At 44.2% G+C, this 57671-nt stretch carries 60 protein-coding genes and 1 riboswitch (2 of these 61 only partly in view); of the genes, 45 read left to right on the forward strand and 15 right to left on the reverse strand.

Going from position 1 to position 57671, the window contains the following annotated elements; translation table 11 throughout:
- The 6 genes from A8708_RS21875 to A8708_RS21895 all read left to right on the forward strand — a co-directional run.
- Positions 1–395: the 3' end of an S-layer homology domain-containing protein gene (locus tag A8708_RS21875; RefSeq protein ID WP_068667362.1), read on the forward strand. The gene continues 511 nt to the left of window position 1, outside the view; only the last 395 of its 906 coding nucleotides appear in the window; its start codon lies off the left edge, out of view; the stop codon is at positions 393–395.
- Between the two features lie 144 nt (positions 396–539).
- Complete coding sequence (locus A8708_RS35915; RefSeq protein ID WP_167355912.1) at positions 540–716, forward strand: hypothetical protein; 177 nt, start codon at positions 540–542, stop codon at positions 714–716.
- Between the two features lie 91 nt (positions 717–807).
- Positions 808–1590, forward strand: a complete 783-nt coding sequence (locus tag A8708_RS21880) for an alpha/beta fold hydrolase (protein WP_068667364.1) — start codon at positions 808–810, stop codon at positions 1588–1590.
- A 214-nt stretch (positions 1591–1804) separates the two neighbouring features.
- Complete coding sequence (locus A8708_RS21885; RefSeq protein ID WP_068667366.1) at positions 1805–2713, forward strand: Gfo/Idh/MocA family protein; 909 nt, start codon at positions 1805–1807, stop codon at positions 2711–2713.
- A gap of 39 nt (positions 2714–2752) precedes the next feature.
- On the forward strand, positions 2753–3736 hold the full coding sequence (locus A8708_RS21890) for a Gfo/Idh/MocA family protein (protein ID WP_068667369.1): 984 nt from the start codon (positions 2753–2755) through the stop codon (positions 3734–3736).
- 153 nt (positions 3737–3889) lie between these two features.
- A complete protein-coding gene (locus A8708_RS21895) occupies positions 3890–4471 on the forward strand; it encodes a histidine phosphatase family protein (RefSeq protein ID WP_068667370.1) in 582 nt (193 codons plus the stop codon).
- Between the two features lie 58 nt (positions 4472–4529).
- Here the strand turns inward: A8708_RS21895 and A8708_RS21900 are convergent, their stop codons facing one another.
- Complete coding sequence (locus A8708_RS21900; RefSeq protein ID WP_082927690.1) at positions 4530–4970, reverse strand: GNAT family N-acetyltransferase; 441 nt, start codon at positions 4968–4970, stop codon at positions 4530–4532.
- Positions 4971–4976: 6 nt separating this feature from the next.
- Here A8708_RS21900 and A8708_RS36565 point away from each other — a divergent pair, with 6 nt between their 5' ends.
- The 3 genes from A8708_RS36565 (at position 4977) to A8708_RS21915 (ending at position 6801) form a co-directional block, all read left to right on the forward strand.
- Positions 4977–5378, forward strand: coding sequence for an SAM-dependent methyltransferase (locus A8708_RS36565; protein ID WP_275667923.1), 402 nt, complete (start codon positions 4977–4979; stop codon positions 5376–5378).
- A 151-nt stretch (positions 5379–5529) separates the two neighbouring features.
- The gene (locus tag A8708_RS21910; RefSeq protein ID WP_068667374.1) at positions 5530–5880 is read left to right on the forward strand and encodes a VOC family protein; all 351 of its coding nucleotides are present in this window, start codon (positions 5530–5532) and stop codon (positions 5878–5880) included.
- Positions 5881–5922: 42 nt separating this feature from the next.
- A complete protein-coding gene (locus A8708_RS21915) occupies positions 5923–6801 on the forward strand; it encodes an RNA polymerase sigma-70 factor (RefSeq protein ID WP_068667376.1) in 879 nt (292 codons plus the stop codon).
- Positions 6802–7429: 628 nt separating this feature from the next.
- Here the strand turns inward: A8708_RS21915 and tatA are convergent.
- From tatA to A8708_RS21935, 4 genes are read right to left on the reverse strand one after another with little or no spacing between them, the layout of a single operon-like run.
- Positions 7430–7627 carry a twin-arginine translocase TatA/TatE family subunit gene (gene tatA / locus A8708_RS21920; RefSeq protein ID WP_068667381.1) on the reverse strand — a complete coding sequence of 66 codons (198 nt, stop codon included), beginning with the start codon at positions 7625–7627 and terminating at the stop codon, positions 7430–7432.
- Positions 7628–7647: 20 nt separating this feature from the next.
- A complete protein-coding gene (gene tatC, locus A8708_RS21925) occupies positions 7648–8388 on the reverse strand; it encodes a twin-arginine translocase subunit TatC (protein ID WP_068667383.1) in 741 nt (246 codons plus the stop codon).
- Positions 8389–8431: 43 nt separating this feature from the next.
- A complete protein-coding gene (locus tag A8708_RS21930) occupies positions 8432–10153 on the reverse strand; it encodes a GMC family oxidoreductase (RefSeq protein ID WP_068667385.1) in 1722 nt (573 codons plus the stop codon).
- Positions 10154–10193: 40 nt separating this feature from the next.
- Positions 10194–10970 carry a gluconate 2-dehydrogenase subunit 3 family protein gene (locus tag A8708_RS21935; protein WP_068667387.1) on the reverse strand — a complete coding sequence of 259 codons (777 nt, stop codon included), beginning with the start codon at positions 10968–10970 and terminating at the stop codon, positions 10194–10196.
- Between the two features lie 176 nt (positions 10971–11146).
- Here A8708_RS21935 and A8708_RS21940 point away from each other — a divergent pair, with 176 nt between their 5' ends.
- The 4 genes from A8708_RS21940 (at position 11147) to A8708_RS21955 (ending at position 13974) form a co-directional block, all read left to right on the forward strand.
- Positions 11147–11509, forward strand: coding sequence for a c-type cytochrome (locus A8708_RS21940; RefSeq protein ID WP_068667389.1), 363 nt, complete (start codon positions 11147–11149; stop codon positions 11507–11509).
- Positions 11510–11679: 170 nt separating this feature from the next.
- Positions 11680–12279: a hypothetical protein gene (locus A8708_RS21945; protein WP_068667394.1), complete on the forward strand. Its 600-nt coding sequence runs from the start codon at positions 11680–11682 to the stop codon at positions 12277–12279.
- Positions 12280–12565: 286 nt separating this feature from the next.
- Positions 12566–12997: a hypothetical protein gene (locus A8708_RS21950; RefSeq protein WP_068667399.1), complete on the forward strand. Its 432-nt coding sequence runs from the start codon at positions 12566–12568 to the stop codon at positions 12995–12997.
- The gene (locus tag A8708_RS21955) at positions 12994–13974 is read left to right on the forward strand and encodes a glycerophosphodiester phosphodiesterase family protein (RefSeq protein WP_068667401.1); all 981 of its coding nucleotides are present in this window, start codon (positions 12994–12996) and stop codon (positions 13972–13974) included. The genes A8708_RS21950 and A8708_RS21955 overlap by 4 nt, the downstream gene beginning before the upstream one ends.
- Positions 13975–14055: 81 nt before the next feature.
- Here A8708_RS21955 and A8708_RS21960 read toward each other — a convergent pair whose 3' ends face one another.
- On the reverse strand, positions 14056–14586 hold the full coding sequence (locus A8708_RS21960; protein WP_068667403.1) for a DUF84 family protein: 531 nt from the start codon (positions 14584–14586) through the stop codon (positions 14056–14058).
- Positions 14587–14822: 236 nt separating this feature from the next.
- Between A8708_RS21960 and A8708_RS21965 the strand changes: the two genes are divergently transcribed.
- A complete protein-coding gene (locus A8708_RS21965; protein ID WP_068667405.1) occupies positions 14823–15620 on the forward strand; it encodes a hypothetical protein in 798 nt (265 codons plus the stop codon).
- On the forward strand, positions 15607–16062 hold the full coding sequence (locus A8708_RS21970) for a hypothetical protein (RefSeq protein ID WP_068667410.1): 456 nt from the start codon (positions 15607–15609) through the stop codon (positions 16060–16062). The genes A8708_RS21965 and A8708_RS21970 overlap by 14 nt, the downstream gene beginning before the upstream one ends.
- A 58-nt stretch (positions 16063–16120) precedes the next feature.
- On the opposite strand, the gene A8708_RS21975 is transcribed toward A8708_RS21970, so the two are convergent.
- Positions 16121–17572 (reverse strand): hypothetical protein, encoded by a 1452-nt coding sequence (locus A8708_RS21975; protein ID WP_157264947.1) that lies wholly within the window; start codon positions 17570–17572, stop codon positions 16121–16123.
- A 169-nt stretch (positions 17573–17741) separates the two neighbouring features.
- Positions 17742–17874, forward strand: a riboswitch (cyclic di-AMP (ydaO/yuaA leader).
- A gap of 5 nt (positions 17875–17879) precedes the next feature.
- Between A8708_RS21975 and A8708_RS21980 the strand changes: the two genes are divergently transcribed.
- From A8708_RS21980 to A8708_RS22000, 5 genes are all read left to right on the forward strand, one after another.
- The gene (locus A8708_RS21980) at positions 17880–18530 is read left to right on the forward strand and encodes a CAP domain-containing protein (protein ID WP_068667414.1); all 651 of its coding nucleotides are present in this window, start codon (positions 17880–17882) and stop codon (positions 18528–18530) included.
- Between the two features lie 151 nt (positions 18531–18681).
- Entirely contained in the window at positions 18682–19107 is a 426-nt protein-coding gene (locus A8708_RS37120; protein ID WP_420848596.1) for a DUF2569 family protein, read from the forward strand.
- A gap of 96 nt (positions 19108–19203) precedes the next feature.
- Complete coding sequence (locus tag A8708_RS37010; protein WP_338044214.1) at positions 19204–19425, forward strand: hypothetical protein; 222 nt, start codon at positions 19204–19206, stop codon at positions 19423–19425.
- A gap of 224 nt (positions 19426–19649) precedes the next feature.
- Positions 19650–20039 carry an SPOR domain-containing protein gene (locus A8708_RS21995; RefSeq protein WP_068667418.1) on the forward strand — a complete coding sequence of 130 codons (390 nt, stop codon included), beginning with the start codon at positions 19650–19652 and terminating at the stop codon, positions 20037–20039.
- Positions 20040–20784: 745 nt separating this feature from the next.
- Positions 20785–21213, forward strand: coding sequence for a hypothetical protein (locus tag A8708_RS22000; protein ID WP_068667419.1), 429 nt, complete (start codon positions 20785–20787; stop codon positions 21211–21213).
- A gap of 204 nt (positions 21214–21417) precedes the next feature.
- Here A8708_RS22000 and A8708_RS22005 read toward each other — a convergent pair whose 3' ends face one another.
- A complete protein-coding gene (locus tag A8708_RS22005) occupies positions 21418–22104 on the reverse strand; it encodes a sugar phosphate isomerase/epimerase family protein (RefSeq protein WP_239696794.1) in 687 nt (228 codons plus the stop codon).
- Positions 22105–22205: 101 nt separating this feature from the next.
- Positions 22206–23105 (reverse strand): helix-turn-helix domain-containing protein, encoded by a 900-nt coding sequence (locus A8708_RS22010; RefSeq protein ID WP_082927692.1) that lies wholly within the window; start codon positions 23103–23105, stop codon positions 22206–22208.
- A 175-nt stretch (positions 23106–23280) separates the two neighbouring features.
- Between A8708_RS22010 and A8708_RS22015 the strand changes: the two genes are divergently transcribed.
- The 10 genes from A8708_RS22015 (at position 23281) to A8708_RS22060 (ending at position 31335) form a co-directional block, all read left to right on the forward strand.
- Positions 23281–25392, forward strand: coding sequence for a glycoside hydrolase family 52 protein (locus A8708_RS22015; protein WP_068667421.1), 2112 nt, complete (start codon positions 23281–23283; stop codon positions 25390–25392).
- A gap of 103 nt (positions 25393–25495) precedes the next feature.
- Complete coding sequence (locus A8708_RS22020; protein WP_082927693.1) at positions 25496–25945, forward strand: NUDIX hydrolase; 450 nt, start codon at positions 25496–25498, stop codon at positions 25943–25945.
- Entirely contained in the window at positions 25945–26145 is a 201-nt protein-coding gene (locus A8708_RS22025; protein WP_068667422.1) for a hypothetical protein, read from the forward strand. Before A8708_RS22020 ends, A8708_RS22025 begins: the two co-directional genes overlap by 1 nt.
- A gap of 76 nt (positions 26146–26221) precedes the next feature.
- The gene (locus tag A8708_RS22030; protein ID WP_068667424.1) at positions 26222–26803 is read left to right on the forward strand and encodes a YdeI/OmpD-associated family protein; all 582 of its coding nucleotides are present in this window, start codon (positions 26222–26224) and stop codon (positions 26801–26803) included.
- Between the two features lie 30 nt (positions 26804–26833).
- Positions 26834–28006, forward strand: coding sequence for an alanyl-tRNA editing protein (locus A8708_RS22035; protein WP_068667426.1), 1173 nt, complete (start codon positions 26834–26836; stop codon positions 28004–28006).
- Between the two features lie 23 nt (positions 28007–28029).
- The gene (locus tag A8708_RS22040) at positions 28030–28479 is read left to right on the forward strand and encodes a hypothetical protein (protein ID WP_068667427.1); all 450 of its coding nucleotides are present in this window, start codon (positions 28030–28032) and stop codon (positions 28477–28479) included.
- An 89-nt stretch (positions 28480–28568) separates the two neighbouring features.
- Entirely contained in the window at positions 28569–28967 is a 399-nt protein-coding gene (locus A8708_RS22045) for an RrF2 family transcriptional regulator (protein WP_068667433.1), read from the forward strand.
- An 87-nt stretch (positions 28968–29054) separates the two neighbouring features.
- Complete coding sequence (locus A8708_RS22050) at positions 29055–29975, forward strand: NAD(P)/FAD-dependent oxidoreductase (RefSeq protein WP_068667602.1); 921 nt, start codon at positions 29055–29057, stop codon at positions 29973–29975.
- A gap of 31 nt (positions 29976–30006) precedes the next feature.
- A complete protein-coding gene (locus tag A8708_RS22055; RefSeq protein ID WP_068667435.1) occupies positions 30007–30726 on the forward strand; it encodes a class I SAM-dependent methyltransferase in 720 nt (239 codons plus the stop codon).
- 93 nt (positions 30727–30819) lie between these two features.
- Complete coding sequence (locus tag A8708_RS22060; protein WP_068667437.1) at positions 30820–31335, forward strand: GNAT family N-acetyltransferase; 516 nt, start codon at positions 30820–30822, stop codon at positions 31333–31335.
- 199 nt (positions 31336–31534) lie between these two features.
- Here the strand turns inward: A8708_RS22060 and A8708_RS22065 are convergent, their stop codons facing one another.
- Positions 31535–33340 (reverse strand): ABC transporter ATP-binding protein, encoded by a 1806-nt coding sequence (locus tag A8708_RS22065; protein ID WP_068667603.1) that lies wholly within the window; start codon positions 33338–33340, stop codon positions 31535–31537.
- A 31-nt stretch (positions 33341–33371) separates the two neighbouring features.
- Positions 33372–35120 carry an ABC transporter ATP-binding protein gene (locus A8708_RS22070; protein ID WP_068667442.1) on the reverse strand — a complete coding sequence of 583 codons (1749 nt, stop codon included), beginning with the start codon at positions 35118–35120 and terminating at the stop codon, positions 33372–33374.
- A gap of 455 nt (positions 35121–35575) precedes the next feature.
- Here A8708_RS22070 and A8708_RS22075 point away from each other — a divergent pair, with 455 nt between their 5' ends.
- The 4 genes from A8708_RS22075 to A8708_RS22090 all read left to right on the forward strand — a co-directional run bounded on the left by A8708_RS22075 (position 35576) and on the right by A8708_RS22090 (position 39803).
- Entirely contained in the window at positions 35576–36904 is a 1329-nt protein-coding gene (locus A8708_RS22075) for an ABC transporter substrate-binding protein (RefSeq protein ID WP_068667444.1), read from the forward strand.
- 72 nt (positions 36905–36976) lie between these two features.
- Positions 36977–37873, forward strand: a complete 897-nt coding sequence (locus A8708_RS22080) for a carbohydrate ABC transporter permease (protein ID WP_068667446.1) — start codon at positions 36977–36979, stop codon at positions 37871–37873.
- A 6-nt stretch (positions 37874–37879) separates the two neighbouring features.
- Positions 37880–38710: a carbohydrate ABC transporter permease gene (locus A8708_RS22085; RefSeq protein WP_068667448.1), complete on the forward strand. Its 831-nt coding sequence runs from the start codon at positions 37880–37882 to the stop codon at positions 38708–38710.
- Positions 38711–38744: 34 nt separating this feature from the next.
- Positions 38745–39803, forward strand: coding sequence for a glycoside hydrolase family 43 protein (locus A8708_RS22090; protein WP_068667449.1), 1059 nt, complete (start codon positions 38745–38747; stop codon positions 39801–39803).
- 1037 nt (positions 39804–40840) lie between these two features.
- On the opposite strand, the gene A8708_RS36215 is transcribed toward A8708_RS22090, so the two are convergent.
- Positions 40841–41035 carry a hypothetical protein gene (locus A8708_RS36215; RefSeq protein WP_068667451.1) on the reverse strand — a complete coding sequence of 65 codons (195 nt, stop codon included), beginning with the start codon at positions 41033–41035 and terminating at the stop codon, positions 40841–40843.
- 83 nt (positions 41036–41118) lie between these two features.
- Here A8708_RS36215 and A8708_RS22100 point away from each other — a divergent pair, with 83 nt between their 5' ends.
- From A8708_RS22100 to A8708_RS22120, 5 genes are all read left to right on the forward strand, one after another.
- Complete coding sequence (locus A8708_RS22100; RefSeq protein ID WP_239696795.1) at positions 41119–42450, forward strand: ABC transporter substrate-binding protein; 1332 nt, start codon at positions 41119–41121, stop codon at positions 42448–42450.
- Entirely contained in the window at positions 42392–44236 is a 1845-nt protein-coding gene (locus tag A8708_RS22105) for a cache domain-containing sensor histidine kinase (protein ID WP_157264949.1), read from the forward strand. Before A8708_RS22100 ends, A8708_RS22105 begins: the two co-directional genes overlap by 59 nt.
- Entirely contained in the window at positions 44229–45854 is a 1626-nt protein-coding gene (locus A8708_RS22110; protein ID WP_068667456.1) for a response regulator, read from the forward strand. Before A8708_RS22105 ends, A8708_RS22110 begins: the two co-directional genes overlap by 8 nt.
- A gap of 176 nt (positions 45855–46030) precedes the next feature.
- Positions 46031–46381 carry a hypothetical protein gene (locus A8708_RS22115; RefSeq protein ID WP_068667460.1) on the forward strand — a complete coding sequence of 117 codons (351 nt, stop codon included), beginning with the start codon at positions 46031–46033 and terminating at the stop codon, positions 46379–46381.
- Positions 46382–46511: 130 nt separating this feature from the next.
- Entirely contained in the window at positions 46512–46970 is a 459-nt protein-coding gene (locus A8708_RS22120; protein ID WP_068667462.1) for an SRPBCC family protein, read from the forward strand.
- A 309-nt stretch (positions 46971–47279) separates the two neighbouring features.
- Here the strand turns inward: A8708_RS22120 and A8708_RS22125 are convergent, their stop codons facing one another.
- Positions 47280–48269, reverse strand: coding sequence for an AraC family transcriptional regulator (locus A8708_RS22125; RefSeq protein ID WP_068667466.1), 990 nt, complete (start codon positions 48267–48269; stop codon positions 47280–47282).
- Between the two features lie 148 nt (positions 48270–48417).
- Here A8708_RS22125 and kdgD point away from each other — a divergent pair, with 148 nt between their 5' ends.
- The 3 genes from kdgD to gucD are packed head-to-tail and all read left to right on the forward strand — an operon-like array spanning position 48418 to position 51819.
- Positions 48418–49344 (forward strand): 5-dehydro-4-deoxyglucarate dehydratase, encoded by a 927-nt coding sequence (kdgD, locus tag A8708_RS22130; RefSeq protein ID WP_275667924.1) that lies wholly within the window; start codon positions 48418–48420, stop codon positions 49342–49344.
- Between the two features lie 14 nt (positions 49345–49358).
- A complete protein-coding gene (locus A8708_RS22135; RefSeq protein ID WP_068667467.1) occupies positions 49359–50360 on the forward strand; it encodes a mannonate dehydratase in 1002 nt (333 codons plus the stop codon).
- Between the two features lies 1 nt (position 50361).
- Positions 50362–51819 (forward strand): alpha-ketoglutaric semialdehyde dehydrogenase GucD, encoded by a 1458-nt coding sequence (gucD, locus tag A8708_RS22140; protein WP_068667470.1) that lies wholly within the window; start codon positions 50362–50364, stop codon positions 51817–51819.
- Between the two features lie 59 nt (positions 51820–51878).
- Here the strand turns inward: gucD and A8708_RS22145 are convergent, their stop codons facing one another.
- Both A8708_RS22145 and A8708_RS22150 read right to left on the reverse strand, forming a co-directional pair.
- A complete protein-coding gene (locus A8708_RS22145) occupies positions 51879–53537 on the reverse strand; it encodes a response regulator transcription factor (RefSeq protein ID WP_068667472.1) in 1659 nt (552 codons plus the stop codon).
- A 33-nt stretch (positions 53538–53570) separates the two neighbouring features.
- Positions 53571–55373 carry a sensor histidine kinase gene (locus tag A8708_RS22150; RefSeq protein WP_082927695.1) on the reverse strand — a complete coding sequence of 601 codons (1803 nt, stop codon included), beginning with the start codon at positions 55371–55373 and terminating at the stop codon, positions 53571–53573.
- A 192-nt stretch (positions 55374–55565) separates the two neighbouring features.
- Between A8708_RS22150 and A8708_RS22155 the strand changes: the two genes are divergently transcribed.
- From A8708_RS22155 to A8708_RS22165, 3 genes are all read left to right on the forward strand, one after another.
- Positions 55566–56465: an ABC transporter permease gene (locus A8708_RS22155; RefSeq protein ID WP_239696796.1), complete on the forward strand. Its 900-nt coding sequence runs from the start codon at positions 55566–55568 to the stop codon at positions 56463–56465.
- A gap of 51 nt (positions 56466–56516) precedes the next feature.
- Complete coding sequence (locus A8708_RS22160) at positions 56517–57410, forward strand: carbohydrate ABC transporter permease (RefSeq protein ID WP_082927696.1); 894 nt, start codon at positions 56517–56519, stop codon at positions 57408–57410.
- Positions 57411–57539: 129 nt separating this feature from the next.
- On the forward strand, positions 57540–57671 hold the beginning of the coding sequence (locus A8708_RS22165) for a type 2 periplasmic-binding domain-containing protein (protein WP_068667476.1). Its footprint extends 1512 nt past the window's final position; only the first 132 of its 1644 coding nucleotides appear in the window; it begins with the start codon at positions 57540–57542; the stop codon falls past the right edge of the window.

Genomic DNA, 57671 nt, shown 5'->3' on the forward strand with positions numbered 1-57671 from the left:
TGTACAAAATTACAGCTCTGGATGGGAATGGAAACTTCCAACCCAAAGGCGAGCTCACAAGAGGAGAAGCAGCGGCTTGGTTATACAATGCTATTCGCGTGCTAGAGACACATGTGCAGAAACCACCACAAGTAGATGAAGTCACAGTTACAGTAGAAAAAGTGAACGATGATGTGAACAAAGTTACACTTTCCCGAGGTATGAAGCCGAATCCTGGTTATGGCATTCGCATCGACAGCATTCAGTTTGAGTCGGGCGGTCAAGCGATCGTGAAGTATTCACTGATAGAGCCACAACCGGATATGATGTATGCACAAGTCATGACAGAAGCGAAGGCTGAAACCTATGTGTCATCGAAATATGAGGTGAAAGCCGAAGCTAGCGGGCTGAAATAATAGGTTTAAACTGGTTGAAATGCTGCTATCCGATGTGGGTAGCGGCATTTTTTTGTGCTTTTAACCCCCTGTATTCGAACTGTGCAAGCTCGTACTCTCTCACATAGGATATAGCATCCTCTAATAGACGGGTGGTGAGAGATTATGAAAACAATCAACTATTACACATTAGCTTTGGGATTATTAGGCGCAGCTAAATTGATTTTGGATGCATTTGGAATGGATATCATTACAGATGAGTCAGCGAATGCCATTGCCAATGGTGTTGCTGCCCTGTTGTCTGTCATTGGTGTCTATACAAACCATCAAAAAGTGGAATAATTCAACGGGAATCAAAGCCCATTGACACCGATATTTGCCTAGTTGAATATCGTATTGGACAGAAGTGATTTCCATAATGGAGGCGCCAAACGTGGGATACTATGTTCAAGTGGAGAATGGTGTGAAATTATTTATTGAAGATGTAAATCCAAAAGGGACGAAGACCATCCTGTTTATTCATGGGTGGCCTTTGTCACATACACAATTTGAGTATCAATACAACGTACTCCCCGCTATGGGGTATCGTTGTATTGGTATGGATTGGCGTGGGTTCGGACAATCGGATAGACCGATGGATGGTTACACATATGATCGGCTTGCAGATGACTTGCATGCCGTGATCCAATCATTGAAATTGGAAGGTGTTACACTAGCAGGACATTCAACAGGCGGAGCTATCTCGATCCGGTACATGGCCAGACATCACGGTCAGGGTGTAGCGAAGCTTGTGCTGATTGATGCGGCTGCACCAACGGGTTTTACGCAGGAGACGGCTGCAAAGTTTTTGCATGAGAATGCCAACGATCGAGCAAATATGCTGCAGAATGTGACGGATACGTTCTTCTTTCAGTATATCACGGAGCGATTCTCGGATTGGTTTTTCCAAATGGGCTTACAAGCAGCCAGCTGGTCAACCGCGGCAGTCATTCGCTTGCTCAGAGATGAGAATGTGGCGGCGGATCTAGGTCGCATAGAAGTGCCTACTTTAATTGTACACGGGATACATGACAAAGTAATCCCTTATCCACAAGCAGTCGAAATGAATAAACGGATTGCGAATTCGCAGCTCATTCCGTTTCATTACAGTGGTCATGGCGGATTCTGGGAGGAACGAGATCGCTTTAATTATGTCCTAACGCAGTTTATAGGATGATACTCCGTAGTAACTCTCATGGTTTATGAAGATGAGCTTCCCTGATGGGGAGCTTATTTCATTGGATGCATTGTTACATTTCATTATTATAGACTATTAAAAGACTTGTCTCTTAAGTGGAAGTTCATTATGATGAAGGGGAAGGGTTCTGGATTCAACGGTACATATAGTAGCTTATAAAACCATATAAACAGTCTTGGAGGTAGTTCCATTTATGAGTCATTCGACATTACGAGTTGGTATCATTGGTATTGATTCCTCACATGCCCCTGTATTCACGCAATTGTTAAACGACAAGGATCATCCCTTTCATGTTGCTGGCGGCAAGGTGACGATTGCTTATCCAGGAGGTTCTCCGGATTTTGAAATGAGTTATTCCCGAATTGAAGGGTTTACTGCTCAGCTTCGTGAACGAGGAGTTGAAATTGTTGACTCAGCAGAAGAGGTAGCAGCGAAATGTGATGGCATACTAATGACATCGGTAGACGGTCGCATTCATTTGGAACAATTCCGTCAAGTTGCGTCGTATCGCCGACCTATTTTTATCGATAAGCCGATGACAGTTTCGTCTGCCGATGCGAAGGAAATCTTCGCGATCGCGAAAGAGAACAATATACCCATTATGAGTTGCTCCTCGTTAAGGTATGCAGAGGAATTGACGATAGCTTTAGAAGAATCAGAGTCGAGTAGTCAGATCATCGGGATGGACTGCTATGGTCCTTTGGCTCTTCAACCGACACAGCCAGGATTATTTTGGTATGGCGTGCATACGGTTGAGATGCTTTTTAGAGCACTAGGCAAGGGGTGTCTGCACGTGACTGCAGCGACAACGGAAGATCATGACCTGATAACTGGCGTATGGGAAAATGGCGTTATTGGTACCATACGGGGCAATCGTAAGGGAAATGGGCAATTCGGCGCACTGCTGCATCGGGAATCACACACTCACTTTATTGATGTAAAAAACCATCCTAAGCCTTATTATGCAAGTCTCATGGAAAAAATTATGGGGATGTTCGTAAGTTCAATTCCGGATATTGATGAGGAAGAGACATCGCAAATCATTCGATTTATGGAAGCAGCTAATGAGAGTCGGGAAACTGGACTTACTGTGTACTTATAACTTGAAGTGCAGCAAGAGATGAAGGAGAGGACTACATCGATGGAAAAGGTAGATTTAAAGGTAGCTGTTCTTGGTGCGGGGGCCATAGCTTCACAACATTTTGATGCGATTCGCAGTACGGACGGGTTCGTAGCTTGTGCTGTTGCGGATATTCAACTAGAGAGAGCCCAAGCTATTGCAGAGACCTATGGGATTAGAGCTTATCGTGATTATCAAGAGCTTATTCGGCAAGAACGACCGGATGTTGTGGCCATTGCCCTACCACATTTTCTACATAGAGAAACGGCTATTTTCGCTGCTGAGCATGGGTGTCATTTGATGCTGGAGAAGCCTATGGCCCTGAATGTTGCAGAATGTGATGACATTATGGAAGCCGCTAAGAAAGCGGATATTCGTATCTTAATTGGGCATACACAACATTATATCGCTGAGAATATTCAGGCCAAGCGAATCATAGAAAGTTGCGAATTAGGTGAGATTGTCATGATCAATGATGTTAGGCATCTGAATTACTTCCAAGACACAAGGCCGCAATGGTTTCTGGAAAGGGATAAATCAGGAGGCGGCATTCTAGCCAACTTGGGCACGCATTCTATCGATAAGATTCAATGGTTGATGGAGAGTTCTGTACGTAAAGTCAGCGCCTCCGTAAGCCATCATGGCAAACGAGGCAATGTAGAAGGAAGCGGCATTATCTATATGGAGCTAGCTTCTGGGCTACCTGCGTCAATTGCACAGTCTGGATACCCAGGGGCTACTCGGAATGAAACAGAAATTATCGGTACATTAGGGATGCTGAAACTGGTTACTGGCGTAAACTTATGGATCAGTCGCGGTGGCGTGTATGAGCAAGTCGAAGTGCCACCGATGGATACACCTTTCCAGTTACAGTATAAGGATCTGTTATTTGCAATAGAGGCGAAGAGTGAAACAAGTTGTCCGCCTGAGTATGCGCGAGGTGTCATAGCCGCACTTGAGGCTGTATATCAATCGGCTGAAACTGGCGTGGAACAATTTCTATAGGGAGAAATGAGAAATAGCCGGAAGTTTTTCGGCTATTTTTTGTCGTGTACGTGGATCCATTGTAATGTCGATCTGAATATGATACAAAGTAAGAAAACGTACTTAATTAAGCACAGTGTGGATGGATTACGATTACTGGGAGGTTGAACATAAATGACGGTTATTGGACTCATACGACATGGGTTAACGGATTGGAATACGGAACGACGCATACAAGGGCAAACGGACATTCCGCTTAATGAGATAGGGCGCAAACAAGCCGAATTATTATCCCAGCGTATGAAGGAAGAAGATTGGGATTACATCTATGCGAGCGACTTGGGTAGAGCGAGAGAAACAGCCGCATGTATCGGACATGTAAAGCAGATGGAAGTGAGCACAGATCAGCGGTTAAGAGAAATGTATTGCGGTGAGATTGAAGGTACAACACTCGAGGAACGTTTAGCCAAATGGGGAGAAGACTGGTCCAAATTGGATCTAGGGGTCGAAACACATCAACAAATTGCAGCTCGTGGTGTGAGTTTCATCCAAGAAGTGATCGAGAGGCATCCGAATCAGAAGGTGTTAATCGTTAGTCATGGCGCTCTGCTTAGTCTGACGCTGATGGATTTGATCCCTCATGAAGATATAGAGGAACATTTGCATAATACATCTGTGACGAAAATTCGCCACGCGGAGAGCCGTTGGGAATGCTTACAATACAATTGTATTGCACATTTAGATGGTTTTGAATAAGGAGATGCAATGATGCTAATCTACTAAACAGATAGGTTGACCATTCGAGAGCTGGAACCTAGAGATAAAAATTTATTAATTTCCTGGTTGAATGATCCCTTAATATTAACTTACTACGAAGGTCGTGATCGTCCCCACGATGCGGATTTGGTAGATGCACATGCAGCTCTCTTACAGGCAACTCCTTCACCTTAGTAAAACCACATCGTTCATAGCAGTTAATCGCTCGAATATTCCACTGCTGTGGATCCATAATAACGCGATCTGCTTTATGGTCACTCTTCAAATAGTCCCGCATCGACGTTACTAGTTGTTTCCCAAATCCCTTATCCCAATAGGCTGTTTCACCTATGAATTGATCTGTGCCAAAGATCTTATCCGTCGTTTCCAAATAGCCATAAGCGAGACGCTTTTCTTCCTCAATTTCATAAAATTGAATATAACCAATCGGCCGATCCTCATATTCGACAAGGCATCTGACCGCCGAATCTTCTTCCATATAAAATTGGGTAGTGGTGTTGGGCGAAATAGTATTCCTCTAGCAGAAGCTTTGAAAGATAGAAGCAGTAAGGTAGTCTGTGTAGATATTATGCAATCCGCGTTAACCAAGTTGCTGGCTTACAGTGAACAATTTGGTGTGAGAGGTCAAATCGAAACGTATCACTCTGACATTGGCGAATATGAAGTTACGGGGGATACCTATGATTATATCGTTGCTGTTTCTTCTCTTGAGCATGTTGACTCGGAACGGACCTTAAAACATGTATTGAAAAAAATGGTCCAAGGCACGAAAATTAATGGGGTTAATTGTTTGATCGTGAATTCGAATCTCCAAGAGATTGATGCATTATCTGGGGAGGAATTAGCTCCACTGATGGAACTAAATCTCAGGACAGAGCACTTGTAGGACATTTTGAACGAACAATATGTGGGTTGGGATGCTTTATTAACGACATTAAATAAATTGACGTTTTACATAGAACGCAATGGTAGACAGATCCTATTGAAGACAGATTGTCTTACTTATGTTGCAAGAAATACATAGAAGGAGGTGGCCTATGAATCCTATTATGAACGAAATTGGGACCGTTTTTATCCCTGTTCGAGACATTGTCAAAGCACGTGATTGGTACTGCAATCTGTTGGGCTTTCCTCATGAGGGGGAAATACTTCACGGGCATTTGTATGTGTTGCCTATGAAAGGGACAAGCATTGTGTTAGATAGTAAGATTTTCGCAGAAGATCATATCTTCAAGGCACCAGCTTTTCATCTCAATACGAAGGATATCCAAGCTGCTTATACGTACATGCAAGGGAAGAATATTGAGTTAGTAACAGGTATCGAGCATGGACATTGGTTTAATTTCAAAGATCTCGATGGGAATTTACTCATGATATGTATGTGTTAGGCCCCAGCGGTTACACTACCTAGGGGAAAGGAGCATAATTTCATGGAATTGGAAACGGTTTATCTGACCTACAAACAGCTGTTATTCTCTGTCGCATACCGTATGTTAGGTTCAGTATCCGATGCGGAAGATATGCTGCAAGACATATTCATCACACTACAGAAGACAGACACTGGTCATGTAACGAATATGAAATCGTATTTAGTGAAAATGGTCACAAATCGTTGTTTGAATTACTTGAACTCAGCTAGTAAGCAAAGGGAAACTTACATAGGTGAATGGCTTCCTGAGCCGCAAGTAACCTCATCTCGCGAAGATCCGATGGGAAGGCTTGTCCAGGATGAAACAATTTCATATGCATTTCTAGTCTTGCTGCAAGAACTGTCCGCGGTAGAGCGAGCGGTCTTCGTACTAAGAGAAGTGCTCGGTTACGATTATGAAGAGGTAGCGGATATGCTTCAGAAAACGGTAGCAAATTGCCGCAAAATTCATAGCCGCGCCAAGAGCAAAATCAATGTGAGCCCTAACGAAGAAGGGGATCACGTATTAGGAGAAACAGAGCCATTAGTCGAGAAGTTTCTTCAAGCAGTGGGTACAGGGGATTTCAATGACTTCGTACACCTACTCATGGAAGATGCTGTAATGGTATCGGATGGAGGCGGGAAAGTAAGTGCAGCTATTCATCCGATATATGGAAAAGAGCGTATCGCTGCATTCTTTGAAGGTATTCAGTCCAAAGGAGCACTGGCGGGAGATTGGTTGACTGTGATGTTCAACGGGCAATCCGGATTGATTCTAGTGAAGGATCAATCTCCACGAATGGTCATCCTCTTTGAGCTAGCTGCGAGTCGACAACAATCCAACCATCTCTATGTAATCCGCAATCCTGATAAATTGCATCAGATTTATCGGGAACTGTAAGTTTACATGTGTTTGTGCGAGGGTAACATCAACCGAAAGATACGTATGCGTATGCGATTTGTCTGATAGCGATTCGAGTATGGGAATGCTGAGAGTATCTACTAAGAGCTGAAAGATTGTTTCGCCGCGAGTAACGATATGCAGTGAACAAGGTGAATAAAAAAAGGGCCGTCACCAAAGGTTGTATGACCTCGAGTGACGGCTTTGTTTGTATTGATGAGGGCGCAGGCTGAATTCAGCTGCATTAGTGATGAAAAGCATCACTAATGACTGAAAGAAGCTGAGTGCAGCCTAAATTCAGCTGCATTAGTGATGAAAAGCATCACTAATGACTGAAGGAAGCTGAGCGCAGCCTGGATTCAATGTCCTTAGTGATGAAAAACATCACTAAGGACCTAACTCATCTGAGCGCAGCCTGAATTCAGCTGCATTAGTGATGAAAAGCATCACTAATGACAAAAAACATCTGAGCGCAGCTTGGAATCAGCTGCATTAGTGATGAAAAACATCACTAAGGACCTAACTTATCTGAGCGCAGCCTGCTTTCAGCGCCATTAGTGATGGAAAATATCACTAATGACTGAAATCACCCAAGCGCAGCCTACTCACAAGCCATTTGTGTCCCAACCTACAGCGGCTTCTTACCCTCATTTTCGATCAAATGGTCATGATCGCCTTCCTCCATGATGTTCCGAGTTGAGTTGCGGAACTCACGAAGGGTATCCCCGAATGCACGGCCAAGCTGTGGCAGCTTGGAAGGTCCGAAGACAATTAAAGCAATGGCCAGAATTAAGATTAATCCGGAAACGCCAATATTGTTGAACATGGTTTTCATCCTCTTTTCTGTTAATCTTCGATTAGATTCAATTTTGCAACACGCTGCATGGCTCGCCACTGCCAACCTGCTACCAATACGCTGATTTCGAACAGCAGTATTAGGGGGACAGTGACCGATAAGTGTGAAATCATATCAGGCGGCGAGATGCACGAGCCAGTGATGGTGAGCGCGATGTAGGCGTACTTCCTGGACATTTTCAGAATCTGAGGCGTTAATAGCCCTATTTTCGTCAAAAACAAGAGAACCACAGGCAGCTCAAACGCGATCGCCATCGGAACAACAATTTGAAACAAAAAGGCAAAATATCGATCAATCCCATAAGTCTCCACCGCACCAATAGATTGATTCATTCGGATCATAAAGCGCATCATCATGGGGAAAACGACCCAATAACTGAATGACACGCCAATGATGAATAGGGCAAAAGCGACAGGAATGTAAGGGAGTGCGCTCCTAGATTCGGCTTCGGTTAATCCCGGTTTCACGAACACCCATGCTTGGTAGAGAACGACAGGTACCGTAAATAAAGCGGCGAACAGAAACGCACATTTCATATAAATCATCAGCCCATCTGTGAATGAGAACACGTTCCACTTGATTTCGCCAATCAAAGGCTGTGATTTCAAATACAGAAGGATGTCGGACGAGAGGTACAAGCCTACACATAGCGTGACAATGAACCAGGCGAACACAATGAGCAATCGCTTGCGAACCTCTGTCAAATGTAAGATCCAATCTTCTTGCTCCATGCCATTCCTCCTTTATCATGAAAACATGTGGGCTGCCCGCCCATTAAACGACACTTCCACCTTGCTTCAAATATTTCGCAATACCATCCACAGCTCGGTAAGCCAATGCCCCAACCGTACCTGTAGGATTGTAGCCGCTGTTGTGAGCAAACGCGGAGGCACCTACGACGAATACATTTTCAGCATCCCACATTTGCAAATACGAGTTAACCGCGGAGGTGGAGGGATCTGCCCCCATAATGACGCCGCCTGTATTGTGGGTCGATTGATACGGAACAATGTTGTACGCTGCTAACGTATCGGATGACCCAATGGTCGTAGGGTTCATTTCTTTCATAATTTCGGCCGCTTTACCAGCAACGAATTTGATCATTTGTCGATCCTGCTCTTCAAAATCGAAGGTGATCCGCGGAAGCGGCAAACCATACGCATCCTTATACGTCGGATCCAAATCCACATAATGATGTTTCCATGGCATGCTGCTGCCCTGTGGGGAAACCGACAGAACGCTGTTCGCATATTTCAGCGACTTCTGTTTGAAATCTTTCCCCCAACCTGGCGTACCTTTGGGAACAGAGTTCGTTGCAATCGGTCGCTGGCCGGTTTGCGAGATGCGAATGCCAGCGCCATGGATGAAATTCAGATTCGTATGGTCGAAATTGTCTCCATTGAAATCAGGAATTTCCATGCCGAGGGATCCAGCTCCCGCATAAAGGTTGAACTGCTTTTCATCGAAAAAGCCAGTCGCACTCCCGCCGTTCGTTTGGTAGCAGTAATTTTTACCGATAACACCTGTGCCTGTTGCGGGATCATAGGGTTTACCTAATTTAGAAGTAAGCAGAAGCTTAATGTTGTTAAATACATAGCTGGCCATGATAACGACATCCGCGGGTTGCTCGAATTGTTCTCCCGTTACGGTGTTTACGTAAAGAACACCGCTCGCTTTCTTGCCGTCATTCAGCACTTGCGTCACATTGGAGTAAGAGCGCAACTCGAAATTGCCGGATTTCTGGGCAATAGGTAGTGAAGTCACAATGACATCGGCTTTTGCCCCGTATTCACACCCGAAACGTTCGCAATATCCGCAATATTGACAAGCAGCCCGGGTAATGCCGTCAGGGTTCGTATATTGCTCCGATAAGTTTGCCGAGGGCATCATATAGGGGTGGTAGCCGAGCTTTTTGGTTGCGTCCTCGAACAATTTCAAAATCGGCGTTTTCACCATCGGTTTGGTTGGAAATGGCGCGGAACGCTTACCTACCAGAGGATTCTGTTCCGCTTCACCCGAGATACCGGCCAATTTCTCGAATTTATCGAAATAGGGTTCTAAGGTGTCGTATGTGATGCCCCAATCCTGTATCGTCATGCCTTCCGGAATTTTCTCCTTCCCATAACGTTCCACAGTCTTGCTATGGATCTCAAAATCATAGGGGAGAAAACGATACGTTTGTCCATTCCAATGCACACTTGCACCGCCGAGACCTTCCCCGAGCAAGAAGGAGCCGTACTCGCGCATTGGCACAGCGGCCATTTTCTCTGTATTGCGGAATGTGACTGTCTCTTTGGATAAATCCTGCATGAGATCATAACGAGAAGCATAACGCAGCTCATCATGCACCATATAATAATCAGCTGTGCTGCGCGGCTTTCCGCGCTCTAAACCAACAACTTTAACTCCTTGTTTCGTTAATTCTGCGGCGATTATTCCCCCAACCCATCCCATTCCTACAATGACAACGGGGACTTTCGGCATTAGAGTAGCCATCCATGTTATTCCTTCCTTCGTGAGATATGTATCTTACACCTTAATGGACGAAATGATCGTGTAAGCTGCGCGGCTCCATGACAACGAACTGATCTTTGTCGATGATGTTCGTATATGTCATCTGATTGCCTGGATACTTGCGCATTTTCCAGCCAGCCATATTTTTATTCCCGCCGTATAAAGGATCGGAGTAAACACCTTCCATAACGAGTACACGAAACAGGTTGAAAAAGGTTTTACCTGTAATCCCGTTTACGACACTGATTTCACCTTTTTCCATCGAGGTTAGAATCGCATCTTGTTCTTCAGGTGTAATATCAACGAAGCCTTTCGTATACTTGGTTTTGGCTGTTTCTTCAAGGCTATGAAGTCCCATAGTAATGAGTTCATGGCGCTGAATACTGAGGTAATCCCCTTGCGTGACTTCGCCTTTCACGAACGGGCCCATCCGATAGGTACGGGCATTCACTCCCCAGGGGCTCGCTAACTGATGGTCAATGAAGAAGGCAACGCCAAGCTCTGCAGCACCCGGTCCGCTATCATCCTTAGGGAAAATTCGTTCTGCTGCGGCTTCCGCAATTTGCAGTTGGGCTTGATTGAAGAACATCGGCGCTTGATTATAATCAGCCGTGACTTGTGATGACGGACTTGCTGAAGGTGAAGGAGAGGACTTGGCGTCATCTTTCTTGAACCCTCCGGAAACTGCGCTTCCAATGACACCGCCGACTACGACGCCACCAAGGGCAGTTCCAGTGTACTTGAGAAAACGACGACGAGAGTGATCGGGCGTATGATTGTGCGTGTTTTTATCAGCCAACTTGTCATACCTCCATGGAATTTTATGTACTTTTGGGTAGTTATGGATATGTTGAGCTGTAAGCGTATTTCCTATGCATGAATTGCATGAAAATATGGAAACGTGGGTAATGTATTGGTAGGTTTCCGATTTCTATACATGGATTTGACCCTATGAATGTAAGGAGACGCATACGTATGAACAAAAAGATGGTAGTTCTCACCCTGATACTCGCTGGAGCTTTATCCGCTTGCGGTAAAAGTGAAACAACACCTAGCCCTAGTGCGGGCACATCAACAGCACCAACTGCATCAGCTACGACTGGAACAACAACCAAAGCTGATGGACAGACGATCTATAAGGCCAATTGTGTCAGCTGTCACGGCGCCAATTTGGAGGGTTTAGTCGGTCCAAGTCTCCAGAAGGTTGGCGGAAAGCACTCGAAGGAACAACTTACCGCGATCATCACGAACGGGAAGGGTGCAATGCCTTCTTTTAAAGGGAAGCTATCCGATGATGAGATTAATTCGTTATCCACATGGCTTGCAGACAAAAAATAGCCAGGAATGAACCCGCCTTTCGCTTGACAGCGGTAAGGCGGGATTTTTCTTTTGCAGCTGACTAGACAACTCATTTTGTGCCATGGTAGGCATAGGATAAATTAATCATGGATATCAACTGGAAATCGTAGACGCTTCCTTTTTCAATAAGACATAGGGAGATGAACCAGATGAAGGGTAAAGATCGATGGAATGATCTCTTTGAACTCGCGATGTATGTATTAGCAGGAGGCTGTTTTGTTTACTTTCTTGTAAAAGGAAATGGCGCCAAAGTGTTTCAAGCTGTGCTCATTGTGGCTGTACTCCAACTCATTCGACTTCTTGTCAAATGGACGAAGACAACCATGTTCACAACACTGCGTTTCTGTGTGTTATTGTTTATTTTCGTTACGATGTTCCTTGCCAATGAATTCGGCTATTATGGTGTCATTCCTTATTTGGATAAAATGGAACATCTTTTCTCTGGCGTGATTCTCTGCTTCATCGGCTTGATGATTTATAGCAAAGCAACGCGTCAACCCGAAGGAACAGAACCACCTTCCTCGCAAGTCGCGGTGTGGCTGTGCTTGTTCTTTTCCATCGCGATGGCGGGAGTATGGGAGATCTTCGAGTTCGCGACAGACCACCTTTTCGGGCTCAACTCACAGAACGGAAGCCTGCTCGATACGATGACGGACATTATTTGTGGTACATGCGGAGCCATAATTACAACAGGTTACTTGGCGCTGAAAGCGAGGAAGCGGGCACTTCCTCTGGTGGATGTAAGATAATTTGGGAGAGGAGGGAAACCCGTTGCAACAACTATTTCATCTGAGTTACATCGTATTGTTTAGCGTTGTGCTCGCGGCTGGAACGATCGGAATCGCTTGGTTTGTATTTCATAAGCGAAAAAGAAAAGCTCGCTAATGCTTACATAAGTCATTTGTCCGCGGGAGCTCATGAAGCTCTTGCGGGCTTTTTAGTTTGGGATAGATGGTTCCCAATCCAGGTATAAAAAGGGAATTAAAAGCTTTTCACGAATAACCTTAGGAAAGGATAGTAAGGAGGAGACGACTTGTGAAGTTATACGAACGATCTATGAAGGCTCAGCTTGCTGGAGTTTGTATGTTTTTCTTCTTGTCTTTGGTACAACTCATCATAAATATAAGTGCCCATAGTCCTGTTGGTTTTGTAGTTATTTTCAGTTTTTGTCTTGGTATTTTTCTTATTCTAGTAGTAATTATTAGCATTGATCTCGTTCAAAATGATGCGGAGAAAATGGTGGCGAAAGTAGAATTTGTCGAGGAATTTCGCATTCATATTCGAAAACCAAATGGGAAGTTATTGAAATTGCGTGTAAAAGCTGCAGAATACGAACAATTTCATGGGGATCAGTTAGTTGAATTACGGATAGCCAAACGGACAAGTGCTTTGCTCAGCATCTATAGTGTGGAGGAGAAACAGAAGGACGGATTTCAAACGGATGAGAACCAAACGGATGACTTATGAAGCGATTGCGTAAGTTATTCAGAAGTAAACTAGTGTGGGCGGTACTCATACTCATTGGATTTATCTATGTCAATAACACTTCGTTGCTTGCCAAAGAACGAAGTGGACCTCCTTTTCTAATGGCACATCGAGGTCTCGCGCAAACGTTCCACACTGAGAATTTGAAGAATGATACCTGCACAGCGGAACGAATCTATGAGCCGGAACACCCGTATCTGGAGAATACGATTCCTTCCATGCAAGCAGCTTTTGATGCAGGTGCAGATGAAGTTGAACTCGATATCCATATCACGAAAGATGATCAGTTTGCCGTATTTCATGATTGGACGCTAGACTGCCGAACGAATGTTACAGGTCAGTCGAAAGATTATACGATGGCTGAGTTGAAGAAAGCGGATATTGGCTACGGGTATACGGCTGATAACGGGAAATCGTACCCTTTTCGAGGAAAAGGCATTGGATTGATGCCCTCCTTGCAGGAAGTATTCACACAGTTCTCAGACAAAATGCTCCTCATCCATATCAAAACCAATGATCGTCATGAAGGCAATGTATTGGGGGATATGTTGGCTAAGCTTTCACCAGAACGAAGGAGTCAGTTGACCATCTATGGCGGGGATTTACCCCTATCTATGGTAAAAGATAAATTGCCAGATATGCGTGTCATTTCTGTTGATGCGATGAAAAGCTGCCTGCTTCCCTATCTAGCTTATGGATGGACAGGCATGATTCCTGGTTCATGTGAACATATACAGATTCATATACCTGAGAAGTTAGCTCCGCTGCTGTGGGGATGGCCGAATAAGTTTCTAAATCGAATGGATCACGTAGATACCAGAGTGATTGTAGTCGGTGGCAATGGGACGGAGTTTTCAACGGGATTTGACACGCGCGAGGACCTGGAGCGGCTTCCAGATTCTTTCTCCGGAGGCATATGGACGAATCGAATTGATCGCATTGCACCTATCTATAAGTAAACAGAAGAGGGCAACTGATAGTAGAATTGTCTACTGGCAGGAAGCCCTCTTTAGCTGTCCCATGACACAGATATCCTTATTTTACGTATATAACTTGGACTGAAATGGTGTTAGCGCTGCAAGGACCGCATCCCGAAAAACGTCACTCCTCGTAATACGCCCATCTGTAAATAAACCGTAAGCACCTTCTTTGTGATTACTTCCCACCGTTGAGCTCAGTTCATCTACAATGTGACGCAGCTCATTGCCACCCTGCTCTAATTTCTCGCCAATGGAGTTTGGAATGGGGAAATATAACCCCTTGCCGATGTAAAGCTGATTCCCGTCCCAAGCGGCACAAACAGAGAAGAGATACCACTGCATAGTATGAGTGCTGTCATACGTAAGTCCACCCTCAAGTCCCAGTCCAAAGTCGGCAGCAGGCTCCGCCGCAAGCACATTTTTGGCCCTTGTGATGGCACCTAAGATGGTTTCATCTTCCGTCAATGGCTGGTCAGATACACCAGAGGGAACAGCGTGACAAATCGGTTCTAGGCCAGTAGCCGCAACCACAGCAGCTCGCTTTGCTTGATTATTCGTGCCTAATGCGATTCGTATCGTCTTGTCGAACAATTGACATCACTCCTAACTTCTCTTTATCCGATGAATGTATTCGATTAGAACTAGTATATCATGTTTTTCTTACAATCACGTTTAGTGATGAAAGCCTGCTTCGAAGTGCGGTTTTAAAACTATGCAATGTTGGGAATATTTGTTGAAAAGAACAAATATATAAATTCGATTATTCTGCTGTAATACCGGGAAAAATTTGTTTATACAAACCAATTGATAAGGAGAATCAATCGAACTTGAGCACTGTACAATCCCAATCGCCTCGGAGGCAGCAAGCTGTATTGAGTCAGGACGGTTTAAGCAGCTTGCGCTGGCAGGATCCGAAGATTATTGCGTGGTGGTCAGCATCATTTCCAGGATTCGGTCATTTCCTGCTCCATCAATTTATACGCGGTTTCCTGCTGTCAGCTTGGGAAGTGGCTATCAATTCACTTGCAGGAATCAATGAGGCGATTTATTACTCTTTCAGTGGACAATTCGACATGGTAACACAAGTTATTGAACCGAGATGGGCTTTTGCTTATGCGATCGTTTATTTATTCTCAATTTGGGATAGTTATATCAAAGCCATTAATGCGAATAAGCAATATCATCTGGCAAAACTAGAGGGAGCAAAGCTTACTTCCAATTTAATGAAACCGTGGACGATCACGAATATTAGCCCCAAGAGGCCATGGGCTGCAATGGTTAGTTCCCTTGTTTTTCCAGGACTAGGCCAGCTATACAATAACCGAATCAGCCTAGGTTTCTTTGGGGTGTTCTGGTGGTTTGTCTATATGAGTTTGTCGCGTTCACATGAAGCTGCACTTTATCTAGTGCTTGGCAAATTATCCAAATCAACAGCGCTGTTAAGTCCGCATTGGCTATTATTTATGCCTTCTGTCATTTGTGGTGCGATGTATGACGCATATATGACGGCAATAGATCATAACAGACTTTTTCGAATTGAGCAGAAACAGTACCTAACGGAGAAGTACCCACATTTTCCAATCCAGTTATTTGAAAAGGAGAATGCCCCGCATGTTGATTATTAGTACATTTGAGCATTCGATCGAGGTAGAGGAAGCTCTGGCCGTGCTGGAACACATGGGAGTACCTCGCAATGAAATCATGACCGTCATGATGGATAATTATATGGACATACCCGATAATAATTACAATTCGAATCCGAATAAGAAAAGTCTTGCATTTGAAGTTGGCATGGCGACCGCCACAGCGTTTACTGTAATTGGGATTTGTATTGGTTTTATTATGTATTTAGGTCCCATTATTTGGGGAGTTATGTGTGCGATTGGTGGATTTAGTATAGGATATTGTATCACGAGGTTCTTACAAACAAGAGTCTTTAAACACGTTCTTCGGAAAAAAGTGCAATTACCCGAGCTGGCTGTCATTATACAATGCCAAGAGGAACGATATCGAGAGATAACGCACGTGTTGTGGGAGTCCCAAGCACTATCCGTGGGAAAGATTTGAAAGAGGCTAATGGATCAATATCCAATAGCCTCTTTCGATTTATGACCCGCTTATTTACTTATTTCATTTGAGCTAATTCATAATCGAACCACGTTCGAATCTCGCCTGTCGACAAGTTTTCAATCGTATTATTGCGATGCTTAATGAAAATGTCTCGGTTCTTATCCAAATAATAGTCGCCAAAAACATAGTCGGATAATCGTTTCGTTTCTAACTTCGTATTCAGCGTATAGAGCCCAGCTGTATCTTGCGGAGTATAGTCTGTATTTGAAATGCCATTCAGTACGATATATAGACTACCATCCTGAGATGCTGGATTGGGCAAAGAAAGATTCGTTATTCCTAATGCTATGACATCCGATTCATGAAGTAGTCCATTGACCATGTGAAGAGTACCCTCTTGATCTAGTAAGCCAACGCGGGCACTTCCCCCTATATAGTTATTTCGACTAGGCAATCTGTCAGAGGCGATCCATACTGTACCGTCAGGATTGGGGATGACGCGATCAATCTTTTGATTGAAATCCTCGAGTCGTGTCACATGCCCATTTTGAATAAGAAAGGTATACGTCGAGCCATAATTTGGACCAATAACAGCAAGAGGCAAGGTCAAATTAATGGATAAGATAACCCGCTGATCGCCTGCAGCGAATGCCTTGTACGTATGGACAGGGGCTCCCCAGTCAGCCGCTTCCCATACATCGGCGTCTGTTAATGTGTATACTTTTAACTCACCATAGTATAAATCACGATCTTTACGCACTAACTCTACGGGTTGACCAGCTAATGGATGTGGTGTGGTGGATAGGCCTTTGATGAATTGTTCTTGTTCTTTATAGTTTTTCCATTGTAGTTGATAGTCGCTTTTATCCATCTTCAGCATTGATTTGGCTGGGTCCGCGTTAAGCAGGGAGTAGAAATATAACGAACGTTCATCGTCACCGATGATGGAATAGATGGCATTTTGACCACCTACTAGCGAAAGTCCGTCCTTATCACTCCATTGGATGTCGATCTTTAGAAGATCATGGACAAATCGCCAAGTCAGCGGCATGTAAGTTACATCTTGATAAGTTAGAAAAGGGTAGGGCTCTGTTCGATTATTGATTTCGATCTGATTCATTGTGATTGACACATCCGCAACTTGGACAGCGTAACTGTTTGCATTGCGCTTGGTTGTTAGATCTTGTTCGAGCACTGTTTGATGAATGGACGGAGGGAAGTTGCGATTTGACCAAATCTGCAATCCATCGGTATCGCTCCAGTTGTATTCAATACCAAGCGTTTGGAAATTAGTCCACGTCATGGGCAAGTAAGTGATGTCTTTATACACAAGAAATGGGTATTTACTGTGGGCGATATCCATGTTCTGACCATTCATTTGAATTGAAAAATAAGGCAGAGATGCTTTCACTGTTGCGCTTGCTGAAGCTTGCGTAGGAAGTAACGGTAACAACGAGCATAACAATCCGAGTATGACCAACGAGTATTGTTTGGGAAATTTCTTCAAATCCATCACCCTTTTCTAAGTTAGTATTGCTACTGATTAGACGCAAGATGATGGGAAAAGTTGTATGTTTTAAGGGCGGGATATCCAATTGGTGATCCAATTGGTAAATTTTGAGTCATGATCTCGCTGATTTCCCATGTTACAATCGTTGAGATCCAAGCTGGATCCAAAACTTAGAAGGCCGAAGCTTTTTTGAAGCACGGGGGAACCAATCTTTGGGGTGAAGTCGCGTAGTGCGACCGGGTGATTACTCTTTGATCCGAATCCGACAGCTAACCTCGCAGGCCGCAAAAAGGAGAGGTTTGATTTGAAGCGTTACAAAAAGCTAGTTGTCTCAGGTGCCTTAGGTTTGAGTGTTCTTATGGGGGCAAACGCAGCGTTTGCTGCTACAGGAACGCATACAGTAGCGGGGAACGATACCATGTGGTTAATTTCTAAGAAATATGGCGTCAGCCTTACTTCACTGATTCAAGCGAATCCACAAGTAGCCAATCCCAACGTGATTTGGTCGGGGATGAAGCTTACTATTCCTGGAAGCACGGATACAACCGTTGTGACGAAACCACAGGTTACGCCAGCACCGGCGCAGTCCTCTTTTGCAAGCCAAGTGGTTACATTGGTAAACGAAGAAAGATCCAAGGCTGGATTGAAGCCTTTGATGGGCAATAACGCACTTACCACGATGGCGCTGGATAAAGCCAAAGATATGTACAATAACGGATATTTCGATCATACGTCACCAACGTACGGATCACCTTTTGATATGATGAGCGCATATGGCATTCATTATTCCTTCGCAGGTGAAAACATCGCCAAAGGACAACAAACTCCACAAGCGGTCATGACCGCTTGGATGAACAGTTCAGGTCACCGTCAAAACATCCTAAGCCCGAACTTCACCCAAATCGGTGTTGCCTATTATAATGGTGAGTGGGTGCAGGAGTTTATTAGTAACTAAGTGTAAACATGGATAATGGCAGTCTCTTTTGGGAGGCTGTCTTTTTTTGTAATTTAAAATCCACCTACTATTTGTATGTGATAGTATAATAAATATTGGATCTGTAAGATTGTAATATTAAATTTACATGGATGATGGAGATGAAAGCATGATGATAACCGAAGAAAATTACTCCAAACCAGTCGGAGGATGGCTGCTTATTTATGTAGTAACACTACTAATTAGCGCGGCTTTATATGGGATGGGAACGATTAACGGATTTAGCCAATTTATTCGAGATTTTCAAGAAAGGAATGGGATCCTTTTCATCATAGATATTGGAACAATAATAAAATTACTCCTTTCAGTTTTGATTCTTTATTTATTTATGACTAAGCAGAGTTATACTTACAAGATTATAATTGGGTTTGAACTTTTTTGTATTTTAATAAGAGCGTTGTCTCTCGGAGGCGTAATTATTCGTTATCATGTAATACCGAACTCGTTTTATGTATCCATCTTAATAGGATTGTTTAGTATGGCATGGATCTTATATTTTATGAAATCGAAGAGAGTAAGAGCTACCTTCGTCAATTAAAAATTTAATGGGATATTAATGACTATTGAGGTGCATCCAGTGATTAAGATACTTACACAAATTGAGATTGAAGCTACTATAGATGTTTGTTTCGACATGGCATCAGATATTGATATACATACGCAAACTGTTTGGCCACATACCAAAGAGCGAGCGATAGCTGGAACAACATCAGGCATGGTTCGTGGTGGGGATACGGTTACTTTTGAAGCGAGACATTTCTTAATTAGGCAAAAACACACGTCACTCATATCAAATTATGTTCGACCTTACCACTTTGTTGATGAAATGTTGCGGGGGACGTTCAAAAGTATGTGACATGAACACGAATTCATTGATTTAGGTGGCAGAACATTAATGAAAGATACATTAAGTTTTGAGGCCCCGCTAGGCTGGATCGGATGGGCCGTGGAGCGGGTTGTATTAAGAAGATATATGACGCGATTTCTAAATTATCGGAATGAGCAGTTGAAGATTTTGGCAGAAAAACATGGAAAGAAGATATAAATGAGAAGAAGTGAGGGGCAAAGGGGGGATGCCAATTGAGATTCTATATCGCTTCTAGTTTCAGAAACCTCGACAATGTTCGAGAAGTTGCTCAGCAATTGAAGTCGAGAGGGTATATGCAAACTTACGATTGGACGATGCATACAGGTATCGATTCACTTCAAGAACTTACGGTGATCGGTGCGCAAGAGAGGGAAGCCGTGTTGTGTGCAGATAAATTCATCATGATGTTGCCTGCGGGGAAGGGGAGTCATGTGGAGCTGGGACTTGCTATAGGAGCAGGAAAGTCAATTTATATCCATTCTACGCACCACGATGAGATTAATGATATACAAAAAACGTGTACGTTTTATCAGCTGCCAGAAGTGAATCCAATCATCGGAACGATAGATGATCTGGTTGCTAGGATTTACGAAGATAACTGATTGCCTAACATGGGGAAGCCGATGTGAAAACGTAAGGGAACCTAGGTACGCTATTTCTAAGAAATAGGCTGTTTTTTACAACTAACGGAACGTGAGTACGCTATTTGTCTGTTTTCGTGGTTTTTTGGCGATTATGGAGTAAATAGCGTACTGACGTTCCCTTTAAATACGATTTTCGCACGGTCTGCTGGAAATAGTGTCTCCTGGTTCCCTTACGATCAGAAACAGTCAAATATAAATCGAATAACTGAAGACATGTTCCCTAAAACATAAGTAAAGGATCGAAATCATGAATCCGAATGAATTTATAGAAACATATAACTCAACTCGAAATGAGTTTATTTATTTCAAATGGAATGGTAAGCATGCTAATGAGCTAGCTATTATTATCTAATTGTTGAAAAATTACTTAATCAAACAGGGTATCTGTACTTGGATGATATAGTTATCTCAGGATCTTTATGCTTTGATGCCTATTGTTCAACCCTGAGGGCTAACCCTTCCGAGTTAGATTTCGATGTGTTCATCGCTGAAATCAATAGGAGGAAAGAAATTTCGCAAAATGAACTAATGATTAAATCATATGATATGATATAGGGATTGCTATGTATACTGGTTATATGTCGAGGCAAAGCCATATAAATGGCCTATCGGACATAGGTGTTAGTAATACTAAAACCAGTATTCTCTTAAAACTCAAGTAAAATCTCGCAAAGTATTTTAAAAGATAGAGGAGATCAACCAAGTGAGCAACAAAAGATTAAAGCGACTCATTCTTAGTTTTGCGATCTTCATTATTGCTATGATAACGATAAAGCTTATTGTAGCATTCGGCGGAGATATGGTAGCTACTAGCCATAATGTGTCGACTTTTACTAGTAAATCAAATGTGAATGGCAACATTAAACTTACTATTGGCACGCTAAAAGGAACGTATGTGGTTCATGATTTTAATATTAAAACCGATGGGGAAATCGGTATTCCATACGAATCAACGGTTGAAACCGGGACTGTAACCCTTCGAGTAATGAAATCGAATCTCGTACAATGGGAGAAAGTAATATCTCCATCGAGTACTGGACTCATCGAGTTTGACGGTGTGAAGGGGAGCTACTCGATTCAACTTGCAACAGATGAAGCGAAGAAAATAAGTGTGAAGCTCCAAACGAAATAGCTGCAATCAATCAGTTGATGTACAAATAAACCGAAAACGGAAGCCAATGACGAGTCTCTTCGTCATTGACTTCCGTTTTTTCAATTATACGTCTCTTCAAATCGCGCCTTAAACGTTCGGAACATCCACAGATTCACATCCCACAAGTCCACGACCGCTTGCTGCGTGTAGGGTAAGACCTGCATATACGGCGGCGGTCCGAACTCAGGCGTTGAACGTCATCGTATCAGCGCCGGCATTGAATCGGTGCTGGCAGATCGACAACCATAAGCCGATGAATGTTTCCACATGCACGGCGAATTCTGGTGCCCGCGGGTCCGACACCTGCGGACCTTCCGGGTAGCCGACGCGCCCGTGGATGTGAATGGCGCGTGCTATGCTCAGCTGGACGTCTTCGTCCTGCGGACTCGGCATGCTCTCGCAGGCTGCGCACCAATGGCTGAAGTCTGCGCCAATCGTAAGCGCCGGCAGCTGCCGCAACACGACCGCCGTATGCCACGGCGTGAAAAAAGCTCTCCCGCGATGCGTCTCTTGCGCGATCGGAATCCCGATCTCTTGCTCGACACGCAGCGCCGCTTCAAATAAGCGCAGCTGCTCATCGGCAGACATGCGATCTGCAGCGCTGTGCGAATTAATCAAATCAGGTCGCAGCTCAGCTGCGCGCAGGACCTGCTCACGGAAGGATTGTATGTGATTCGGGCTACGCGTCACCACTTGTGCGATGAATGACAAGTTCATGTCATCCAAATTTTGTCGAAACTGCGTATCATCCTTAGCATTAGCAGGAGGTATGTACTCGACGCCGTAATAACCGGCCGCTGCGATTTGCTCCAATTTCCCCTCCCAACTACCGTTCCATTCCCACAAGGATTTATATCCGTTTAATTGCATATCCAGTGCTCCTTATCTCATAACTCTTTAGAAATATCTATGAGTATAGAAGACGCGACACCATAATGCTTAGCGTTTCATCAGAAATATCCAACCTATTCTCACCAAGATAGATGTCTGTAGGCAGTGGGAGATAAATTCGTCCACCGTTTGAATTGTTTGCTGAATTGCGACAAATCCTTGTACCCCAGTTGCTCGGCGATATGTTCGATAGAAAGCGTTGGGTCTATGAGCATGAGCTTAGCTTGACGCAGCTTGATCGTGCTCAAGTAATGCCGAGGGGACACTCCATAAGCTTTGTGAAAAACACGATTACAATGTGCAGGACTATAACCGAGCTCCTTGGCCATGGATGTGATTCGGAAAGGTTCCTGCCCTTGTAACAGCGTAGATGCTTGCTCTTCTATAAGACCTGCAAGCTGTGCAGCTAAGCCAGAATCGCTTATTTGGTGAGGAGAAACCACTGTTTCCTCGAGTAATACTTCGCTTAACGCGGTGAAAATTCGGAATGAAGCATGCATCGTCTGCAACTTCAGACTCAATCCGCTGGAGGTATTTTCTCTGGCTATTTGCGCGAGATCCATAAGTATAGGACGGAGTAAACTCTCCAATTTGCTGCCGGAAGGGTGAACGATTTGCCCAATTTGACTTAATTGCTGACGAAACCAAGGATCAGTAACCTCCACATGCACACACACATACTCCATCATGGTATCATCGACAGCACCTAAGCTTGCATGCACTTCATTTGGCAGTATCCATACTAAATCCCCTTGCTCTTGAACAAAATGCTTGTCGCCAACTCGCATCCGTTGTGAACCCTCTAAGACAAGATTAAGCTCAAACATCGGATGTTGATGCTCGGGAAATGACCACTGCGCGTTAACCTTGCGAACATGCGCGGCAAAGATCCGGAAAGATGCCTGTACATCAGGCAGCATACTGCCATAAACGACATTATCGAGACCCGTGGGTAAGGATTCTTGTTGAAATTCTTTCATATATAGAGACTCCTTTAGGAAAGATTATGATCGGTTTGTTACGATAACTATCTCACTAAAATAGCTTGGAATCAAATGTTTCTTTTGTCCAAATGAAAGATCATATTGCCCATGGGTTCTGGGTTTTGATCGTTGTATAATAAGGGCAAATAACAGAGAGGAGCATCATCCTGATATGAAGAATCAATTTTTCAACGCACACCATTCGCCTATAGGCGCATTTGCAAGCTTTACTCTTGGATTTCCAGGCAAAAGTGGAGGCTTTGATCTCGAACAAGCGCGTCCGCCAAAGCAAAATATATATATTGGGCTAGAAAAAATCCAAGGCGGCACTTATGACGCATTGCCTTTCTTCGAGTATGTTAGCGAGGACGAAAGCCTCCGTTATGATATCGAGAATCCGGATCCAAAGCCGAATAAAAAGAAAACGGTATTCCCTTTTGCACAAGAGGAGATTCAACGAGAATTCAATGTCAGCACAGATACGTGGAAAGCCGGCGATTTGACATTCAGTCTTATTTCTCCCGCACAGTCTGTACCTGATCCAACTACAGCAAGTGAAGAGGAGTTACGTTTAGCACTCGTCCCAGCCGTTCTTGCCAAAATAACTGTCGATAATACCAAAGGAACGGCTTCTAGAAGAGTGTTCTTCGGGTATCAGGGAACAGATCCATACAGTGCAATGCGCAGGTTGGATGATACAATGGAGGGCGCCGCGGGAATAGGTCAAGGCCGAATTACGGCGATTGTTTCGAAGGATCCTGAAGTACGTTCAGGTCTCTACTTTAGTATCGAAGATATTTTGAAAATGGAAATTGTAGGAAATTTGACCTTCGGCCTCGGCACGGTTGGAGCTTTATACGCTGATACACCTGCTGGTGAGAAACGCACCTATGCATTCGCAATTTGTTTCCATCGCGGAGGCATTGTTACTGCGGGTCGTGATGCATCCTATACGTACGCACGTTTATTTAAGAATATTGAAGCCGTTGCTGATTACGCGTTAGGTAATTTCGATAAGTTAACAGCACTAGCTCAAAGCTCAGACGCTAACATCGCAAATTCTCGCTTATCGGCTGATCAAAAGTTCATGCTGGCTCATGCGATACGCAGCTATAATGGGAACACGCAGCTTCTAGATATGGATGATGAACCATTCTGGATCGTAAATGAAGGCGAATACCGAATGATGAACACGTTCGATTTGACAGTCGATCAGTTGTTCTATGAGCTAGCGGTCAATCCTTGGACGGTTCGTAATGAACTTGATATGTTCGTGAAACGGTATAGTTACGAAGACAGGGTTAGTTTCCCAGGCGATCCTACGGAATACCCCGGTGGCATTTCGTTTACGCATGATATGGGCGTGGCTAATACACTTTCTCGCGCAGGGTACTCGGCTTATGAACTATATGGTTTGGACGACTGTTTTTCCCATATGACACATGAGCAATTAGTGAATTGGACGTTATGTGGAGCAACGTATGCAGCGCATACCGACGATCAAGCGTGGCTGCAAGCGAATCTTACGATTTTCGAAAAATGTTTAACGAGTATGCTCCATCGCGATCATCCGAACCCAGAACTGCGCAATGGGATTATGTCTTTAGACAGCACGCGCACGATGGGCGGAGCAGAAATCACCACGTATGACAGTTTAGATGTCTCGCTAGGACAATCCCGTAATAATATTTATATGGCGGGCAAATGTTGGGCGGCTTACGTGGCGATGGAAACGATTTTTGCTCAAAACGGCAGAGAAGATCTAGCTTTGATCGCAAGTGAACAAGCTCTTAAATGTGCACAAACGGTAACGTCATTCGTTACTGCAGATGGTTATATTCCAGCTGTAGTCGGTGAAGGCAATGATTCCAAAATCATTCCAGCGATTGAAGGCTTAGTTTTCCCTTACTTCACGGGCAATAAATCTGCCTTAGATGCCAATGGTCGGTATGGTTTTTATATCGAAGCGTTGAAAAAACATCTGGATGTTGTCCTTGTTGAAGGTACTTGCCTATTCACTGATGGCGGTTGGAAACTTTCCTCGACGAGCAATAACTCCTGGTTAAGTAAAATTTATTTGTGCCAATTCGTCGCACGCGAAATCCTAGATCTACCTTGGGATGAAACGGGAGCAGCTGCGGATGCAGCCCATGTTGCTTGGCTAACACACCCAACTTTATCCATTTGGAGCTGGAGTGATCAAATTATCTCCGGTGAAATTACGGGTAGTAAGTATTACCCGCGCGGTGTAACGAGCATTTTATGGCTGCAAGAAACGAAATAATGGACTCCGAGCAACTAAAGCGAATCGCTTTGGTTGCTTTTTTGTTGGTACTATTTGTAAAATGGAAGAGATAAGCTTCGTTCGATTGGAGGTAATTGAACCTATGAAGAAAGAAATCTCAGCAGGCGGTGTCGTTTACCGACAAATTGGCGATGATTTTCAAATATTACTCATCGAAGATCGTTATCGGAAACTGGCTTTTGCGAAAGGTCGTATGGAGGCTGGGGAAACGATCGAGCAAGCGGCGCTTCGAGAAATAAAAGAAGAAACCAATATTGATGGCAAGATCATACAGCCGCTTATCATCAATTATTATCAGTTCGAGCACACGGAACATGGACAAGTCGAGAAGGAAACTCATTATTATTTAGTCGAAGCCCTCAGTGGCGAGCTCAAAGCTCAAACGGAGGAAATTCGGGGAGTCAAATGGCATGGCGCGGCGGATGTATGGGCCGAACACAATTTGAATGGCTATGAGAATAATCGTGGAATTCTGAGAATGGCCCTTGAAATCTTGGGATTTCTAGGTGAAGAGGACGAGATGAATGTATAATGAAAGCGTATAGATTTGGTTATGTGTTGGTGACCACTTGGCTGATTTGGATATTCTATGGTTATATCAATTATAACGATGTAGACGAAGAGAATAACATGTATCTAATTTTAGCGATGACGGGATTGGGGCTTATTCTTTTTCCGATTTATTTTATTGGCGTTTATTTGTATGGCGTTTTGATGAAAAGAAAAAATTAGTTTAATGCGACTTGGAAAGAGTCGATACAATCCTTGTGGACGATATCATGTGTGAACAACTAGGGAGGCGAAACATATGAATATGAAAAACGAATTACCGCAGCTGCACTTCCAAGATCAACTTGCTTTTGAACAGTGGCTTGCGATCAATCATAACACATCACCAGGCATCCGATTGCAAATCGCAAAGAAAGGTGCTCGCATCCAAACAGTTTCTTACGATCAGGCTCTCGAGAGCGCGTTGTGTTATGGGTGGATAGACAGCCAGAAAGAAAAGGCGGACGAGCAGTCTTGGCTGCAACGATTTACACCGCGCGGTGCTCGAAGTATTTGGTCCAAAGTCAATAAAGACAAGGCTGAGACGCTGATTGCCAATGGACGAATGAAGCCCTCTGGCTTGAAGGCGATAGAGTCTGCGAAGAAGAATGGGCAGTGGGAGAAAGCGTATGAATCGCAAAGCAATGCATCCATTCCAGAGGATTTTGCGTTGGAACTGGAGAGAAATAGCGCAGCCAAAGCATTCTATGAGACGCTGGATCGACAAAATAAATATGCCATTACGTTCCGAATTCATACAGCTAAGAAGCAAGAAACCCGTGTAAAGCGGATCCAAGAGTTTATTGGGATGCTGGAAAATGGGGAGAAGATTTATCCGTAGACCTTCACAAACAGAGAGGAAACGAACATCATGACGAATAAGCTTTACTATAAAAATGCCTATCAACAGGAATGGCAAACGACGATCATTCAAAAAATGGAACGCGAAGATGGCCAGTATGTTCTCTTGGAGAAGACTGCGTTTTACCCGCATGGTGGTGGACAGCCTTGTGATGCTGGGAACATCAATGGTATTCCTGTCCTGGATGTGCTACTGGAGGAGGACGAAGTTCTACATAAGCTAGCTCGGATGCCTGAAGATACGCAAGTAAATTGTAAGCTGGACTGGCAACTTCGATTCGATCATATGCAGCAGCATAGCGGGCAACATTTACTTTCGGCCGTATGCCGAGATCTGTTTGGGGCTAATACGGTGAGTTTTCATCTCGGCACGGACTACTGCACAATCGATGTCGAGACACAAGATCTTGAACCAAGTAAATTGGCAGCGATTGAGATTGAGGTGAATCGTAAGATTTATGAGAACCGGTCGATCAGCAGCTATTTCGTTACACCTGAAGAGTTAGCCCTGTTGCCGCTTGTCAAACAACCTAAGGTGACGAAGGACATTCGCATTGTTGAGATCAGTGGCGTGGAGTATAACGCATGCGGAGGTACGCACGTTTCGTCAACAGGCGAAATCGGGATGATTAAGCTTTTGAAAACAGAGAAGCAAAAGGGTAACATCCGGATTTATTTCCTTTGTGGCTTTCGTGCGTTAGCTGAATTTAACGAGAATGTAAGAATTCTGGGGGCAGTGTCTGGTAAATTCAATACGGGTAGAGATGAAATCATGGATCGTATTACGAAGTGGGAACATGAGCACAAGCTTGTTCAAACTGAGTTAGCCGGGCTGAAAGAGAAACTGGATGAATACTTGGCGCAGGATATGTTGGTAGGGAGTCAGGAAGTCATCGCACAACAGTTCGACGATACATCATTAAAGGACATGCAGAATTTATCAACGAAGGTTGCTTCAAAGACAGATTTGCCAATCTTGTTCCTCAGTACTTCTGAGAATAAAGTCGTATTTGCACACAGTGGCCAGTATGCACAAGCTTGCGGTGCCTTCTTCAAAGCTCATCTAGGAAACTACAACGGCAAAGGCGGAGGCAGCGATAAATTAGCACAAGCGGGGTTTACAAGCAGTGAAGATGCTTTAGCCTTTTACAACTTTGCGGTAGCGCAATTGAGAGGAAAATAAGGAAGATCGTTTGGAGGGATGTTGTGAAGAAACGATTAACCATTTTTTTCGTAGCAGCTTTGTTAGTCATTGGGGTTTATTTTATTTCGGATCTCTTTAGGTCCGAGCCACCTAAACCGACAATTATGGCTGGCGATAAGAAAATTGCTTTCGCACAAGGTTCTTATTGTTGGTCTGGTTTCCTTAGGGGTGAGTGCGCGGATATGGTTGCTCCCCGAGAACTTATTCATTATGCGGGGTTGCACCCCGTTGTGGTCTCGCCAGAATCCCAAATAACAATTAAATTTAGAGTTAAGCCGAAGCAAAATTCATTAGGTGTTCAGTTATGGACAAATGACAATATGTCCCCTGAAACTGTACAACTTAAGAATCAAATGTTGACGGTACCTAAAGAGAAAGGCGTGTACATATACGGGGTTTCCGCAAATTGGCGGAAAGGAAGTTCCGTTTATTTTTTTGTGATAGAGGTTTAATAAATCAATTCTTTCTAAAAAAACTTGCTACTCGTTTGAATTAGCGCTATTATAGACTCATAAAGTCTTTGATTGATTGAGGTGTGATAATGAAATACTCACAAGCGACCGATTATGCCCTTCATGCGATGCTCTATCTGGTACACTCCGGACCTGATAAGCCTGTTGGCGTGCAAGTGCTTGCTGAGAAGCTTAGCGTTTCACAGACATATTTATCTAAATTGATGACGAAGCTTGTCAAAGCCGGATTGATCCAGTCTTCACCTGGAGCTAACGGTGGCTATCGCGTCAAACCTAATTACGGAGATATCTCCTTTCTTGATATCATTCGTGCCATTGAAGGAATCGCTTCGCTATTCGAATGCAGCTTTAATCATGGGAGTGAATGTCAGATTCAACAAGTCGTGATGGATGCGGAACGCCAGTTGGAACAATATTTGGGAAATAAGAAAATTGCGGATTTAGTTAAGCCCGGGGAGACGGAGTAGGATCCGTCCTTTTTTTAAGGTCTATTATGGATATTAAGAGTCTATTAAGTCTCTAATATGAATAAGGGAGAGGAATTTAATATGAAAATGACGATGAACTATGATTGTGTGATTATTGGTGGAGGTCCTGCAGGTCTTAATGCAGCATTGGTACTGGGGCGAGCAAGAAAGAATGTGATGCTTATTGATGAGGGGCAACCTCGCAATCAGGTTACTCGTGAATCGCATGGTTTCCTTACACGGGACGGGATCAAACCAAGCGAGTTTCGGCGGATTGCAATCGAACAGATTCGCGCGTATCCATCTGTTGATTTCGCGTCCGATACAGCAGTATCCCTAACGGGAAGCGATGGGGATTTTCTAATTACGACGGCTCAGGGATTGAGGTTCCAAGGCAAGAAGGTGCTTTTTGCAGTAGGGAAAAAAGACGCTCCCTTGGATATTAACGGTTTGGCCGAGGTATACGGCAAGAGTGCATTCGTGTGTCCGTATTGTGATGGTTGGGAGCTGAGGGATCAATCTCTCGTCGTCATTGTGAATGGAGCAAAGGCGTTTCACTTCGCGAAAGTAATCTCAGGTTGGACGAGTCGGTTCACCATCTGCACGAATGGTCCTCACGGCTTGTCAGATGCTGAACGAGAGGAACTCCAACAACACAACGTACCGCTCTACGATGTACCCATTCGTACGATAGTTTCGAAGGAAGGCCAAGTTCAACATGTCGAGCTAGAGGATGGAACACAGCTTCCTTGTACAGGTATTTTCTTTGGCCCGAAACTTGTAATTGGATCCGAGTTGCCGCAAAGTATCGGTTGTGCGATGACAGAGTTAGGGACCGTAGTGGTTGACAATCTAGGTAAGACGAATGTTCCTGGAATCTATAGTGCTGGAGATGCGGCATCAGAGATGCAACAACTGATTATGGCTGCCTCGTTAGGCGCATTAGCAGGTATCGCAATAAACAGTGAATTGCTCATGGAGAATTGGGAGAAGGCGAGTAAGCAGTAAATAGGAATAGCAAGAAGGGAGAATGTCTTATATGAACGATAACTTAACTCATAACTCAGAAATGGCTCATCATTATGAAACCAACGCACGAATCTCGATACCCTCGTATGACGCGTTATTTGGGATGGTACAGTCTTATTTTCGAGCTGAACTAAATGGTGAAGTGGGTTCGGTGTTGGTCATCGGAGCAGGTGGGGGGAATGAACTCACCGCATGGGGACCAACTAATCCTGCATGGACCTTCACAGGCGTGGATATTTCAGAAGACATGCTGAAGATTGCAAAGTTTAAAACTAATCAACTGGGATTGTCTAGTCGGGTGAATCTCATTCATGGAACGATTCATGATGTGCCAGAAGTTGACGCGGTATTCGATGTCGCAAGCTGTATTTTGGTTCTGCATTTTATCGACAAAGTACAAGAAAAGAGGGAACTGCTCAAAGGAATTCATTCGCGGTTGAAACCAGGAGCTCCATTTGTACTTGTTACTGCGTACGGGGATCGTGATGGTTCCGAACTAAAGGACAGATTGCATGTTTGGAGAAGCTTCTGGTTGGATGCGGGGAAATCGCCTACCACGGTCAATGAGATGGTAAAAACGGGGATTATGAAAATATCCTTCATGCCTGAGGAGCAAATCGAGGAGTTACTGCAAGATTCCGGCTTTACGCATATTACGAAATTCTTTGTGACAGGACTATTCGGCGGTTGGATGTGTCATGCAGGAAGTCATAGCGTGGACAGCGAATGAGAAATGTAATCAAGAGGCCATTTATCTAAACGATCCCGCGGGAGTACGCTGGCATTTTACAGAATAACATGACCTTAACTGGAGGAGAAGCCGTTGAATATTCGCGTTCTGGATGAACAAGATGCAAAGATCTATCAAGAATTAAGATTAAGTGCGCTGCAGAATAATCCAGAAGCATTTGGATCAACGTATGAGCGGGAAGTTCATTTTACGTTGGAGATGGTAGCTGAGCGTATTAAACCCAAGAAGGATACGTTTGTACTTGGCGCAGTGGATGAAAGTGGTGCGCTAATCGGATCGGTCTCTTTTGTAAGGGAGAGTAGTCTGAAGACAGCTCATAAAGGCAATGTTTATGCCATGTATGTGGCTCAGGGTGGGCGTGGTCAAGGGTTAGGGAAAAAACTACTGAGTGAACTTATTCGGAAAGTTGCTGAAATCGACGGTGTTGAGCAAATGAATCTAGCTGTCATGTCTACGAATGAAGCGGCGAAGAAGCTGTATGAATCACTAGGATTTATCGTTTATGGCGTTGAGCGCAACGCATTGAAATACAATGGCCAGTATTATGATGAGGATTTGATGGTGAGGAGATTGAATGAGAAGGAGTAAGGCAATGATTTCAATCATTATGATCCAGTCAACAAGAAGTTGTCGCACTGCCGCATCTCATTTAGATGTAAAAACTACAGCTAATATGGAGAAAATCCAGTTAAATTATGGAAGTCGTTTTCTAATTTAGGGGTCAATACGAAAAAGAGGCGTTTCAATAAGTCTACATAGACTTTTGAGACAGCCTCTTTTGTCGTTATTATTCGGACGTATGACTAGCTTGCACGAACTGATTAGAAAACATACGAGAATAGGTTCCTTTTTGACTCATTAATGCATTGTGATTACCCTGTTCGGCGATTTTCCCTTGATCAATAACCATGATTGTATCTGCATTTCGAATCGTATTCAAACGGTGAGCAATGATGAAGCTAGTACGGCCCTTCATGATGGAGAGCAGCGCCTCCTGAATATGAAGTTCGGTCCGTGTATCAATGCTGCTCGTTGCCTCATCGAGGATGAGAATAGAAGGGTCGGCTAAAATAACACGAGCGATTGCAAGCAACTGTCGTTGGCCTTGACTTAAATTACCACCGTTCTCCGAGAGCAGCGTATCGTAACGCTGTGGCAGTCGACTGATGAAGGTGTCAGCATTAGCAAGTTTAGCCGCTGCGATCACATCGCTGTCAGTTGCATCTGGGTTACCGTATTTGATGTTATCCTTAATCGAACCGGAGAATAAATAGGTGTCCTGCAGCACGATGCCGAAACTTCGGCGAAGCGAACTGCGGGTATACGTCTTGATATCTCGTCCATCGATTAAGATGGTACCGCTTGTCGCATCATAGAATCGTGTTACGAGATTTACAATCGTCGTTTTGCCAGCACCTGTTGGGCCGACGAGCGCTAAGCTGCTGCCCGCAGCAGTCTCGAAACTAATATCTTGGATTATCGGTCTATCTTTCTGGTAGCCGAAAGTTACATGTTGGAAAGTAACGTGTCCGATCGGTTTAAGCAGATCAACCGCGCCTGGTTCATCCTCGGTTTCTTCCGCTTCATCCAACACTTCAAAAGCACGCTCTGCTCCTGCTACACCTGATTGCAGCACATTATAGGTATTCGCAATCTCATTCAGTGGTCTCACGAATTGACGTGAATAGCTTAGGAAGCTCGCAATGACACCAACGGTAATATGACCTTTCACGGCCAAAATACCACCGACAATGGCAACGGAAGAGAAGCCGATATTGTTGATAACACCAAGGATTGGCATCAGAAAACCGGACCAAATTTGTGCTTTTAACCCAACCTCATACAATCGACCGTTGACCGTATTAAACTCTTGGATCGCTTTGTGCTCACGATTAAAAGCCTTAACAACGAGTAGGCCAGAAATCGTTTCTTCAATATGTCCATTTAATTTACCAAGCTGTGCCTGTTGCTCTTTGAAAAGCACGCTGGTACGTTTGGTAATTGTTTTGGCTAGCATAAACACAAGCGGAACCGTAATGAGCGTAGCTAACGTTAAGGTGGGACTCAAAATGAGCATCATGATGAAAGATCCGACGATAGCGATCGATCCCGTCATCAACTGAGTTGTTGCTTGCGAGATGGAGTTGCTCACATTATCAATATCGTTGGATAGTCGGCTCATCACATCACCATGGGTGCGACCGTCGAAATAAGCAAGCGGCAGCTTTTGCAGCTTCGCAAACATCGTTTGGCGCAGTCTCCGCACGACGCGTTGTGCAAGTCCAGCCATGACCCAACTCTGCATAAAGGTAAGTCCACCATCAGCAATATAAGCAGCTAACAGCACAATCAATACCACATCGAGTACGCTATAATCAACTTGGCCGCCAGCCATGGCATCAACAGCGACTCCTATTAGATAAGGGCCAACTAAAGTTAAGGCAGCGTCTGCAAGTATAAACAGAAAGACGATGGTCAACCACTTGCGTTCTGTTCCCATATAGGACCAGAGACGACGCAAGGTATTTCTAAAATCTTTGGGCTTCACCTTAGGACCACGTGCACCGCCGCGTGCTATGGGTCCAGTAATCATTGGAACGTCAGGCGCTTGTTGTCGAGAACTTTCATTCGGATTTGACATGATGTGGGATCTCCTTTCCGAATTGGGATTGACAAATTTCCATATAAATAGGGCAACTCGTCAATAACTCCTTATGAGTGCCGACGCCAACGACTTCACCATCGTCCATGACGACGATTTTGTCCGCATCCATGACCGAGGTAATCCGCTGTGCAATGATGAGGCAAGTGACACCAGAGGCAAATGCCTTGAGTGATTGTTTGATTTTCGTCTCCGTTGCCGTGTCTAAGGCGCTCGTACAATCGTCGAGAATGAGAATGTCGGGTTTTCGAATGAGCGCGCGTGCGATGGATAGCCGTTGTTTCTGTCCGCCGGACAGGTTCACGCCCCTTTGCCCCAGCTTCGTTTCATAGCTTTCAGGGAATGCATTTACGAAACCATGGGCTTCAGCCATGATCGCGGCTTGCTCAATTTCTTCACGTGTTGCCTGCTCATGACCCCAGCGCAAATTCTCGGCAATCGTTCCACTGAACAGAATCGTGTTCTGAGGCACGATGGCTATGCGATCACGCAGCTTGGAAGGATCCAACTCGCGTATATTCACACCATCCACGAGGATCGAGCCAGAGATCGCATCATAGAAGCGGGGAATGAGACTCACAAGGCTGCTTTTGCCAGACCCCGTGGAGCCGATAATTCCAACCGTTTCTCCTGGAAGACATGTTAAGTTAATATCTTTCAAAATCGGTTTTCCAACCCCACCGTCATATGCAAATGACACATCCGCGAATTCAATTCGGCCTCTAGGACGTTGAATTGGTAAGGAGGAAGCATCGTTCCAAGTCATTTCATTGATCTCACTGAAAACTTCCCCGATCCGTGTAGCGGAAGCTTTGGCTCGAACGAACATATTGAATACCATTGAAATCGTCAGCAGGGCAAACAATATCTGCGTCATATAGTTAACGAAAGCTACAATATGGCCAACCTGCATCCCATGCTGATTAACTCGCCAAGCGCCTAACCAGAGGACGGCGACGATACCGAAATTAACAGTAAGTAGAATCGAGGGGTTAAAGATCGCCAGCAATCGTGTTACTTGGATGGACTTGTCCTGATAATCCGTATTAGCTTTGTCAAACTTCTCGGCCTCATGATCATATCGATTAAAAGCTTTGACAACACGTATGCCGGACAAATACTCTCGAATGACCCGGTTGACATTATCCAGTGCCCTCTGCACATTCACATACCTGGCAAAACCGACCTTTAAATTTATTGCCACAAGCACACCCACAATCGGTACTACAATAAGTAACACAACGGCGAGATCCATGTTAAGTCTAACTGCCATGATGAGACTCCCAATACATAAGAGAGGTGCTTTAACAAAGATACGCATGAGTCCGTTCACAAAATTCTGTACCTGAGTGACATCATTCGTAAGTCGTGTAATGAGCGAGGCGCGCTCGAAACGTTCAATATTGGTGAACGAGAGGGATTGTATTTTTTCAAATAAATCGGCTCTAAGTTCTGTACCGAATTTCTGCGAAACATGACTGGCGACAATATTCCGAATAGAAGCCGCTAGCGCACCGAAAGCCGTGATGATAAGCATCAAACCGCCCATACGCAGCACGTAATCGAGTCGTTTCTCAGCAACGCCAATATCTAAAATGCGGGACATGATCGTTGGTTGCAGTAAATCCGCAAGCGCTTCCAGCATGACGAAAAAAACAGCAACTAGAAATAGTTTCCAGTGTTTCCTGACATATTTGTTCATAAAAACCATTGGTGCACACTCCTCTTCCCGCAGTCCATAGTCATCCTTAGTTATTAGCCATTTTATAACGGATGCCATTTCGCGTGCAATAAAAGGATGCAAATGAAGAGAGGAAGGCATGCAGCATATCTGAAAATATGTCCAATGGTTCATGAATATCGTCATGGTAACGTTTTCTGGAAAACCGTATAGTTAAATTGTGGTTAACACAAGGAATGAAGGAGGGGCGCAGCATTCATATTGGTAAGCGGAGAAACTTAACGGGAATAGTACGGGGATGGAATCATCGAAAAACAAAGGAAAGAGCGATCTAAGGTCCATTGGCGTGGGAACTCCTTAGAATCGCTCTCGGTAGTGAGAATGAATTTCTACCCGAAATTCACAGCTCACTACAATTTTGACACAAATTCAGCTGGATAAGCAAGTACAAATTGTGTGTTTAAAATTGAAGGGAGTTAACGACGATGAGAAAAATGAGAAATGTACAAATGATGGGTGCAGCAGGTTTGTCGATGGCTTTGGTACTGGCAGGATGTTCGTCTTCGAAAACAGCAGAAACGTCGCCAGCAGCGGTTTCCTCTGCGGCAACACAGGCTGCGACCGCGACGAAATCACCAGAGCCAGCAAAAAGCGGTGAGAAAGTAACTGTGAACTTCTGGAATCCTTTCTCAGGCAACGACGGACCTTTTATGAAGAAAATCGTGGATAACTATAATAAATCGCAAGACAAATATACAGTGAAAATGACCATTCAACCGAATGGTGACTACTATAAACTGCTCGATACGGCAATTGCTACCAAAAAAGGTGTACCAGATGTTGCGATTATGCATCTTGACCAAACTCCTACGTACATTGCAAAGGATCAGTTGCAACCGCTAGATGCTATTGCCAAAGCTGTTGGCGTTGAGAAAAGCAACTTCCCTCCTGCAACCGTGGAATATTCGACGAAGGACAATAACTGGTACAGCATTCCGCTTGATATCCATCCGTTAGTTATGTATTACAACAAGGATTTGTTCAAAGCTGCAGGAATTACGAAAGTGCCTACGAATCGTCAAGAGTTCGTTGATGCAGCAGTTAAGTTAACCGATGCTTCCAAAGGGATATGGGGAGCTGCAATGCCAACCTTCTGGATCCAGAATTTCTTGTTCCCGACGGTATTGTTCCAGAATGGCGGCGATTTCTTAGACGATAAAGGCAACATTGCCTACAACTCACCAGCGGGTGTAGAAGCGGTTACCTTCATGAGAAGTTTAACAACAATGAAGGTTTCACCTCCAACTGTAGCAGCAGATGGTGATTTCAACTTGTTCCAACAAGGAAAAAGCGCGATGCACTTCAATGGTCCATGGTCGAAGGATGCCTTCGATAAAGCGAAAATTAATTATGGCGTAGCACCTGTTCCACAATTGGGTACTGTGAAACAAGCGGTGTTCGGCGGGTCCCATAACTTCGTTATTCCAAAAGGAACAACTGATGCGAATGTCCTTGCAGGTGTAGGCGATTTCTTGAAATATGTGAATGCAAACTCCATTGATTGGGCAGAGTCCGGTCAAGCAGTAGCTTCCAAAGTCGTACGTGATAGTGCAGCTTTCCAAGCGATGACACAACAACAAACGGAAGTAGCTAAGGAATTCGATTATGTGAAATTTGCACCAAAAGTTTTAAATTGGGGTCCGATTTCTGACAGTATTTGGAGCGAGCTCGCGAATGCTCTTCAAGGCAAAAAAGATCCAAAAGCTGCGCTAGATGATGCAGCAGCCAAATCAACAGCAGCCATGAAGAAGTAATCATAGCACACCATCATGGAGAGGCGGGTACCCAGTACCCGTCTTCCCTTTTAAAGAAGAGGAGGAAATCCGTTGCCTACCCCATCACATTGGAAATCAAAGCTGACATCAAGCTTATTCATATTACCTTATTTGATTGCTTTCTTGGCATTTACGCTGATTCCCATAATCTATGGGTTCATCATTAGTTTGAAGCAATACAATCTGTTAGATCCAGTGCATCCGTTCGTTGGGCTCGACAATTACCGGAAAATATTTACGAATGGCACTCAAGAAAATGATTTATTCTTCATCGGAATGAAGGCTACTTTGAAATTCGTTGTGTTTTCTGTACCGTTTTTAGTCATAGTGGGACTAGGGTTTGCCTTACTATTGAATGCACTTCCAGAGAAATTGAGATCCCTGTTTCGTTCGATCTATTTCATTCCCTATGCGGTTTCTGCAACGGTCATGGCCGTGATTTGGAAGCGGATGTTCGACGTCACAGGCGGTTTCTTTAATTTACTCCTTGCAAAAGTTGGCATTCGAGAGTTTGATCCAGTGCCTTGGCTGTTAGATACACCTTTCGTGTGGTTTGCACTGGTTATCGCAACGCTATGGTGGACGATTGGATTTAACATGATCATATTCGTGAATGCCCTCAATGGTGTGCCCGCAGATCTCTATGAAGCAGCCAAAATTGATGGAGCAAATGGTTGGGATCGACTGAAGAGTATTACATTTCCGTTCATTCGACCTATACTCATTTTTGTTCTGATTACCTCAACGATTGCCTCGTATAACGTCTTCGCCCAGCCGAATCTGATGAGTAATGCAGGGGATGAAACGAAGGTACTATTGATGGGGATTTTGCAAACAGCCTATACAGCTAGAGAAATCGGATCTGCTTCAGCCATGGCGATTCTGATGGGTTTAACGATCATGATTGTGTCTGTTATTCAATTCAAAGTCACCAGCAGGAAGGAGTAGAGGACGTTGAAATCACTGAAAATTTTTTATGTGCTGCTAGCATCCATACTAGGCATCATTTTCATATTACCGATCTTATGGATGTTTTCCAATTCCTTCAAGACCGATATAGAAGTCATGTCACCGGTATTTCATTTATTTCCTCAAGAATTCACGTGGGACAATTTCCATACCATTTTTGTTGGTGGTGCTGTGGAGGTACCGATTTTCCGTTGGATGTTTAACTCCTTCTTCGTAGGCTTTGCTGCGACATTCCTAGTGATTATCTTGGATGCAATGGCTGCTTATGCGTTAGCGAAGTTAGATATTCCTTTTAAAAGGACACTATTTGCCCTATTCGTTGGTTCAATGATGGTGCCAGGCATTATCTCGTTCTTACCTCAATATTTGAATTTCAGTAATCTCAATCTGATTAATACGTATTATGTACTTATTTTGCCATACTCAGGTGGGGCGCTTGGCGTGTTTATGTTAATTCAATTTTTCCAATCATTCCCAAATGAAATTATCGAAGCTGCACGTATGGATGGAGCAAATAAATGGCAAGTATTCACGTCAGTTTTGATGCCATCTTCGGTTTCTATCATTACGACTTTGGCTATTTTCACATTTATGGGTGTATTTAATGACTATGTATGGCCATTCTTTACGGTGACTGATCTTGAGATGCGAACGTTAACAGCTGGTGTGGCGGTTATGGCTACAGGAAGTTTCACGCAATCGTATGGTAAATTAATGGCACTTGCAACGCTATCAACAATTCCGACACTGATTATTTTCCTCATTGGTCAAAGACAGTTTATTCAATCGATTACGGCAACTGGGGTTAAGCAATAGAGGTAGTGAAGCGATGCGAGGTGAATAGGTAAAGGTGAATTTATTCATACGGAAATGTAATGTGATTTGTTTAAGTTTGGTGCTGTTAACCGGATGTACGAAGGGAGCTGTGGAGACGCAAGTGAAGGAAACCAATAACATAGCTTCATCGACCAAAGAAGCTAAAACATTTACCAATCCAATTATTGAAAATGGTGCAGATCCCTGGGTTACGACCAGAGACGGTATCTACTACTATACGCATACAACGGGAAATTCCATCCGTGTCTGGAAGTCGAAGACGCTAACGGGGTTGGCTGAAGCCGAATATAAGGACGTCTGGTTCCCGCCAGTAACGGGTCCGAATACATCCAATATTTGGGCACCTGAACTACATTTTATAGCTGGAAAATGGTACATCTACTACGCGGCAGATGACGGCCAGAATGAGAATCACCGTATGTTCGTGCTTGAATCCGTGACGGATGATCCGCAAGGTGCTTACGTTGATAAAGGGATGATGGACACAGCTGGCCGCTGGGCGATTGACGGGACTACATTGCAGAAGAAGGATGGATCGCTCTATTTCATCTGGTCGGGATGGGAGGGAGCTGTCAATGTAAGCCAACATCTCTATATTGCACCGATGAGTAATCCGTACACGATTAGTGGAAAGCCTGTTGAAATCTCACGCCCAACGTACGATTGGGAGCTGGTTGGCAATCCAACGATCAATGAAGGACCGCAGGTCTTACTGCATGAGGATCGTATTCATGTGATTTATTCGGCAAGCGGCAGCTGGACGGACGACTATTGTCTTGGCATCCTCAGCACGGATATGAGCAGTGATGTGCTGAATCCGGCTTCTTGGAAGAAGGGTGAGAAGGCGGTTTTCTCGAAGACGGATCAAGTCTTTGGCCCTGGTCATAACTCGTTTACGAAGTCAGTGGACGGCAAAGAGGATTGGATCGTGTACCATGCGGCCAAAACCCAAGGCTCCGGCTGGAATCGCAACGTGCGCATGCAGCCATTCCAGTGGAATAAGGATGGGACGCCGAATTTCGGCGCTCCGGTTGCGGAAGGCGTGCCGATCGCGGTGCCTGGCGGGGAGTAAGGAGGTAGCTTAGCGAGCGTGGCTATTGCAAAAGAGCGGTCGCCTGCTGTAAGTCGAATTTATCGACTTACGAGGCTCGGCGATGCGCGGTAGCCCGCTGTAAGTCGAATTTATCGACTTACAGGTCTCGGCGATGCGCGGCAGCCCGCTGTAAGTCGAATTTATCGACTTAAGTGGCTCGCCGATGCGCGGTAGCTCGCTGTAAGTCGATTTTATCGACTTACGTGGCTCGTCGATGCGCGGTAGCCGGCTGTAAGTCGAATTTATCGACTTACAGGTCTCGCAAAGGCGCGGCTGCCGGTTGTAAGTCGATTTTATCGACTTAGAGGACTCGTCGATGCGCGGGTAGCCCGCTGTAAGTCGATTTTATCGACTTACGTGGCTCGGCGATGCGCGGTAGCCCGCTGTAAGTCGAATTTATCGACTTACAGGTATCGCCGATGCGCGGTAGCCCGCTGTAAGTCGATTTTATCGACTTACGTGTCTCGCCGATGCGCGGTAGCCCGCTGTAAGTCGATTTTATCGACTTACGTGTCTCGCAAAGGCGCCGCCGCCAGCTGTAAGTCGATTTTATCGACTTACGTGTCTCGGCGATGCGCGGTAGCCCGCTGTAAGTCGAATTTATCGACTTACAGGTCTCGGCGATGCGCGGTAGCCCGCTGTAAGTCGATTTTATCGACTTACGTGTCTCGCCGATGCGCGGTAGCCCGCTGTAAGTCGAATTTATCGACTTACAGGTCTCGCCGATGCGCGGTAGCCCGCTGTAAGTCGATTTTATCGACTTACGTGTCTCGCAAAGGCGCCGCCGCCAGCTGTAAGTCGATTTTATCGACTTACGTGTCTCGCCGATGCGCGGTAGCCGGCTGTAAGTCGAATTTATCGACTTACAGGTCTCGCCGATGCGCGGTAGCCGGCTGTAAGTCGAATTTATCGACTTACAGGTCTCTCCGATGCGCCGCCGCCCGCTGTAAGTCGATTTTATCGACTTACAGGTCTCGCCGATGCGCGGTAGCCCGCTGTAAGTCGAATTTATCGACTTACGTGGCTCGCAGAGCCGCAGTAGCCCGCTGTAAGTCGAATTTATCGACTTTCAACTCCCTCAAAAGCGCCACCGCTAGCTGCTTCGCCACCTGAGCATCGCGGCTGGCAAGATTTCCACCAAAATAAGCTGAAATCCCCCTTCCGGGGCATTTCAGCTTATTTTTCATCCACAAATCCAAAAATATGTCCATGTCATACGGAAATAGGTCATTGGCTTGCCTCTGCTTAAGTTTGTATAATGAAGGCATAGTTCGAAGGCAAGGAGGGGATTCATTTGAGCGATAGACAACGACTAGGGAAGAGCGCAGCCAAAGCTTTATGTATTCTTCTCCTGTTGAGCGCGTGTGCATTGGGTTGCGATTCGAAATCGGATCCGATGCTCGATGAGCCTACAGCCAGCAAACTGCGAATTACCTTTTGGACACCATTCAGTGGTGGAGATGGACAGTTTATGGCGGAGCTCATTCAGCAATACAATAGTGAGAATAAGGATCACGTGAAAATAGAGCAAATTAATAACAACTCCGGTGATTACTACACGAAGCTGTCCACCGCGATCGTTACGGAAGAAGCTCCGGATATCGCCATCGTTCATTCGGCCAAGTATTCGCAGTACGCGCCTGCTGGGTTCCTGACAGATCTAGATGCGTTGGCGGTTGAAGCTGGCGTCCATTGGGAGGATTTTAACCCGACAATTCTACAGAGCACGGTAGCTGACAATAAGCATCTGGGTATCCCGCTCGATACACACTTGGAAGTCATGTACTATAACAAGGATTGGCTGAGGCTCGCGGGCTTGTTGGATGAGAAAGACAAACCGATTATTGCGAGCGGAGAAGCGGGATACTTAGACTTTTTGGAGAAAATCCGCGCTAGTGTGCCGTCTAATGTGACGCCTTTAGCCGAACCCAATGTGCGAATTGACTCCTTCTGGATTTGGTATTCTTTCTATAATCAAATGAACGAGGACGGCGGTAGATTCTATACGGACGATGGTAAATCGGCTGCCATTGATAACCCGTCTGCACTAAAATCATTGGAATTCGTTAATTCTTTATATACGAAGAAGCTCATTTTGCCGAATATTAATGATCAGATTCAAACCTTTGTGAAAGGTTCAGCAGCGACGTTAATTTCTGGGGTATGGGGAACAGGAACGTTCGAGCAAGCGACAGATTTGCATTTCGGAGTGACCAAAATCCCACAAATCTACGATCATCCAGCGGCGTGGGGAGATTCTCATACTTTTTCGCTGCCGTATCATGAAAAGCCAGACAAACAAAAGCAGCTCGCTGCGCTAAAATTCGCGAATTGGGTAGCTGCTCATGGTGCAAGCTGGGCGAAGGCAGGACATATTCCTGCTGTGAAGAAAGCTGTCGCTTCCGAGGAATTCCAAAAACTGAAATACCGTCCGGACTATGCCAGTGCTGCCGACGATGTGAAATATTTCCCGAATCAACCACGGCAAGGTACGATTAACGACGAGATTGTGCGTGAGTTTGAGAAGATGATGGCGGGCCAAATCACGCCACAAGAGGTGCTGCAAAATGCGCAAGCGATCATTAATACGAATCTTCAAATCCAGCAGAATACGAATGCGAAATAAGCTGCAGCTCATCAAAGACTTGCCAATCGCGATGAAGCTGATCGTATTAAGTGCTGTTTTTATAGCGGTGCCACTTGGCATAGCCAGTTACCTAACGTTTACAAGCTATTCGGAATCGATTCAGAAAAATACAGGGAAATATCAGATGGACGTGGTGAAGGAACTAACCGCCAATATTGATACGTACTTAAATGAACTCAATTTGTTGACATTGTTACCTTACCAATCACCACAAATCATGAAGTATTTGGAGGTAGGTGAGCAGTCGAGTACTTCTCTTTCATTTAATGATCGTGTCACGATTGAGGATTTTGCGAAACGTGTATTTGCTAATGGACGCGTGGACATTTCGGGACTGACGCTTTTTCGTACGAAAGGCGGCAATGCGTATACCGCAATGTCAGAAGAACAAGCCAACTTTATGCCGCGCGATGTTAGGAATGAAATTTGGTACAGCAAGGTTTCGCAGACGGGCAAAATGGTATATCTCGGAACATTTAACAAACAAGGTATGGGTTTGCCCAATCAAGTGTATTCTTTTGCTCGGAAAATAAGAAGTGTCGATACGGGGGCTGTGCTAGCCTACCTCGTACTGGATGTTGACAAGAATATTATTCGTAATAAAATTGAAGCGATATCGAATGATAAAAAGAATATTATGATCGTGGATAATGAAGGCTCGATGATCTATAAGAGCATAATCAATGGACCTGATGCGGAGCAAATCAAGCATTTCAAAGGCATGGGAACTGTTGTTTATAAACAAGATAACGATTCAGAGTTAGTTTCCTACTATACATCACCTCTAACGGGGTGGACGATGATCGAGATGGTTCCGCTTGCGGTTCTGTTACAAGATACCGTCTATGTGAGGAATTATATTATTGGTATTGGTGCCGTATGTCTGCTGTTAGCGATCATTATTTTCACTTTATTTGCTCTTCGGATCACGAATCCAATCAGTGAGTTAAGGAATCTCATGAAAAAAGTTGTAATCGGTGATTTGGCAGTGTCGATTCCGATTCATAGTCGTGATGAAATTGGTCAACTTAGTCAATCTTTTAATCTCATGGTCTCGAAACTCAGTGATCTAGGCTACCGACTGTATGAGTCAGAGATCAGGGAGAAAAATGCCCAAATATCGGCACTTCAGAGCCAAATTAATCCACATTTTTTGTATAACACGTTAGGTTCTATTAGTATGTATGCCGAGATTCAAGGTAATAAAGAAGTTGTGAAAATGACGAATCACCTTAGTAAACTTTTGCGCTACAGTATTAATAGTCATCAGAGCCAAGTTCCTCTCCATATGGAATTAGAGCACGTGACGGGGTATATGGCGATTCAACAGATTCGGTTTGAGGATAAAATTCAGTTTCATGTCCGCATAGAGCCAGAATTGTTAAGCTATTCGGTTATTCGTTTTATTTTGCAGCCAATCGTTGAGAATGCGATCATTCATGGTATTGATAAAGGAAATGGCTATGGCACGATCAGTCTGATTGGGAAGAAACAAGATAATCATATGGTAATACAAATCCAAGATGACGGCGCTGGCATGAGTGCTGTGCATTTGCAAAGCTTGATTGAACGAAAGTTCCAAATGACGACAACCGAAGAGGGTACCGGCGGCACAGGTTTAATGAATGTACATCGAAGAATAGCCCTGCGCTACGGGAATCAGTTTGGTGTGACCATCGAGAGCAATTTGAAACAAGGAACGACGATCTCCTTAACTCTACCACTCATAGAAAGTCAGCACGAAGGGAGGAAAATGGATGCCTAGTATTATGATCGTGGACGATGAAACGATTTTCCGCAAAGGGATACGTTTGATGATTACAGATATGCAAAGTGATTGGATTGTCGTGGATGAGGCAAAAGATGGCGCAGAAGCTTTGGAAAAGCTGGAAGAACTGCAGCCTGATTTAATCATTACGGATATCAAAATGCCCCGAATCGACGGTATTCAACTTCAATATATTGTAAAAGAACGCTATCCGCATATTGCTTGTGTGGTAATGAGCGGATATAACGATTTTCAATATGCGCGTGAATCTTTGCGATTGGGTGCTAAGGATTACCTGATGAAACCTTTTCAGCGTGAAGAGTTATATGTGTTGTTGGCAAAGTTGCAGGAAGAATGGTTAATGGACAAGAGGACCAATCAATCACATGGCATGGATCAACAAGTGCAGAATGGGATGCGCCAGCATGTGTTAGCTGGTCTTCTGACGGGAAGTGTTCATCATGGAGAGGCCGAATTGCTAGAGAATGTAGGTATTCAATTTCCGCATGCGTATATCTCCTGTCTGATTGCCAAATTAGATCGGGATTCAGTGACAGACGAGCGTTATTATCAGCTGAATCCATCCCTGTTTTCGATCTATATTCAACAATTTATACAAGAAAGCCTCGACGAGTACTTCAAAGGTTACGTATTCATTCATCATGAAACGGAAGTTGTTGCTTTAATTAATCACGAGCAGGTTGCGTCGATCCATGGGGATATAGAAAAGCTGACGAATCGGATTCGGAAGGAGATTCGGGTGCAATCCAATTTCACCCTTACCTTCGGGTTAGGTAGTCCTGCCAAGGACTTGGAATCTATTTCCAAATCCTATAAAGAGGCTGGTTTAGCGCTGCTCTACCGACTCGTGATTGGCGGTGATCGATTGCTGTCCAACGAGATTGTTGCTGAGATGAACATGGAGAAACATGATTGGCATGCTGCCGATTGGCACTCTTTGAATCAATATGTGCAAGAAGGTGACTTGGCGAATGTGCAGCAACAAGCCAGTCTCTACGTGACGAAGCTATGCCAAGAGTGGAAGGATCCTGAGATCATCCACCAACAAATTTGCAAAATGCTGCTGCATTTCTACGAGTTGGCTGTGAACTTGGCCGTTGTGAAACAATGGCTGCAGAACACGGATGTGAAGCAGGTCTTGGTGGAGATTTACTCCTATTCATCGAGTAAAGAATTGATTGAGCGGTGTCAGAAGCTTCTTGGCGATCTCACCATTTGTATTGGGAATCGTCAGAAAAAGATGGTAACTAGCCCCGTCGAAATTGTCGTTCGATACGTTGAGGAGCATTATGCGGAATCAATCACGTTAAATACGATGGCCGAAATCGTCTATCTCAGTCCGTCTTATCTCAGCTCCCTGTTCAAAAGCAAGCAAGGCCAGTCCTTCATAGATTTCCTGACGGAGAAACGGATTGAGAAGGCGAAGTTACTGCTGCTTCATTCCGATGAGAAGATTCAAGTGATCTCGGATTCTACCGGATTTACGAATATTCGACATTTCAATCGCGTGTTTAAGACCATTATGAATCGGACCCCTTCCGAGTTCCGTGACGGGAAGACTATAGCGGTAAGAGAACCGTTCAAGGTGAAGTAAACTTGAGCGGTTTTTCTATATCGTTCGCTTGAATCTATATAGTTCGTTGGACAGACTGTAAAATTTTGAAAAAAGTAGTACAATTGAACTTAGCAAGTACACGGTATTACTTTCTGGCATTATCGCATATGATGCGATAAGAAGTGAATGACTATAAGGGTTGGGGAGTGGAAGGTATGTCATTTTTTGACAAAGTCAAGCAAGGGGCGTCTGAAGCAGCGAAAAAAGCACAACAAACCGTCGAGATAACGAAATTCAAAACGCAAGTTTCATTGAAAGAGCGGGAAATTGATAAAATTTATAAAATTATTGGTGAATCGGTGTACACGTCCTATCTCTCCGGGGATTACACACAGGTGGAAGCGAACGTGTCGGAGTATTGCCAAGGTATCGCTCAAATTAATCAAGAGATTAGTGAACTTGAGCAGAAGATTGCCGAGGTTCGGAATGAAAAAGAGTGCAAATGTGGCAAAGTCGTTGCGGCGGATACTAAGTTCTGTTCGTCCTGCGGCCATCATTTCGCTTAAGTAGGTAGATAAAGTAGAGTGATAAAGCAGTTTTCACGGAGAATGCTTCTGTGGGGACTGCTTTATTGTTGGTTGGGCATCATCCTGTGCTATGATAGTGGGAAACAGGTAATTCATGGAGGCATGGCTGATGACTGAACTTCTTCAAGATCCGGTGGTCAAAGTTGAAATGTTGATTCGTAAACCAGTACACGAGGTGTTTGAAGCTTTAATCGATCCTGAGATTACGTCGAAATTCTGGTTTACACACGGAACTGGCAGATTAGAGTCTGGATCTCATGTGCAATGGCATTGGGCTATGTATGGGGCAACCGCGGAGGTCGAAGTCAAAGAAATCGAGCGAAACAAGCGCATTTTGTTGGATTGGGGCACCTTGGTCGAGTGGACTTTTACTGAACACGCAACTAACGAAACATTCGTAACTATCTCTGACTCGGGTTTCAGTGGAAGTGCTGATGAAAAAGTCAAACAAGCCCTTGATTCAACAGAAGGGTTTACGATTGTATTATGCGGATTGAAAGCGTATTTGGAACATGGTATTCGATTGAATCTTGTTGGGGATAAGGCACCTTACGCACATATTACCTAGTCCAACGCCCCTTGACTCTAGACCAATAGATCCCGGACCAACAATCAACAGACCAACCTAAACACCACTATCTCACTAATCACATGAGACTAGCTGTATAAAGTACAGGTAATTTCTCTTAAAATAGCCGATTCTACCAATTAGATGGAAAAACTCCAGTTATAGCTCACCTTTTCCACGATAAATGTGCAATTGGTTGAAATTAGCTGGAGTTTTCCAGTTATTCTCCAAATGTTGGCGATTTACGCAAGATTAGCTGTATGTTTTCCCAGTTATTTCGCCAAGGAAGACATGTTGGAGGGGGTGATACTACTCTAACATACGCCCCTCACTCGTTGGCACCAACCGATTCTTCTGATAACGTGTTGCTACCTGCGCCAAATAAGTATGAATCCAAGCATCGACAGCTTCGACGTTTAGGCAGTTTTTGCGGAAATGACTCGGCGGTGTTCCCATTTCTCGGGTAAACACCTGCGTGAAGTAGTGGATGCTATCAAAACCGGTATCCTCGGCAATTTGTTTTAAGGGGATGTCTGTGTACCCTAGGAGATAGGCAGCCCTTTTGATTCTTTCCGTTTTCACAATGGACGGGAAGGTTTGCCCCAATTCATCCGAGATCAGACGAGAAAGCTGTCTTTCGGACAAGTGTAGGCTCTGGGCCACATCGCTCAGTGACATTTTATGAGAAAGATGGTCCTGAATATAGGCTTTAACCTTCTTAAGTGTGCCTTGCAACTCCATATCCAACACAGATGACGACGTATCACCAGAGCGGCAATGTTGCAGAAACAAAGAGATGCAGCTGATGACCAACGTATAGGCTAGTTGCTCAATGGTTTCCTTATAGCGATCACCTGTCTCCGAAGCTTGGATAAGTAGTGCTTGCCATATAAGCATTGGAGCTGTTCTCTCAGCATTGGGAATAAAGAGATGTGGATATGCGCACAGCTGGTTAAAATCCTGGATAAAAGCTTCGCTAGACTCGGATGAAACCGGCTCTAATGCAAAAAACAATAACAGCATACCGTCATCGCTTTGGATAGAGTGGCGGCTTTCGGGTTTCGAGCAATAAAGAGTCCCTGGCCGAAGGGGATAGGTAATCCCATCATGAAAGTAATGTCCTTCGCCTTCGACAACGTAGCAAATTTCAAAAAAGGAATGTGTATGTGGACGATTGCCCTTATGCTGCGGTTTCGCACCCCAGTAGTGAACGAATATGGAGGCGGTGGCACCTTTCAACTGAACCAGGTTTTGGTTGAGATATAAGTTGCTTCGCGTATAAATGGTTGGATTCAGCACACATGAGGGCTCCTCTCAAGTAGATTGAAGATCATTATAGCATGGATTTTTTGAAAAAAAGCGGCATGTTTTTACAAAGACGAAAACGCCTACATTTTCTATACTTACATACATAAGCAAGTAAGAAGTTGAAAAGGGGTTGTTCGTTGTGGGAAATCAGGTGAACATTTCGCTCGCAGGCATCATGGGCTTTCCAGTAACACCATTCGATAGTCAAGAGCAAATCGATGAGAAAGCTTTACATGCCAATGTCCAGTTTTTAGTAGAAAATGGGTTGGATTCTGTATTCGTATGCGCAGGTTCAGGTGAATATCAGTCTTTGGATATCAAGGAATATGGGCAAGTCGTGTCTGTCGGTGTTGCAACAGTTGCGGGCCAAGTACCGGTATTAGCTGGAGCAGGAGGCAATATTCGAGAAGCAGTGGAGCGCATACAACTTGCAGAAAAGCTAGGTGCAGACGGTTTATTGCTGCTACCTCCATATTTGATCATCCCTGAGCAGGAGGGTTTGTTTAACTACTATCGAACACTTGCACAAAGTACAAGTTTACCTGTTATTATTTATCAGCGTGATAACGCGATTTTTAACCTAAACACACTAGAAAAACTGGCAAACATACCTAACGTTATTGGTTTCAAGGATGGATTAGGCAATTTCGAGCTAAACATTGAATTCGTACAAACCATTGGTTCCAATTTACAATGGATGAATGGTATGCCACTGGCAGAATTAACGATGCCTGCCTACTCAGCACTAGGTTATCTATCATACTCATCCGCTATTTCCAATTATATTCCGCAGGTATCTAGAGCATTTTACACCAGTTTACTTGCTGGAGATCAGGCGATGGTCAGTTCCATCTACGAAGAAGTTATTCTGCCTATCCATCGGATTCGTCAATTGCGCAAAGGGTATGCGGTTTCTTTAATTAAAGCTGGTATGAACATTGTTGGATTGCCGGTTGGTCTGGAAGTTCGGACGCCGTTAGTTCAAGTAGAACGTGAGCATTATATACAGTTAGAGTCCATTATTAAACGAAGTCATGATCTGATCGCGGTCAATAATAACGGTTAGGAGGAAATTAGCCCATGATGAAAGTATCTATACAAGTTCCGACATGTGAATTATCCGATAGCGATCTGAGACAAATGAGTCAGCTTGGCGTTGACTGCATCGATTTTACGCAGGGGGGTTCATTCCCAGGTGTCCGTGAGCAAGGTTTCCCGGATCTCGATAAACTTTTACAATTAAAACGCAGAATTCGTTCACACGGGATGGAAATCAATCGGGTCACACTGCCGGATATGTCGACCAGCTTTATGTTGGAGGAGCCAGGTTCAGAGATCCAATTAGAGAACGTTAGCCATGCGATCAAAACCTTCGGTGAAGCCGGAATTACGCTTGTTCGCCAGCGCTTTGCTGGTGATGTCTTTCCTTATATGGCTGAGGAATATACGGCTGTACATCGAGGAGGCGCGCTAGTACGCGGAGAGTCGCTGAAACGCAATCCGGACAAACAACCACCCACTGTAGAGCAATTGAACGCTTGGTGGAAGCGCTTTGACTTAGTTTTTGGTAAGCTGGTACCTCTTGCTGAAGAATATGACATGAAGCTAGCAGTCCATCCTTCGGATACGCCTTACCATAACACGCCATTCGGTGGCCTTGGTTTGAATCGGGTCATCGACAGTTTCCCTAGCAGAAATGTAGGTTTAGTCTATTGTGTAGGCACGCGGGGAGAAGCAGGTGGTACGCCGCTTGTTCTTGATGAAATTTATCAGTATGGTCGCAAGGATAAAATTTTCCTGGTCCATTTCCGCAATGTGCGGGGTAGTCTGGCTACGGCTGGTGCGTTCGAAGAGGCGATGTTGGATGATGGACATATGAATATGGCAAAAATATTGCTTGAACTTCATAAAGTTGGCTATAACGGCTGCATAAATCCAGATCATATCACATCGCTCGAAATGGATCGTGCACCGCATCGAAGCGCCGAAACCAAAATGAATTGGGTAGGCTGGGCGTATGCGATTGGTTATGTGAAAGCTTTGTTGGCGGCATTAACAGAGTTTAGAGGCGGGAGAGATTAATATGGGGGAAATAAAAACATATCTGAACTATATCAACGGAGTCTGGCTGTCGTCTTCCAGCGGTGTGGTTGAGGAAAGCATAAACCCTGCGAATCGGCATGAGATCGTGGGATATGTGCAGAATTCGACCCTTGCGGATGTGAATGAAGCTGTCGAGTCTGCGTTAGGGGCGAAACTAGCTTGGCGTAAAATGTCCGGTGCAGCGCGTGGCGAGTATTTGTACAAGGTTGCAAATAAACTAGAGCGCCGATTGGATGAGATTGCAACCATGATGACGCTTGAAATGGGAAAAACATTCCCAGAGGCCAAAGGTGAAACCGCAAGAGGCATCGCGATTCTTCGCTATTATGCTGGCGAGGGCATGCGTAAGATTGGTGATGTGATTCCTTCGACGGACAGTGAAGCGTTGATGTTTACAACACGCGTTCCCTTAGGCGTGGTTGGTGTGATTACACCGTGGAATTTTCCAGTGGCTATTCCGATTTGGAAAATCGCTCCTGCTTTAATCTTCGGTAATACAATCGTATTCAAGCCAGCTCAGGAGACCGCAGTTACAGCGGCACTAGTTATGGAATGCTTCCAAGAAGCTGGAATTCCTGCAGGTGTTGTCAATATGGTGACGGGTCAAGGAGATGTGATTGGGCAAGCAATTGCAGATCATCCCGACATCCACGGCATTACTTTTACAGGATCGGATCGGATAGGAAAAATAGTGGGTCAGCGGGCACTCGCGAAAGGTGCGAAGTATCAACTGGAAATGGGTGGTAAAAACCCGATTATCGTGGTCAACGATGCTGATCTAGATCTCGCGGTTGAGGCAACTGTGAGTGGCGGTTTGCGTTCGACAGGGCAGAAATGCACAGCAACGAGTCGTGTGATCGTACAGAGCGGAGTTTATGATGCTTTTAAAGAAAAACTGCTTCAGCGCGTCAAAGAAATTCGAGTTGGCCCTGGTATGGATGCAGCTACATGGATGGGACCTTGCGCTAGCGAGAAGCAATATCATACGGTATTATCCTATATTGCCAAAGGCATTGAAGAGGGCGGCACCTTGCTTTGTGGAGGCGGGAAAGTGGAAGATGAAGGTCTTGATGCAGGGTACTACATTGCGCCTACGGTTTTTGAAAATGTGACAAGCGCAATGACAATTGCTCAGGAAGAGATATTCGGACCTGTACTTGCCTTAATCCAAGTGGAATCTTTCGAGGAAGCCATCCGTATTGCGAACGATGTGAAATTCGGTCTTAGCGCGTCAATTTTCACGCGAGACTTCTCGAAAATGCTAGCGTTCATGAACGATATCGATGCAGGCCTTGTTCGCATCAATGCTGAAAGTGCTGGCGTGGAGCTGCAAGCCCCGTTCGGTGGCGTGAAAATGTCCAGCTCGGGTTCTCGGGAGCAAGGGCAGGCAGCTATTGAGTTCTACACGGATATCAAAACGGTGTTTATCAAATCTTGAAATATGAGAGCCAGTTGCTAACGCAGCTGGCTTTGTGCTTGTATCTTAACTTGACAGGCTTATTTATTTTTCAAGTACTTCTTCGCATAGGAATGAGGTGTTTCTCCAACTATGTCTTTGAACACTTTGAAAAAATAACTATAATTGTTGAAACCGATACGATGATACATTTCTTTAAACTTTTGGTTGCCATTCTCAATATATTGCTTGCTGAGTTCTATTTTAAAATGATTAATGGATTCGGTGAAGCTCTTTCCGGTTTCCTCTTTAAATATGCGGCTTAGATAGGAGGGGGTGATCCCAATTGTGGCTGCTGCTTCCTCCAGAGTTATGCCCTGTAAATAATGCTCATGAACTAACTTCATGGCTTCTTCCACGTTTTTGGAATATTTCCCTTGGGTCTGCAACCGCTTGATGTCGTCAACGAGTCGATGGTAAAGCGCTTTGATCCAAATTTGGATTTCAGGCAAATGGCTGCTTTTAGGCAGGCTGCTGTCTGTCGTTACGGATATCCAGTGGACGTCTACACCCATTTTTTTGCCCACGCGGTGTGCAAGATTGATCATTTCTTCGATTAGAAAGGTAAGTTGAGGAAACCCGCTGGAACGAGCTATGAAAGTAATAAACACTTCATCGATAATGGCATCGATTTGGGAGGTGTTGCAAACGAGAATGGAAGCAAGCAGCTCTTTCTCTTGACGGATGGTAAGTGCCATCATGGGAGTGGAGCCTGTAGGAGAAGCAACTGCAAAACCCGTTCCACCGCCTCCCGTAGCAGCAGCTCGAACAGATGGTTCAGACTGTAAATGCGTGAGCTTGCGATCCATTGCATCGCATGCATGCCGATAATAGCTGGGCAGCTTGTCGATCTGATGGCAGACTGGACTATGTCCGAAGGCAACAGAAACTGTATAAATCATCTGCAGGGTTTGACTTACCTTGTCAGCGAAAGTTTGTACGGATTGAAGGATTGGCGTTTCGCTGCGGTATTCTGGATATGATAAAATAAAGAGGAGCGAGCCATGCCCCGTATAAGCAACACAGCCTTTATGGACATCGCCGATCAGCTGTCGGCAAAGCTCAATTATGGAACGGATGAACATACTCCGGTCCTCACCTATATGCTTTTCGGCCAACACAACGTTATGCAGCATTTGCATGACGAGGACAACTGTATTCCTCGCATAAGGCTTAAGAATCGCAACAGCAGTTTCTTCAAGTAAAGCAGAACCCTCAGTTTGAGCTAGCTGTTGGATTACTGACTCCAAATCACCATTAGACGTTTTCCCTTTTTCCAATTTCCCTGCAGCGTCAAGCATATTTTCCGTATCTAGGTTTTTCCCGAGCTTATTCAAAGCACGTTCCAGTACATCCAGTAAGCTTTCTGGATTCAGCCGATGCTTTAATAAATAGTCGACAGCTCCACTGTTCAGGGTGTCACGTACATAGTCGAAATTATCGAAATTGCTTAAAATGATTGTACTTACGTCTTTGTTATGCTCGCTAACATATCGGCATAAAGCAACACCGTCCATTAACGGCATATTGATGTCGATTAGCACAATATGCGGTTGTAATTCCTGAATCAATTTCAGGGCTTTTAGTCCATCTTCGGCCTCCCCGCAAAGCACATACCCATATTCTTCCCAATCGATCATGGCACACAGTTGGTTTCTAGCCAGCAGCTCGTCATCGACAATCATGACCCGAGTATACATGAGCAACACCCCTTTTTTAATAGTTATTGCGGTCTATGCCTTACTTCTTTTTCTCATTTCAGGTATCGTAAATTCCACTGTTGTATACATGCCCACCTCACTCAGGATAGCGATACCGTATTCATTGCCAAAGGTTCTGCGGATGCGTTCGTTAACGTTTTTCATCCCAATGCCGTTGAAGCTTTCGTCATGCTCGGATGACTCCAACACCCGTTCGATTTGTTCTGGTGTCATACCGATGCCATTGTCCGTCACCTCGAACTTTACTCGATTGAGCTCGCTGTAGATGCGGACGGTAATGAACAAATTCTTGTCAGACTGGCCAATGGCGTGAATCATCGCATTTTCAAGGATCGGCTGCAGCACGAGCTTCAGAGTCTGACAGTCAAGAATATCATCCTCCGCCTGCAGCATGACCGTAATACGATCCAGATACTTGTATTTTTGAATATGAATATAGCTTTTTAGATAATCCAATTCTTCACGAATTGTAATAATTTCCCTGGTGTGGCCCAATGTCATCCGTAGTAATTCTATAAAGGAACCTAGCAATTCTTCGACATTTTTCACGTTCTGCATGCGTGCCAAATTTTTAATTGTACCTAAAGTGTTATAGATGAAATGCGGCCTGATCTGGGCTTGCAAAGCAAACAGCTCCGCTTCTCGTTTTCCTTGCTCCTGAATTTTTATTTCTTTCATCAGCGTCGTAATGTTGTTCATCATCAGGTTAAAGCCTTCGCTCAAGTCGCCGATCTCATCCTTAGAGACTACATGAGGACGTGCATGAAGATTTCCCTCCTGTACCTTCTTCATTGTAAAGCTGAAATGCTTAATATTCTTCGTTATCTGGCGAGAAAGCGCAATAGAAACAAGCAACACAACAAAGAATACGAGTGCTACGATTTGCCCGATTTGGCTGCGAATTCTTGAGGCATCCTTTAACAGTGCTTTATATGGGATTAAGCCAAGCGTCAGCCAACCGGTTATGTTGGAATGATAACGTACCGCTAAATATTTATGATCGTTAAGATCAAAGACTGAACTAGAAAGAGAGGTTAGGGGCTCAACCGATGTATAGAAGGGTGACAGTGGACTGTTCTGCATGTTGGATTGTACTTGTTCGTGCTCCGGTTGAAATATGAAATTCCCTAATGGATCAGCCACATATAACAAACTGCCTTCAACGGGATTGATCGCAAACATTTGCTCAATTGTGTCTTTATCAAAATCAATGATGACGACTCCCACAGGGCGATTATTCTGGCGAATGATTCGAGTAAAGGATACGCTTCCGACTGCAGGTGCATCAATCAGAATTTGTTTGTCTTTGGAAGTGGATGCGCTTTCAAACCAAGGCTGGTCTAGAATAGAATTGAAGATTAACGAACCGCCAGTATTGAATATTTTCCCATTCAAACCAATGATGGCAATACGCGAGATGGATGCCTTATAAGCGATTAAGGATAAGAGGAAATTCTCTGAATCCTGCTTCTCGCGGAAGCCTTCCAATGAAACAGGATCGTTAGAGCTCGTAATCGCGTCGATGACATTAGTTTTGTTCGTCACGATTACCGTACTGATTTTCTGGATGTCCTCAAAAATCAATTCGAAGTTATCATTCGCATGCTTGACCGAATCAGATACATAATTAATCGCATTTTTTTCAATGGTACGAGAGAAATTAAGGTAGGTAGTTACAGAAATAGCTGCAATCGAGAGCAGGACGATGATGCTGAAGGTAACGAATATTTTTGCTTGAATACTGGCGGAATAATGGAACAGACTCCTAATGAACTTGATGAACTCGGTTAAATTAGATCTAGTCTGCTTACTCATGAGGGCAGCACCGCCTTAGGGAATTACTTGTATTCTAATGAATATCAGAGTAATCGTCAACGAATGGATTGGATCTAATATGGAGTGATAATTTTTGATGTTTTATCGTAGAAATTTAGCATTTTACCCTTTAGAACCCACGATATAATCAAATCAATGAAAGCGTTTTATAACAGAAGAGGAGACGACGAGATGAAGTGGAAAGCGTTAACAAAAAATTATGAATTATATATCTTGCTATTACCCGCTTTATTGTATTTTGCGGTATTTCATTATTGGCCGATGTACGGTGTGCAGATTGCTTTTAAGAACTATGTAACTACCCAAGGGATTTGGGGAAGTTCATGGGTAGGACTTAAACATTTTAGTGAATTCGTTAATTCTTATTTATTTTGGCAGTTATTCAGAAATACGATCGAAATTACCGTGTATTCGTTGGTCATTGGTTTTCCAGTACCTATCATATTGGCACTTATGATGAACGAGTTGAGAAGTGCGCGTTTTAAAAAGGCGGTGCAAACCATTACATATGCACCTCATTTCATCTCTACGATCGTGCTTGTATCCATGTTAACTTTTTTTCTTTCACCGCAGACCGGTTTAATTAATAAGGTAATTTATTTTTTTGGAGGCAGTCCGATCCCCTTCCTTACTTCTCCGGAGTGGTTCAAAACGATTTATGTATTCTCCGGGGTTTGGCAAACTGCTGGATGGAGCTCCATTATCTATATGGCAGCATTAGCGACAATTGATCCGCAAATCAATGAAGCCGCTGTTATAGATGGCGCTTCTCGTATGCAACGAATTTGGTACATTAATATCCCGGGAATTTTCCCGACGATTGTCATTCTGCTTATCCTTAGTGTTGGTAATTTAATGTCAGTCGGATTCGAAAAGATATATTTGATGCAGAATCCGCTCAACATGGAGTCATCCGACATTATTACTACTTATGTCTATCGAAGAGGGATTCAACAATCCCAGTATAGCTTCGCTTCAGCAGTCGGATTATTTAATTCCATAATCAATTTCATTCTCCTAGTTATGGTTAATAGAATAGCCAAAGGCCTGAAACAAAGCAGCCTTTGGTAAAGTGGCCCCTTGAATGAAACTTCTAAAATAGATGATGCGAGGAGTGGGAACGTGTTCTACGAAACGAGAAAAGATAAATTGTTCAACAAAGTCAATAACCTATTGTTGCTGCTAATAACGGCATGCGTGTTATATCCAATCATTTTCATTATGTCAGCGTCAGTCAGCGATCCAATTAGGGTTAGTCTTGGGGAAGTTTGGCTATGGCCAAAAGGACTGACCTTTGAAGGCTATCAACGAATCTTTGAATTTAACCCCCTATGGGTTGGATACCGCAATACGATTTTTTATACGGTTATCGGTACCGTAATTAATCTGTTCATTACGCTAACTTGTGCTTACTCATTGTCTAGAAAAGATTTGGTGGGCAGGAATTTTATTACACTGTTATTGGTGTTTACGATGTTTTTCCATGGCGGGCTCATTCCAACATTTCTAGTCGTTAAGAAGCTTGGCCTAGTAAACACGTACTGGGCGCTTCTGTTGCCGAGTGCGGCATTTACGTGGAACATTATCATCACGCGCACCTTTTTTCAGACAAGCATTCCTATTGAACTTCAGGAATCCGCTCATATGGACGGCTGTTCGAATACACGCTTGTTTTTGAGTATCGTGCTGCCTCTATCGAAGCCAATTATTGCAGTGATGGCTTTATTCTATGGTGTGTCTCATTGGAATTCATTTTTTGATGCTTTAATCTATTTGTCAGATAGGGATCTTTACCCCCTTCAGCTCATCCTGCGAGAAATTCTGGTACTTAATCAAGTTAACGACATGCTTAATATGACCACTGATCAAATGGAAAGTCAGATGAAACAGATGTACATGGCGGAGATTATGAAATACGGTCTGGTGATTGTCTCCTCGCTTCCGCTGCTGATTGTCTATCCATTCCTGCAGAAATATTTCATGAAGGGATTCTTAGTTGGCGCAATCAAAGGGTAGTTGCAAACTGTACCTGGCTGGTGGAGAATGAAGGGAAGTGATCGTCTATGTAAAAAAACTAAAAGTATGGAATAAAAGCAGGGGGAAGTTTGACAGGTATATACTAAATCAAATGGAGCGTGGACGAAAATGAAAAAGGTGTTTGTAACGTCAATGGCAGTTGCATTAGCAATGAGTTTAATTGTAACAGCATGCAGCAGTACTAGTGAAAACGGTCAGAATACCGCTAAGCCTACGGATACAGGGAAACAAGCATCAGAG

The organism is Paenibacillus oryzisoli (genome assembly GCF_001653565.1).
In the GTDB taxonomy this organism is placed as follows: Bacteria; Bacillota; Bacilli; order Paenibacillales; family NBRC-103111; genus Paenibacillus_E; species Paenibacillus_E oryzisoli.

Excerpts from the sequence above, each read along its gene's own strand:
- A8708_RS36215 (WP_068667451.1), bottom strand. The coding sequence starts at position 41,035 with ATGGACATATTTTTGGATTTGTGGATGAAAAATAAGCTGAAATGCCCC.
- A8708_RS22150 (WP_082927695.1), bottom strand. The coding sequence starts at position 55,373 with ATGAGTAAGCAGACTAGATCTAATTTAACCGAGTTCATCAAGTTCATT.
- tatA (WP_068667381.1), bottom strand. The coding sequence starts at position 7,627 with ATGTTCAACAATATTGGCGTTTCCGGATTAATCTTAATTCTGGCCATT.
- A8708_RS22155 (WP_239696796.1), top strand. The coding sequence starts at position 55,566 with ATGAAGTGGAAAGCGTTAACAAAAAATTATGAATTATATATCTTGCTA.
- A8708_RS22050 (WP_068667602.1), top strand. The coding sequence starts at position 29,055 with ATGACGATGAACTATGATTGTGTGATTATTGGTGGAGGTCCTGCAGGT.
- A8708_RS21890 (WP_068667369.1), top strand. The coding sequence starts at position 2,753 with ATGGAAAAGGTAGATTTAAAGGTAGCTGTTCTTGGTGCGGGGGCCATA.
- A8708_RS22145 (WP_068667472.1), bottom strand. The coding sequence starts at position 53,537 with ATGTATACTCGGGTCATGATTGTCGATGACGAGCTGCTGGCTAGAAAC.
- A8708_RS37010 (WP_338044214.1), top strand. The coding sequence starts at position 19,204 with ATGGCATCAGATATTGATATACATACGCAAACTGTTTGGCCACATACC.
- A8708_RS21895 (WP_068667370.1), top strand. The coding sequence starts at position 3,890 with ATGACGGTTATTGGACTCATACGACATGGGTTAACGGATTGGAATACG.
- A8708_RS21900 (WP_082927690.1), bottom strand. The coding sequence starts at position 4,970 with ATGGAAGAAGATTCGGCGGTCAGATGCCTTGTCGAATATGAGGATCGG.
- A8708_RS22030 (WP_068667424.1), top strand. The coding sequence starts at position 26,222 with ATGAATATGAAAAACGAATTACCGCAGCTGCACTTCCAAGATCAACTT.
- A8708_RS22105 (WP_157264949.1), top strand. The coding sequence starts at position 42,392 with ATGCGCAAGCGATCATTAATACGAATCTTCAAATCCAGCAGAATACGA.
- A8708_RS22115 (WP_068667460.1), top strand. The coding sequence starts at position 46,031 with ATGTCATTTTTTGACAAAGTCAAGCAAGGGGCGTCTGAAGCAGCGAAA.
- A8708_RS22110 (WP_068667456.1), top strand. The coding sequence starts at position 44,229 with ATGCCTAGTATTATGATCGTGGACGATGAAACGATTTTCCGCAAAGGG.
- A8708_RS22075 (WP_068667444.1), top strand. The coding sequence starts at position 35,576 with ATGAGAAAAATGAGAAATGTACAAATGATGGGTGCAGCAGGTTTGTCG.
- A8708_RS22020 (WP_082927693.1), top strand. The coding sequence starts at position 25,496 with ATGAAGAAAGAAATCTCAGCAGGCGGTGTCGTTTACCGACAAATTGGC.
- A8708_RS22005 (WP_239696794.1), bottom strand. The coding sequence starts at position 22,104 with ATGCAATTAAACGGATATAAATCCTTGTGGGAATGGAACGGTAGTTGG.
- A8708_RS22135 (WP_068667467.1), top strand. The coding sequence starts at position 49,359 with ATGATGAAAGTATCTATACAAGTTCCGACATGTGAATTATCCGATAGC.
- tatC (WP_068667383.1), bottom strand. The coding sequence starts at position 8,388 with ATGGAGCAAGAAGATTGGATCTTACATTTGACAGAGGTTCGCAAGCGA.
- A8708_RS21915 (WP_068667376.1), top strand. The coding sequence starts at position 5,923 with ATGGAATTGGAAACGGTTTATCTGACCTACAAACAGCTGTTATTCTCT.
- A8708_RS22035 (WP_068667426.1), top strand. The coding sequence starts at position 26,834 with ATGACGAATAAGCTTTACTATAAAAATGCCTATCAACAGGAATGGCAA.
- A8708_RS22055 (WP_068667435.1), top strand. The coding sequence starts at position 30,007 with ATGAACGATAACTTAACTCATAACTCAGAAATGGCTCATCATTATGAA.
- A8708_RS22065 (WP_068667603.1), bottom strand. The coding sequence starts at position 33,340 with ATGATTACTGGACCCATAGCACGCGGCGGTGCACGTGGTCCTAAGGTG.
- A8708_RS37120 (WP_420848596.1), top strand. The coding sequence starts at position 18,682 with ATGATAACCGAAGAAAATTACTCCAAACCAGTCGGAGGATGGCTGCTT.
- A8708_RS22045 (WP_068667433.1), top strand. The coding sequence starts at position 28,569 with ATGAAATACTCACAAGCGACCGATTATGCCCTTCATGCGATGCTCTAT.
- A8708_RS21885 (WP_068667366.1), top strand. The coding sequence starts at position 1,805 with ATGAGTCATTCGACATTACGAGTTGGTATCATTGGTATTGATTCCTCA.
- A8708_RS21940 (WP_068667389.1), top strand. The coding sequence starts at position 11,147 with ATGAACAAAAAGATGGTAGTTCTCACCCTGATACTCGCTGGAGCTTTA.
- A8708_RS21910 (WP_068667374.1), top strand. The coding sequence starts at position 5,530 with ATGAATCCTATTATGAACGAAATTGGGACCGTTTTTATCCCTGTTCGA.
- A8708_RS35915 (WP_167355912.1), top strand. The coding sequence starts at position 540 with ATGAAAACAATCAACTATTACACATTAGCTTTGGGATTATTAGGCGCA.
- A8708_RS22120 (WP_068667462.1), top strand. The coding sequence starts at position 46,512 with ATGACTGAACTTCTTCAAGATCCGGTGGTCAAAGTTGAAATGTTGATT.
- A8708_RS22010 (WP_082927692.1), bottom strand. The coding sequence starts at position 23,105 with ATGAAAGAATTTCAACAAGAATCCTTACCCACGGGTCTCGATAATGTC.
- A8708_RS22025 (WP_068667422.1), top strand. The coding sequence starts at position 25,945 with ATGAAAGCGTATAGATTTGGTTATGTGTTGGTGACCACTTGGCTGATT.
- A8708_RS21970 (WP_068667410.1), top strand. The coding sequence starts at position 15,607 with ATGTTGATTATTAGTACATTTGAGCATTCGATCGAGGTAGAGGAAGCT.
- gucD (WP_068667470.1), top strand. The coding sequence starts at position 50,362 with ATGGGGGAAATAAAAACATATCTGAACTATATCAACGGAGTCTGGCTG.
- A8708_RS21930 (WP_068667385.1), bottom strand. The coding sequence starts at position 10,153 with ATGGCTACTCTAATGCCGAAAGTCCCCGTTGTCATTGTAGGAATGGGA.
- A8708_RS22070 (WP_068667442.1), bottom strand. The coding sequence starts at position 35,120 with ATGGTTTTTATGAACAAATATGTCAGGAAACACTGGAAACTATTTCTA.
- A8708_RS21955 (WP_068667401.1), top strand. The coding sequence starts at position 12,994 with ATGAAGCGATTGCGTAAGTTATTCAGAAGTAAACTAGTGTGGGCGGTA.
- A8708_RS21945 (WP_068667394.1), top strand. The coding sequence starts at position 11,680 with ATGAAGGGTAAAGATCGATGGAATGATCTCTTTGAACTCGCGATGTAT.
- A8708_RS22015 (WP_068667421.1), top strand. The coding sequence starts at position 23,281 with ATGAAGAATCAATTTTTCAACGCACACCATTCGCCTATAGGCGCATTT.